Source organism: Streptosporangium sp. H13245 (assembly GCF_055690525.1).
Window position 1 is genome coordinate 57,332 of the sequence record NZ_JBSZKT010000017.1, and the last position, 57,671, is coordinate 115,002.

47 protein-coding genes (2 of these 47 running past the window's edge) are annotated in these 57,671 nt (G+C 72.3%); 19 read left to right on the top strand and 28 right to left on the bottom strand.

Annotation, left to right across the window (positions count from 1 at the left end):
- The 6 genes in view from ACW9TB_RS23420 to ACW9TB_RS23445 are tightly spaced (at most 58 nt apart) and all read right to left on the bottom strand, a layout consistent with a single transcriptional unit that may run on beyond the window.
- Positions 1–694, bottom strand: the 5' portion of a protein-coding gene (locus tag ACW9TB_RS23420; protein WP_472750192.1) for a GNAT family N-acetyltransferase. Its footprint begins 221 nt before the window's first position; the window shows 694 of its 915 coding nt (coding positions 1–694); it begins with the start codon at positions 692–694; the stop codon falls past the left edge of the window.
- Complete coding sequence (locus ACW9TB_RS23425; protein WP_472750193.1) at positions 691–1,701, bottom strand: ABC transporter ATP-binding protein; 1,011 nt, start codon at positions 1,699–1,701, stop codon at positions 691–693. The genes ACW9TB_RS23420 and ACW9TB_RS23425 overlap by 4 nt, the downstream gene beginning before the upstream one ends.
- Positions 1,698–2,984, bottom strand: a complete 1,287-nt coding sequence (locus tag ACW9TB_RS23430) for an ABC transporter ATP-binding protein (protein WP_472750194.1) — start codon at positions 2,982–2,984, stop codon at positions 1,698–1,700. The genes ACW9TB_RS23425 and ACW9TB_RS23430 overlap by 4 nt, the downstream gene beginning before the upstream one ends.
- A 4-nt stretch (positions 2,985–2,988) precedes the next feature.
- Positions 2,989–3,945, bottom strand: coding sequence for an ABC transporter permease (locus ACW9TB_RS23435; protein WP_472750195.1), 957 nt, complete (start codon positions 3,943–3,945; stop codon positions 2,989–2,991).
- A gap of 58 nt (positions 3,946–4,003) precedes the next feature.
- A complete protein-coding gene (locus ACW9TB_RS23440) occupies positions 4,004–5,011 on the bottom strand; it encodes an ABC transporter permease (protein ID WP_472750196.1) in 1,008 nt (335 codons plus the stop codon).
- Positions 5,008–6,816, bottom strand: a complete 1,809-nt coding sequence (locus ACW9TB_RS23445; RefSeq protein WP_472750197.1) for an ABC transporter substrate-binding protein — start codon at positions 6,814–6,816, stop codon at positions 5,008–5,010. The genes ACW9TB_RS23440 and ACW9TB_RS23445 overlap by 4 nt, the downstream gene beginning before the upstream one ends.
- Before the next feature lie 264 nt (positions 6,817–7,080).
- Between ACW9TB_RS23445 and ACW9TB_RS23450 the strand changes: the two genes are divergently transcribed.
- Both ACW9TB_RS23450 and ACW9TB_RS23455 read left to right on the top strand, forming a co-directional pair.
- Positions 7,081–8,286 carry a M20 family metallopeptidase gene (locus ACW9TB_RS23450; protein ID WP_472750198.1) on the top strand — a complete coding sequence of 402 codons (1,206 nt, stop codon included), beginning with the start codon at positions 7,081–7,083 and terminating at the stop codon, positions 8,284–8,286.
- Positions 8,287–8,505: 219 nt separating this feature from the next.
- Positions 8,506–9,606 (top strand): cellulose binding domain-containing protein, encoded by a 1,101-nt coding sequence (locus ACW9TB_RS23455; RefSeq protein ID WP_472750199.1) that lies wholly within the window; start codon positions 8,506–8,508, stop codon positions 9,604–9,606.
- 242 nt (positions 9,607–9,848) lie between these two features.
- Here the strand turns inward: ACW9TB_RS23455 and ACW9TB_RS23460 are convergent, their stop codons facing one another.
- Positions 9,849–10,403, bottom strand: a complete 555-nt coding sequence (locus ACW9TB_RS23460; RefSeq protein WP_472750200.1) for a ferritin-like domain-containing protein — start codon at positions 10,401–10,403, stop codon at positions 9,849–9,851.
- A gap of 137 nt (positions 10,404–10,540) precedes the next feature.
- On the opposite strand from ACW9TB_RS23460, the gene ACW9TB_RS23465 reads away from it, so the two are divergent.
- Together ACW9TB_RS23465 and ACW9TB_RS23470 are read left to right on the top strand one after the other, a co-directional pair.
- The gene (locus tag ACW9TB_RS23465; protein WP_472750201.1) at positions 10,541–11,593 is read left to right on the top strand and encodes a YihY/virulence factor BrkB family protein; all 1,053 of its coding nucleotides are present in this window, start codon (positions 10,541–10,543) and stop codon (positions 11,591–11,593) included.
- A 185-nt stretch (positions 11,594–11,778) separates the two neighbouring features.
- Positions 11,779–13,878, top strand: coding sequence for a hypothetical protein (locus ACW9TB_RS23470; protein WP_472750202.1), 2,100 nt, complete (start codon positions 11,779–11,781; stop codon positions 13,876–13,878).
- Between the two features lie 19 nt (positions 13,879–13,897).
- Here ACW9TB_RS23470 and ACW9TB_RS23475 read toward each other — a convergent pair whose 3' ends face one another.
- Positions 13,898–15,433, bottom strand: a complete 1,536-nt coding sequence (locus ACW9TB_RS23475; protein ID WP_472750203.1) for a hypothetical protein — start codon at positions 15,431–15,433, stop codon at positions 13,898–13,900.
- 648 nt (positions 15,434–16,081) lie between these two features.
- On the opposite strand from ACW9TB_RS23475, the gene ACW9TB_RS23480 reads away from it, so the two are divergent.
- Positions 16,082–17,095, top strand: coding sequence for a LacI family DNA-binding transcriptional regulator (locus ACW9TB_RS23480; protein ID WP_472750204.1), 1,014 nt, complete (start codon positions 16,082–16,084; stop codon positions 17,093–17,095).
- Positions 17,096–17,189: 94 nt separating this feature from the next.
- On the opposite strand, the gene ACW9TB_RS23485 is transcribed toward ACW9TB_RS23480, so the two are convergent.
- Complete coding sequence (locus tag ACW9TB_RS23485) at positions 17,190–20,654, bottom strand: AfsR/SARP family transcriptional regulator (RefSeq protein WP_472750205.1); 3,465 nt, start codon at positions 20,652–20,654, stop codon at positions 17,190–17,192.
- Between the two features lie 260 nt (positions 20,655–20,914).
- Here ACW9TB_RS23485 and ACW9TB_RS23490 point away from each other — a divergent pair, with 260 nt between their 5' ends.
- The 3 genes from ACW9TB_RS23490 to ACW9TB_RS23500 all read left to right on the top strand — a co-directional run bounded on the left by ACW9TB_RS23490 (position 20,915) and on the right by ACW9TB_RS23500 (position 24,552).
- Positions 20,915–21,856, top strand: a complete 942-nt coding sequence (locus tag ACW9TB_RS23490; protein WP_472750206.1) for a M23 family metallopeptidase — start codon at positions 20,915–20,917, stop codon at positions 21,854–21,856.
- Positions 21,857–22,006: 150 nt separating this feature from the next.
- Entirely contained in the window at positions 22,007–23,458 is a 1,452-nt protein-coding gene (locus ACW9TB_RS23495; RefSeq protein ID WP_472750207.1) for an N-acetylmuramoyl-L-alanine amidase, read from the top strand.
- Between the two features lie 395 nt (positions 23,459–23,853).
- Entirely contained in the window at positions 23,854–24,552 is a 699-nt protein-coding gene (locus ACW9TB_RS23500) for a neutral zinc metallopeptidase (protein ID WP_472750208.1), read from the top strand.
- 483 nt (positions 24,553–25,035) lie between these two features.
- On the opposite strand, the gene ACW9TB_RS23505 is transcribed toward ACW9TB_RS23500, so the two are convergent.
- From ACW9TB_RS23505 to ACW9TB_RS23535, 7 genes are all read right to left on the bottom strand, one after another.
- Positions 25,036–25,920, bottom strand: coding sequence for a tetratricopeptide repeat protein (locus ACW9TB_RS23505; protein ID WP_472750209.1), 885 nt, complete (start codon positions 25,918–25,920; stop codon positions 25,036–25,038).
- Positions 25,921–26,341: 421 nt separating this feature from the next.
- Positions 26,342–27,739: a hypothetical protein gene (locus tag ACW9TB_RS23510; RefSeq protein ID WP_472750210.1), complete on the bottom strand. Its 1,398-nt coding sequence runs from the start codon at positions 27,737–27,739 to the stop codon at positions 26,342–26,344.
- Positions 27,736–27,915: a hypothetical protein gene (locus ACW9TB_RS23515; RefSeq protein WP_472750211.1), complete on the bottom strand. Its 180-nt coding sequence runs from the start codon at positions 27,913–27,915 to the stop codon at positions 27,736–27,738. The genes ACW9TB_RS23510 and ACW9TB_RS23515 overlap by 4 nt, the downstream gene beginning before the upstream one ends.
- 80 nt (positions 27,916–27,995) lie before the next feature.
- Entirely contained in the window at positions 27,996–28,136 is a 141-nt protein-coding gene (locus ACW9TB_RS23520) for a hypothetical protein (protein WP_440083211.1), read from the bottom strand.
- 163 nt (positions 28,137–28,299) lie between these two features.
- Positions 28,300–31,068, bottom strand: a complete 2,769-nt coding sequence (locus ACW9TB_RS23525; RefSeq protein WP_472750212.1) for a helix-turn-helix transcriptional regulator — start codon at positions 31,066–31,068, stop codon at positions 28,300–28,302.
- A 1,222-nt stretch (positions 31,069–32,290) separates the two neighbouring features.
- Positions 32,291–32,752, bottom strand: a complete 462-nt coding sequence (locus ACW9TB_RS23530; protein WP_472750213.1) for a hypothetical protein — start codon at positions 32,750–32,752, stop codon at positions 32,291–32,293.
- Positions 32,753–33,179: 427 nt separating this feature from the next.
- Positions 33,180–34,109 (bottom strand): zinc-binding dehydrogenase, encoded by a 930-nt coding sequence (locus tag ACW9TB_RS23535; RefSeq protein ID WP_472750214.1) that lies wholly within the window; start codon positions 34,107–34,109, stop codon positions 33,180–33,182.
- A gap of 106 nt (positions 34,110–34,215) precedes the next feature.
- Here ACW9TB_RS23535 and ACW9TB_RS23540 point away from each other — a divergent pair, with 106 nt between their 5' ends.
- The 4 genes from ACW9TB_RS23540 to ACW9TB_RS23555 all read left to right on the top strand — a co-directional run bounded on the left by ACW9TB_RS23540 (position 34,216) and on the right by ACW9TB_RS23555 (position 38,730).
- On the top strand, positions 34,216–34,890 hold the full coding sequence (locus tag ACW9TB_RS23540; protein ID WP_472750215.1) for a TetR/AcrR family transcriptional regulator: 675 nt from the start codon (positions 34,216–34,218) through the stop codon (positions 34,888–34,890).
- A gap of 539 nt (positions 34,891–35,429) precedes the next feature.
- On the top strand, positions 35,430–36,416 hold the full coding sequence (locus ACW9TB_RS23545) for an ABC transporter substrate-binding protein (protein WP_472750216.1): 987 nt from the start codon (positions 35,430–35,432) through the stop codon (positions 36,414–36,416).
- 334 nt (positions 36,417–36,750) lie between these two features.
- Positions 36,751–37,497, top strand: a complete 747-nt coding sequence (locus ACW9TB_RS23550; protein ID WP_472750217.1) for a class I SAM-dependent methyltransferase — start codon at positions 36,751–36,753, stop codon at positions 37,495–37,497.
- A gap of 6 nt (positions 37,498–37,503) precedes the next feature.
- The gene (locus tag ACW9TB_RS23555; protein ID WP_472750218.1) at positions 37,504–38,730 is read left to right on the top strand and encodes a FecCD family ABC transporter permease; all 1,227 of its coding nucleotides are present in this window, start codon (positions 37,504–37,506) and stop codon (positions 38,728–38,730) included.
- 109 nt (positions 38,731–38,839) lie between these two features.
- Here the strand turns inward: ACW9TB_RS23555 and ACW9TB_RS23560 are convergent, their stop codons facing one another.
- The 4 genes from ACW9TB_RS23560 to ACW9TB_RS23575 form a co-directional block, all read right to left on the bottom strand.
- Complete coding sequence (locus ACW9TB_RS23560; protein WP_472750219.1) at positions 38,840–39,802, bottom strand: winged helix-turn-helix transcriptional regulator; 963 nt, start codon at positions 39,800–39,802, stop codon at positions 38,840–38,842.
- A 242-nt stretch (positions 39,803–40,044) separates the two neighbouring features.
- Positions 40,045–40,554, bottom strand: a complete 510-nt coding sequence (locus ACW9TB_RS23565; protein WP_472750220.1) for a carotenoid oxygenase family protein — start codon at positions 40,552–40,554, stop codon at positions 40,045–40,047.
- Between the two features lie 19 nt (positions 40,555–40,573).
- Positions 40,574–41,815 (bottom strand): acetyl-CoA acetyltransferase, encoded by a 1,242-nt coding sequence (locus tag ACW9TB_RS23570; protein WP_472750221.1) that lies wholly within the window; start codon positions 41,813–41,815, stop codon positions 40,574–40,576.
- A gap of 92 nt (positions 41,816–41,907) precedes the next feature.
- A complete protein-coding gene (locus tag ACW9TB_RS23575) occupies positions 41,908–43,203 on the bottom strand; it encodes a pyridoxal phosphate-dependent aminotransferase (protein ID WP_472750222.1) in 1,296 nt (431 codons plus the stop codon).
- A gap of 396 nt (positions 43,204–43,599) precedes the next feature.
- On the opposite strand from ACW9TB_RS23575, the gene ACW9TB_RS23580 reads away from it, so the two are divergent.
- Positions 43,600–44,340: a VOC family protein gene (locus tag ACW9TB_RS23580; protein ID WP_472750223.1), complete on the top strand. Its 741-nt coding sequence runs from the start codon at positions 43,600–43,602 to the stop codon at positions 44,338–44,340.
- A gap of 144 nt (positions 44,341–44,484) precedes the next feature.
- On the opposite strand, the gene ACW9TB_RS23585 is transcribed toward ACW9TB_RS23580, so the two are convergent.
- Together ACW9TB_RS23585 and ACW9TB_RS23590 are read right to left on the bottom strand one after the other, a co-directional pair.
- Positions 44,485–44,808, bottom strand: coding sequence for a DMT family transporter (locus ACW9TB_RS23585; protein WP_472750224.1), 324 nt, complete (start codon positions 44,806–44,808; stop codon positions 44,485–44,487).
- On the bottom strand, positions 44,805–45,512 hold the full coding sequence (locus ACW9TB_RS23590; protein WP_472750225.1) for an FMN-dependent NADH-azoreductase: 708 nt from the start codon (positions 45,510–45,512) through the stop codon (positions 44,805–44,807). The genes ACW9TB_RS23585 and ACW9TB_RS23590 overlap by 4 nt, the downstream gene beginning before the upstream one ends.
- Positions 45,513–45,601: 89 nt before the next feature.
- Here ACW9TB_RS23590 and ACW9TB_RS23595 point away from each other — a divergent pair, with 89 nt between their 5' ends.
- The gene (locus tag ACW9TB_RS23595; RefSeq protein ID WP_472750226.1) at positions 45,602–46,192 is read left to right on the top strand and encodes a TetR/AcrR family transcriptional regulator; all 591 of its coding nucleotides are present in this window, start codon (positions 45,602–45,604) and stop codon (positions 46,190–46,192) included.
- A gap of 365 nt (positions 46,193–46,557) precedes the next feature.
- Here ACW9TB_RS23595 and ACW9TB_RS23600 read toward each other — a convergent pair whose 3' ends face one another.
- The 3 genes from ACW9TB_RS23600 to ACW9TB_RS23610 form a co-directional block, all read right to left on the bottom strand.
- Positions 46,558–47,379: a phosphoenolpyruvate hydrolase family protein gene (locus ACW9TB_RS23600; protein WP_472750227.1), complete on the bottom strand. Its 822-nt coding sequence runs from the start codon at positions 47,377–47,379 to the stop codon at positions 46,558–46,560.
- A gap of 415 nt (positions 47,380–47,794) precedes the next feature.
- Positions 47,795–49,015 carry a Tm-1-like ATP-binding domain-containing protein gene (locus tag ACW9TB_RS23605; protein ID WP_472750228.1) on the bottom strand — a complete coding sequence of 407 codons (1,221 nt, stop codon included), beginning with the start codon at positions 49,013–49,015 and terminating at the stop codon, positions 47,795–47,797.
- A 116-nt stretch (positions 49,016–49,131) separates the two neighbouring features.
- A complete protein-coding gene (locus tag ACW9TB_RS23610) occupies positions 49,132–49,491 on the bottom strand; it encodes a PRC-barrel domain containing protein (protein WP_472750229.1) in 360 nt (119 codons plus the stop codon).
- 301 nt (positions 49,492–49,792) lie between these two features.
- Here ACW9TB_RS23610 and ACW9TB_RS23615 point away from each other — a divergent pair, with 301 nt between their 5' ends.
- Both ACW9TB_RS23615 and ACW9TB_RS23620 read left to right on the top strand, forming a co-directional pair.
- Entirely contained in the window at positions 49,793–50,311 is a 519-nt protein-coding gene (locus tag ACW9TB_RS23615; RefSeq protein WP_472750230.1) for a VOC family protein, read from the top strand.
- Positions 50,312–50,379: 68 nt separating this feature from the next.
- On the top strand, positions 50,380–51,036 hold the full coding sequence (locus ACW9TB_RS23620; RefSeq protein WP_472750231.1) for a TetR/AcrR family transcriptional regulator: 657 nt from the start codon (positions 50,380–50,382) through the stop codon (positions 51,034–51,036).
- A gap of 136 nt (positions 51,037–51,172) precedes the next feature.
- Here ACW9TB_RS23620 and rhaI read toward each other — a convergent pair whose 3' ends face one another.
- The 3 genes from rhaI to rhaS are packed head-to-tail and all read right to left on the bottom strand — an operon-like array spanning position 51,173 to position 53,797.
- A complete protein-coding gene (gene rhaI, locus ACW9TB_RS23625; RefSeq protein ID WP_472750232.1) occupies positions 51,173–52,318 on the bottom strand; it encodes an L-rhamnose isomerase in 1,146 nt (381 codons plus the stop codon).
- 14 nt (positions 52,319–52,332) lie between these two features.
- The gene (locus ACW9TB_RS23630) at positions 52,333–52,650 is read right to left on the bottom strand and encodes an L-rhamnose mutarotase (RefSeq protein ID WP_472750233.1); all 318 of its coding nucleotides are present in this window, start codon (positions 52,648–52,650) and stop codon (positions 52,333–52,335) included.
- Between the two features lie 58 nt (positions 52,651–52,708).
- Positions 52,709–53,797 (bottom strand): rhamnose ABC transporter substrate-binding protein, encoded by a 1,089-nt coding sequence (gene rhaS / locus ACW9TB_RS23635; protein WP_472750234.1) that lies wholly within the window; start codon positions 53,795–53,797, stop codon positions 52,709–52,711.
- Positions 53,798–54,593: 796 nt separating this feature from the next.
- Here rhaS and ACW9TB_RS23640 point away from each other — a divergent pair.
- The 3 genes in view from ACW9TB_RS23640 to ACW9TB_RS23650 are tightly spaced (at most 4 nt apart) and all read left to right on the top strand, a layout consistent with a single transcriptional unit that may run on beyond the window.
- A complete protein-coding gene (locus tag ACW9TB_RS23640; RefSeq protein WP_472750235.1) occupies positions 54,594–55,181 on the top strand; it encodes a nucleotide exchange factor GrpE in 588 nt (195 codons plus the stop codon).
- On the top strand, positions 55,181–56,764 hold the full coding sequence (locus ACW9TB_RS23645) for an Hsp70 family protein (RefSeq protein ID WP_472750236.1): 1,584 nt from the start codon (positions 55,181–55,183) through the stop codon (positions 56,762–56,764). Before ACW9TB_RS23640 ends, ACW9TB_RS23645 begins: the two co-directional genes overlap by 1 nt.
- A 4-nt stretch (positions 56,765–56,768) precedes the next feature.
- Positions 56,769–57,671, top strand: partial view of a hypothetical protein gene (locus ACW9TB_RS23650; protein WP_472750237.1) — the start only. 1,758 nt of this gene lie beyond the right edge of the window; 903 of the gene's 2,661 nt are visible here — the first part of the coding sequence; it begins with the start codon at positions 56,769–56,771; its stop codon lies off the right edge, out of view.

Below are 57,671 nucleotides of genomic sequence, written 5' to 3' on the forward strand. Positions count from 1 at the left end.
ACGCGGCGAAGCCGAGGATCTCACCGTCCCTGACCGCGTAGTGGCAGCCGACGGCCTGCTCCGCCTCCCACGCCCAGTTCGCGTTCCACTGCTCCCCGACGAAGGCCGACACGGCGGCGCGGTCCCCGGGGGCGGCGGCGTGCACGGTGACCCCGAAGTCCGCCAGCCGCGTGAGGTCGGCGTCGACGGACAGGTCCCCGGTGAGGTCGACGGTCATGTTCCAGGCGACGTCGTAGCGCTCGTAGCCGAGCCTCTCGGCCAGGCAGGCGGCCTCGGTGTAGCGCACGTCGACGCCGGGCCAGGCGTAGCAGGGCGGGTTGCCCGCGAAGCGGGCCTCGGTCGCCCCCCGGCCGCGCAGCCAGTCCTCGGCCTCGGCGACCAGCGCCCGGCCCAGGCCCGCCCCCCGGGCCTCGGGGCGTACGGCGAGCAGGTCGACATGGCCCGCGTGCGGGTCCCGTGCCGACATGGAGGCGAACACCACGCCGTCGAGATCGCGCGTCACCAGCGCCGTCCAGGACCGGTGCGCGGGCGGCGCGGCGAGCCTGGCGACCAGGCTCGTGGCCTCCCCCGCGTCATGGGTGAGCGCCGCCCCGGCGATCCCCGCGAGCGCCGCAGCGTCGGCCGCGACAGCCTCGCGGATCCCGGACGCCTCGCCCACGCTCCACGGCTCCGGGCCGTTTCCCAGCGGGTTCACGAACGGCCGACCGGCATGGCGACGACGTTGCGGGGAGCCGGGTGAAGGCAGGCGTGCTCCTGGGGCGTACCTCCGCCGTGGCCGAGCGACGGGTGCTCCGACTCGCAGCGGCCGGTACGGAACGGGCAGCGCCGGGCGAACAGGCAGCCCGCGTCGAGGCGGCTCTCGTCGAGCGCCCCGGTCGGCGTCACCGGCTCCTCGCCGGGCCGCTCCAGGCCGTGCAGCACGGGGATGGCCGACAGCAGCGACTGGGTGTACGGGTGCACGGGGGCGGAGATGATCGTCTCGACGTGGCCACGCTCGACGACCTCTCCCCGGTAGATGACGTACAGCTCACCGTCGTCGCCGATGTAGCGCGCGGTCGCCACGTCGTGGGTGATGAACAGCACGCTCACCCCGAGGCGCTCGCGCAGGTCCTTGAGCAGCGCGAGGATGCCCAGCCGCAGCGACACGTCGATCATGGAGACGGCCTCGTCGGCGACGAGCATCTCGGGGTCGACGGTGAGGGCACGGGCGATGACGACCCGCTGGCGCATGCCGCCGGAGAGCTGGTGGGGGTAGCGCGGCAGCACGTAGCCGGGGTCGAGACCGACCAGTTCCAGCAGCTCCTGGGCACGCCCGTCCACCCACGACCGGGCGCGGCCGGTCTGCGCGGCCCGCAGCGACAGCGGCGCGTCCAGCGTCTGGTGCACCGTGCGGGTCGGGTTGAGCGCCGAGTACGGGTCCTGGTGGATGAGCTGGATGCGGCGGAAGTGGGGCTGGCGCTGCTTCGGGCGCAGCGACGACATCGGCGTGCCGTCGATGGTGATCTCTCCGGAGTCGTGGCTCTCCAGCCCGGCGATGATCCGCCCGAGCGTCGTCTTGCCGCAGCCGGACTCCCCGATGAACGACGCCGCCCCGCCCTTCGGGATGGCGAAGTCGACGCCTCGCAGCGCCTTCACCTCCCGCCCGGAGAGCATGCCGCCCCGCTGCTTGAAGGTCTTCGTGATTCCCTGCCCAGTGATCACGCTTTCTCCCTCGGTCCGTACGGCCCGGCGGCCCGTCCTGCCCCCCGCAGGACCGCGTCACGGCCCTCGTACGCGTTCCCGTTGCCCGTCCCGGCCTCGCTTCCGTTCCCGTTTCCGTTCGCGGAAGACGCTCCGCCGCCGGTCCCGTACGCGGTACGCGTGGCGTCCGCGTCCTCCCGCGCGTGGCGGGCGGCGACGGCGTGGCAGGCCACGATCCACTCGCCGCGCGAGACGGCGGGCGGCTCCTCGGTCTCGCAGACGTCCATGCGCAGCTCGCAACGCTCCCTGAAGACGCATCCCCGCGACGGGACGGTCCCAAGCGTCGGCGGGCGGCCGGGCAGCGCCCTGGCCTCCCCGATGTCGCCGATCAGGCGCGGGATGGCCCGGATCAGGCCCTGGGTGTAGGGGTGGCGGGGGGCGCCGAGCACCTCGGTGGTCGGGCCCTGCTCCACCACGCGCCCGCCGTACATGACGGCCAGCCGGTCGGCGACCTCGGCCACCACGCCGAGGTCGTGGGTGATCACGAACGTGGTGAGCCCGCGCTCCTCGTGCACCTCCCTGACGATCCGCAGGATCGTCGCCTGGGTGATCATGTCGAGCGCGGTCGTGGGCTCGTCCAGTACGACGAGGTGGGCGTTGAGCACCAGCGCGAACATGATGCCGACCCGCTGGCGCATCCCGCCGGACAGCTCGTGCTGGTGGGAGTCGAGCACGCGCGCGCCGTCCATGCCCATCCTGCCGAGCAGGTCCTTGGCGTCCCTGACCAGGCCCCGAAGGTCCTGGATGTCGTGCGAGCGGCCCAGGTCGAGGAGCTGCTTGCCGACCGTCTTGAGCGGGTTGAGGGAGTTCTGGGCGGCCTGGAAGACGTACCCGATGTGCCGTCCCCGCGCCCGGCGCAGCTCGTCGCCCCGAAGCCCGACGACGTCGCCGAGCCCGTCGATCTCCACGCTGCCCGAGCGGATCCTGCCGGGAGGCTGGACGGCGTTGAGCAGCGACAGCGCCAGGGTGGACTTGCCGGACCCCGACTCGCCGACCACCCCGGTGATCGTCCCGGGCACCAGCTCGAGGTCGATCCCCGACACGGCGGGGAGTTCCCCCGCCGAGGTCCGGTAGACGACGGACAGGTCGCTGACGCGCACTCCCGGCGGCCCGCTCCTGGCCGCCTCGCGGAGGCCCTCGGCGTCCCGAGCTGTGTTCCGGGTGCCCCGGCCGCTCCAGGTTCTCACGGCGGCGGACAGCCGCTCGCCCGGTGTCGCGGACACCTTCTCCGAACGTGCGAACATCTGGTCAGTCCTCCCGCAGCCGGGGATTGAAGATCTCGTCCATGGCGTCGACGACGAGGACGATGCCCAGGGTGAGCAGCAGGATCGCCAGCAGCGGCGCCAGCATGTAGGGCAGCGCGGTGGTCGTCGTCAGCGCGCCGCCGCCGAACACGGCGAGGTTGAGCATGACGCCCCAGTTGTTGGCGTCGAACGGCAGGACGCCCAGGAAGAACAGGCCCACCTGCGCGTACACCGCGCCGGTCACCGCGATGAGCATGTTCATCGCGATGAAGGGGGCCATGCTGGGCAGCAGTTCCCTGCCGACGATGTGCCCGCTGGACAGGCCGAGCCCCCTGGCCGCCTCGATGAAGCCGCGCTCGCGCAGCGAGAGGGTCTGCGCCCGTACGGCGCGCGCCACGCCTCCCCAGCCGAGGAGCCCGAGCACCAGGCCCATCTCGATCGCGCTGGTGAACTTCCAGACGGTCGACAGGACCAGCAGCAGCGGGAGGGCGGGGATGGTCAGCTTCATGTCGGTGATCCGCATGAGCACGGCGTCCCAGCGCCCGCGCCGGAATCCGGCGAACAGCCCGACGGCGGTGCCGAGGGCGACCGTGATGACGGCGGTGACCAGGGCGGTCAGCAGGACGTACCGGGCCCCGGTGATCACCAGGGCGAGTACGTCGGTGCCCTCGAAGTCGGTGCCGAAGGGGTGTGCCAGGCTCGGCGCCGCGTAGAGGGCGTTGTCGTCGCGTGGCAGCCGCGCGGGGTAGAGCAGCGGCCCGAAGATCCCCATGAACGCGAACACGCCCAAAATGGCCACGCCCACGATCCGGCTGGGCTTGCGCCGCAGGACCCGCCAGACGCCGCGCCGGAAGTTGCGCCGCAGCGTCGCGCGGGTGCCGGAGACGCCGGGGGCACCCGGGGTGCCCGAGGTTCCGGGGGCGCCGGGAACGCCGCCCGCGGTGATGACCGGCGCCGTCATGCGGCCACCTCCGCCGCCCGTATGCCCGTGAAGCCGTCGGCTCCCCTGATTCGCCCGGTCATGACGCCTCCTGTCCGGAACGGACCCGTGGATCGATCGCGGTGTAGAGCATGTCGGCCACGATGTTGGCGATGACGATCGCCACGGTGATCAGCAGGAAGGCCCCGCCCATCAGCGCGTAGTCGCGGTCGGTGATGCTGTTGAGCAGCAGCAGGCCCAGCCCCGGGTAGGTGAAGATCCGCTCGATGAAGATCGCGCCGCCGAACAGCAGGCCCAGCGAGAGCGCCAGGATGGTGAACAGCGGCAGGATGGCGTTGCGCGCCACGTAGCGGAAGATGATCCCGCGCCTCATGCCGCGCAGTTCGGCGGCCAGGATGAAGTCGTCGCCCAGCACGGTGACCACGCTCGACTTCATCGCCAGGATCCAGCCCCCGTACCCGGCCAGCGCGTAGGTCAGGACCGGCAGCGTAGCGTACTGGATCAGCGAGCCGACGTAGGCGGCGTTGAGGCCGGGTTCGAGCGTGACGTCCGCCGTGCCGCTCGCGGGGAAGATCGGCAGCAGGGTGGTGAAGACCGCGCTCAGCAGCAGCGCGAGGACGTACTGCGGCAGGCCGTGCAGGAGCGAGCCGGTGACGGCCAGGACGTCCCCCAGCCTGCTCGACCGCTTGATCGCCGCGTAGACGCCCAGGATGATGCCGACCGCGAAGCTGAGCAGGGTGCCGACGAGGACCGGCAGGATCGTCCAGGTGGCCGCCGAGCCGAGCAGGGTGGTCACCTCCGCGCCGGGGACGCTCAGCGACTGGCCGAGGTCGAGGTGGAGCAGGCCCCTCATGTAGTCGAGGTACTGCTCCCACATCGTGCCCTTCGGCATGAACCCGTAGAGCACCGCGACGGCGCGTTCGGCCTGGTCGGGTGACATGCCCTGCTCGACCAGCTTCTCGTAGCGGGCCCGCATGGGGTCCCCGGGGATGTTCCTGATGATCACGAAGCTGATCGTGGTGACCACCAGGATCATGACGAGCCCGCGGGCGAGGTGGCCCGCGAGGCGGCGTGCGATGACCGTCATACGCTGCTCTTCCTCTTGACCATGCCGAGCTGGAGCCAGACTCCGGAGGTGAGGCGCAGCGCGTCGCTCTCGTCGCCCGGGAATCCGGTGAAACGGGTGGTGTTGACGACCTGGGTGTTGACGTAGTCCCACAGCTGGATCACCGGGAGGTCCTGGTTGGCGGTCCTGGCGAGGGTCGAGACGATCCGCCGCTGCTCGGCCTCGGGCACGGAGTTCAGCCTGACCGCCAGCTCACCGGGGTTGACCCTGCCCGCGCCCCTGACGTCGATGGTCTCGGCGCCGCCCATCCAGTTGCCCTCCGTGCCGGGGGCGACGTGCTTGAGCCTGCCGCCGAAGAGCTGCCAGCCGTTCTGGGCCCCGTACAGGCGCTGGAAGATGTTGTACGGGGCGGGGCCGAGCGCCACCAGCCAGAAGCCGATGTCGTACTTGCCCGCCGCCATCTCCTCCAGGTAGAGCGGGTAGTCGGCGGTGGTGACGACCTGCGCGTCGATCCCGGCGTCGTTGAGCTGGCTGGTGACGGCCTTGGCACCGGCGAGCCAGTCGGAGAAGGACGCGGGCACGTTGATGGTCATCTTCCAGGGGCCGCCGTTGGGCATCGTCCACCGGCCCGCGATCTTCTTCATCCCCGCGGCCCGCAGCTCGCGCTCGGCCCTGGCGGGGTCGTGCCGGTACGGGTCCAGGGTGGCGAGTCCGTCGCCCAGCCACGCCTTCGCGGCCTGCTGGTGCAGCCCCGAGGTGGTGACCGAGGCGGTGCCGCCCTCGGGGGAGGCGACCTTGGTGACCTGCCTGCGGTCGATCAGGTACGCCAGCGCCCGGCGGACGTGCACGTTGTCGTAGGGCTTCCTGGACTGGTTGAACGCCAGTCCCTCGCTGACGGGCGAGTATCCCCTGACGACGGCGTTTCCCGGGGTCTCGGTGATCCGCCGCATCACCCCCGCGGGGACCGCGGTGAACGGCGCGCTGTCCAGCCTGCCGGAGACCAGGTAGTTCCAGACCTGCTCGTTGCCGGTGTAGTTGAGGATGCGTACCTGGTCGGCGGCGACGTTGGCCGCGTTGTGGAAGTTCCTGTTCTTGACCAGCAGCGCCTCGCCGGGGTTGACGCGCTTCAGGACGAACGGCCCGGCCGAGACGTCCCTGGGCGGGGCGAAGGAGATGACCCTGTCCGCGAGGCTGGTGATCCCGGCCCGTGCCGCCTCGGCCCCGGGGGCGTCGCTCTGCGCGAGCTTCAGCTTCTGCCAGAAGTCGGCGGGCAGCACGCCGCGCCAGACGTGCTCGGGGACGATGACGGTCTCCATGACGCTGCGGACGAAGGAGGAGCTCGGGTTCCGCGCCGCCTGGGTGATCTTGATCGTCCTGTCGTCCAGGATCTTGATGTCGGAGGCCGTACCGGCGGCGGAGGGGTCGAGGGCGTAGGCGGTGCCGCCCTGGGTGTAGGCCAGGCCGATGGAGAACCTCACGTCCTCCGCGGTGATCGGCGCGCCGTCGGACCACTTCCCGCCCGGGTGGAGCCTGAGGGTGATCGAGGACTGGTCGGGGGCGATCTGCCAGCTCCGCGCGACCCCCGGGTAGAACTGGTTCGGATCGGTCAGGTGGTTCTTGGTCCACCCGAGCCACTCGGCGTTGTACCCCCGGAAGGCGTTGCCCTTGGGGTTGTACGGGTTGATCGGCGCGTTCGCGTCGATGCCCGGCTTGAGCGCGTCGATCGTGGTGAAGACGCCACCGGCGGAGCTGTCCACATTGCCGCCACATGCCGCGGTGACGGCGGCGAGGCAGAGGGAGGCGGCTGCCGCCGCTAGTCGCTTCATGAACGCTCCGATGGGTATTCTTCGAGGTCAGGGCACCAATACCGGGGTGTAGGCGTTGTCCGGACAATACGTTCGACCCGCCATCCGCGTCAATTATCTCCACTCCTGTGACACTCTCTGTAGCTTTCCTTCACCGACGCTCCGCCCCGGCGCCGATCACCGCCGGCCCCGCGCGGAGTGGGCGATCCGGCCCGGACGGCGCCCCGGCCTGTCGTACGGTCGCGGTGACAAAGGATCGACGGATCGACGGAGGGGCGGACCACGGTGAACCTGGACGTCATGCTTGAGGACCTGCGAGAGCTCGTCGAGTGCGAGTCGTTCTCCGCCGACCATCCGGCGGTGGCCCGCAGCGCGAAGGTGGTCGCCGACCAGGGGCACCGCAGGCTCGGCGCCAGGGCCGAGACGATCATGGTCGGCGGGGTCACCCACCTGCGGTGGACCTTCGGTACGCCCAGGGTGCTGCTGCTCGGCCACCACGACACGGTCTGGCCGACAGGCTCCCTCCTGGCCCGCCCCTGGTCGGTCACCGACGGGATCGCCCGGGGCCCCGGGGTCTTCGACATGAAGGCCGGGCTGGTCCAGCTGTTCCACGCGCTGGCCGCGCTGCCGTCACCGGACGGGGTGTGCGTGCTGGTCACCGGGGACGAGGAGGTCGGGTCCCCGACCTCGCGCGCGCTGGTCGAGGAGTCGGCGCGCGGCTGCGCGGCCGCGTTCGTCCTGGAGGCGAGCGCCGGGGGCGGCGCGCTCAAGATCGCACGCAAGGGCACGTCGATGTACCAGGTCGTGGTGCACGGCCGCGGGGCGCACGCGGGGCTCGACCCCGCCAGGGGCGCGAACGCCGGGGTCGAGCTGGCCCACCAGATCCTCGCCGTCACCGGCATCGCCGACCAGGTGAACGACGGCCTGGCCCCCGGCGACCCGGCCCCCGGCGACCGAACGGACCGTGACCGAACGGACGGCAACCAGACGGACCGCGACCGGACGGACCTCGACCCGGTGGCGCGGGAGTCCCTCGGGCCGGTCACCGTCACGCCCACCGTGCTGTCGGCCGGGACCACCACCAACACCGTGCCCGCGCTGGCCCGCCTGTCGGTGGACGCCCGCGTGCCCACCCTCGCCGCGCAGAGGCGGGTGGACGAGCTGATGCGGGCGCTCTCCCCCCGGATCTCCGGGACCCGCCTTGAGATCATCGGAGGCCCGAACCGCCCTCCCATGGAGCACGCCTCGTCGGCCGGGCTGTTCGCCCTCGCCCGGAAGGTCGCCGCCGACCTGGAACTCGCCCCCCTCACGGGTGTCGGCGTGGGCGGAGCCTCCGACGGCAACTTCACCGCCGGGGCCGGTTGCCCCACCCTCGACGGGCTCGGCGCGGTCGGCGGCGGCGCGCACGCCGACGACGAGCACGTCGTCGTGGCCGAGATGCCCGGCCGCGCGGCACTGCTGGCGGGCCTGATCAGAGCGGTGCTCACGTAAGCGGCACGCTGCCACCGGCGACCGGCGTGACGGGGTCCGGTACGAGGCTGGAATCCGGGGTGGCCGGGGTCGGGGCGGAGGCGGAGGCTGGGCCGGGGGGTGAAAGTTACACCCCGGCCGGTGACGGCCGCGCAGGTCAGGCCCTCCCGGGTCGGTGGGTGGCTTCCCGCCCCCGCCCGGGGCGCCTAGCATCGGCCCCCACCGAGGCGGGAGCGGAAGATGCGAAGGACGGCACGCGGAAGCGACACGGTTCTGACGGTTCTGGCGGCCGCGATGGCCGCGGTCGTGACCCTGGGACTCCTCCTGGCGGGCACCGCGGTCCCCGCGCGGGCGGCGGCCACCAGGATCATGGCACTCGGGGACTCCATCACCGGCTCCCCCGGATGCTGGCGGGCCCTCCTGTGGAACCGCCTCGTGAACGCGGGCCACACCGGCGTCGACTTCGTCGGCACCCTGCCGCCGCAGGGCTGCGGCGTCGCGTACGACGGGGACAACGAGGGGCACGGCGGGGCGCTGGTCACCAACGTCGCCGACCAGAACCAGCTCCCCGGCTGGCTCTCGGCGGCCAGGCCCGACATCGTGATGATGCACTTCGGCACCAACGACGCCTGGAGCAACCGCCCGACCGCCACCATCCTGGCCGCGTACGGCAAGCTGGTGGACCAGATGCGGGCGAGCAACCCCGACACGAAGGTCCTCGTCGCCCAGATCATCCCCATGAACCCGGGCACCTGCGGTGAGTGCGCGCAGCGGGTCTCCGCGCTCAACGCGGCGATTCCCGGCTGGGCGGCGGGCAAGACCACCGCGCGGTCCCCGGTGGTCGTGGTCGACCAGTGGACGGGCTTCAGCACCGCGTCCGACACCTACGACGGCGTGCACCCCAACGCGTCGGGCGACCAGAAGATCGCCAACCGGTGGTTCCCCGCGCTGACGGCCCTGCTCGGCCCCGGGCCGACCATCACCCCGATCCCGACGTTCCCTCCCACCCTCACCCCGACGCCGACCGTCACGCCCACGGCGGGCGGCGGCTGCACGGCCGCCTACCGGACGGCCAACCAGTGGTCGGGCGGCTTCCAGGGCGAGGTGACCGTGAGGAACAGCGGCCCGGTGGCCGTCACCGGCTGGACGGCGAACTGGGCGTTCGCCGGGCGGCAGATCAGCCAGGCGTGGAACGCGACGGTGACCCAGTCGGGATCCGCCGTCTCGGCGCGGAACGCCGCCTGGAACGGCTCCCTGGCCCCCGGCGCGACCGCGACCTTCGGCTTCATCGCCTCGGGGACGGGCTCCCCGGCCCCCGAGGTGTCCTGCACGACCGGCTGATCGGCCGGACGCCCCTCGGCCGGGACCTTCGCTCAGGTCCCGGCCACCCGGCGCCGACCGTTCGGCCCCTTCGAACCGGGCCCCGGCCGGTGCCGTTCCCCGATCCGGGTCCCGGCCACCCGGCGCCCGCCGTTCACTCCCCGCCCCATGAACCTGAACCGGCCCCGCGAACCGGCGCTGCGAACCAACCTGCGACCCGGCCCCGCCAGTCCCGGCCGCCCTCGGTCCCGGTCCCGGTCCCGCTAGTCCCGGCCGCCGTTCAGGGCGCCGGGAAGTCTCTCCAGCAGGCTCTTCAGGTCGTCGGCGTGCTCCTCCTCCTGGGCCAGCAGGTCCTCGAAGATACGCCTGGTGGTCACGTCGTCGTTGCCGAGCCAGTTGACGATCTCCGTGTAGGAGGCGATCGCGATCCGCTCCGCGACCAGGTCCTCCTTGACCATCTCGATCAGGTCGAGGCTCTCGTCGTACTCGGCGTGCGAGCGCGCGGCCAGCGTCTCGGGGTTGAAGTCCGGCTCGCCACCGAGCTGGACGATGCGCTGGGCGAGACGGTCGGCGTGCTCCTGCTCCTCGGCGGCGTGCTCCAGGAACTCCGCGGCCACCACCCCGGCGTGGATGCCCGAGGCGGTGTAGTAGTGCCGCTTGTAGCGGAGCACGCAGACCAGCTCGGTCGCCAGGGCCTCGTTGCACACCTGGATCACCCGGGCCAGGTCGGCGCCGTAGGCCGACGTGATGGGACCCTTGTCGATCTCCTGGCGCGCCCGCGCCCGGAGCTCCTTGATATCTGTCAGGAATTCAGCCATGGGCCTGCCCTACCCAGAATCAGCGGGTTATCCAGTGGCGTCGGCCACAGTCGACGGCGTTTTGTTCGTGACGCCGCTTTCGGGGTAGCGGGCCGGTCGACATGGGAACAGCGACGAAGGTCCCGCAGACGCGGACCATGAACGGCGAAGAGCTCTCCGCCGACCACGCCTGGGCCGCCCTGCGCAAATACGGCCGCTGGCACCTGGTCCGCGACTCCGTCACCAGGTTCAGGTACGGAGAGGGCCTGACCAACTCCAGGGCCCTGGCCTTCCAGATCTGCCTGTCGATCATCCCCGGCGCCATCGCGCTGGTCGGGCTGAGCTCGGTGATCAACCAGGAGCATCTCGGCGAGGTGCTGGAGCTGGTCCTGAGCAGGCTCGCGCCGGGAGCGGGGGTGGACGCGGTCAAGGCCGTGCTCTCCGACAGCCACCGGCAGGCGGGCCGTACCGGGGGCGCCCTCGCGCTCTGGCTCGGCCTCGCCACCGCCCTGTTCTCGCTGACCAGCGCCATGGCCCAGGTCGAGCGGGGGGCGAACCGCATCTACGGCGTCGAACGGGACCGGCCCTTCCACCGCAAGTACGCCAGGGCGCTGCTGATGGCGCTGACGGCCGGTGCCTTCATGACGGCCGGTTTCGTGGTGATGGTCGGCGGCGGCGCCATCAGCAGGGCCCTGGCGCAGGTCTACGACTGGAACGACGGGGCCACGGAGGCGTTCAACCTGGTGCGCTGGCCGCTCGGCTTCCTCCTCGCGCTGCTGTCGACCTCGGTGCTGTTCCGCGCCGCGCCGCGCAGGAGGCAGCCCGGTCACACCTGGCTGGCGTTCGGCGCCCTGGTGTCGCTCGTCCTGTGGACGGCCTTCACCCTCCTGCTCGCCTTCTACACCGAGAGCAGCGGCACCTTCGGCGCCACGTACGGGCCGCTCACGGCCGTGATGGCGCTGCTGCTGTGGTCGTTCCTCAGCTCGATCGCCCTCTTCCTCGGGCTGGCGTTCGCCGCGCAACTGGAGGCCGTCCGCGCCGGGCGGGCGGGACCCGCCCACCCCGACCCCGGCCCCACGGCCGCCGAGGAGCGGGAACCCCTGGTCGGAGCGGCGGGCACGGCGACCATCGCGATCGCCAGGACGCTGGTGGAGACCGTGCGCAGGCGTCGGCCCGGCGCCGGGAACGGGCGCGGCCCAGCCCGTAAGTGACCCGTGAGTGACACGGCCCCCGCGTACGATGTCGCCCTCACCCATGATCACCTCTCGCGCCCCGGTGGCGATCCGGCGATGCCGGGGCGGCATCAGGACGTCCATCACGATAGTCAACTCATCAACTCAAGGCCCACAGAACCATAGTGAGATATATTCATGTGCGGATCCAAGGGGGTGCGAGGGTGTCGGCACAGGAACGCAGGCTCGCGGCCATCGCGGCGGCATCGGCCGACGCCTTCCGGGGCGGCGACTACCACCAGGTGAGGGCCGAGGACGTCGCGGAGCGGGTGCGGCTGCCGAGGGGCGCCGAGGGCGACAGGGGCCGCAGCGCCGTCTGGCTGTACAACGAGGTCAGGAGCCGGCGCGTGCTGGTGGCCCTGGCGGTCAAGCACGCCTTCGACGAGTTCACCTCCGGCGACGGCGCCCCGGAGCCGCCGCGCTCGCTGCTCGACGCGCAGCGCCTGGTCACGGCGGCACTGCGCAGGGTGGCGCGCTTCCACCAGGTGGAGCGCTTCATGCTGACCCAGGTGCGCCTGGGCATCGGCGACATCTCCACCTCGGAGAAGCGCCCGTCGGGCGGACAGGCCCAGCCGGTGTGGGAGATGACGGAGGTCTACGGCGCCACGGCCGCCACCGGATGGGAGGGCCGCGTCACCGCGTACGCGCGGTATCTGGAGCCCCGGCTGGAGCTCGCCGCGCTGACGGTCGGCGTCCCGCCCGCGGGGTGGGCCGCGGCGGGCGCCGAGCGCCTGTCGGAGCTGGCCTTCCGCTCGATGGCCGACGACCCCGAGGGACCGGCGGACCGCCAGGCGGCGGCGCTCTGCGCGCACTGGCTCACCCGCGACCTGTTCCCGTTGGCCGGGGAGTGGGCCGAGCGGCTGCACACCGCCGAGCGGACCGCCGAGTTCACCGAACGGACGGGCTCCGGCGGCCGTGCCGGGGCCCGCGCCCTGGAGGTGGTCCTGCAGGTCCTGCTCGACAGCAGTCCGCTGCTGGCGCGGGCGGCGGAGGTCGGCGGCGAGCTGGCGGGCCTGCTGGCGTCCGACGGCTCCGACCCTCGGACCCTGTGCGACGTGACCAGCAGGCAGGGCCTCGCCCTGCTGCGCCTGGGCGACCTGCCGGGCGCGAGGTCCTGCTTCGAGTGGTCGCTACGGGTGGCGGACGAGCTTCCCGGCTCCGCGGACGCGGCGTCGCTCGGCGCGCGGGCGCGGCACAATCTCGCCGAGGTGCTGGTGGAGGCAGGCCGACCCCGCGAGGGCCTGCACGAGCTGCGGAAGGTGAGCGAGCAGCGGGCCAAGGACGTCCCCGCCACCGGGATCTCCCCGGCGTGGCGGCGGTTCACGCTCACCCAGCAGGCGGTGGCCAGGGCCGCCTCCCGCGCGGGCCGGATCGTCACCGGCGTGACCGTGGCCGAGGCGACGCTGGCCGACCGCGAGCAGCGCCTCGGCCACGACAACGTCAACACCGCCTCGGCCAGGGTGACCCTCGCAGAGGCGCTGCTCGCGGCGGGCCAGCCCGCGCAGGCGCGCCACCACCTGTCCGAGGCGCTCCGGCCTCGGGCGCAGCACCTCTCTCCCGAGGGCTACTGGCCCCAGTACGACACGGTGTGCCTGGCGGAGATCGAGCTGGCCGCGGGATTCCCCGCCCAGGCGGTGCGGCTGCTCACCGGGGCCACCGTCACCACGGAGTGGTTCGCGCGGCAGGTGTCGCCCCGGCTGGGCGCCGAGGCGGCGCTGGTCAGGGCCGTGGCGCTCACCGCGTCGGGCGAGCCCGCCCAGGCGCTCGCCGCCCTGCGGGCGCTCCCCGCCGAACGGCCGGTGCGCCGCGCCCAGGCCGCCGCGCAACTGGCCCTCGGCGACGCGGCCGGGGCGGCGCGGGTGCTCGCGTCCCTCGCGAAGGACGAGCGCGGCATGGACGACGACTTCCCCGGCCAGGCGGAGCGGCTGCTGCTGACCGCCCGGGCCGCGTACGCCCTCGGGCGGGAGGACGAGGCGGAGGCCGCGAGCGCGGCGCTCGTCGCGATGGGCGAGGACGCGCTGGACGCCTCCCACCCACTGGTCCTCGCCGGGCGGCTGGACCTCGCGCTGTGCCGGATGGCTTCGGGCAGGGTGGAGGAGGTGGCGCCGCTGCTGGCCCCGCTGCTCGACCGCCGCCCGCTGGCCCACGGCCGCCCGCCCCTCGGCGACGGGCACCCGCTGCTGGCCGAGGCGCGGTCGGTGGCCACCCGGGTGGGCGAGCCTCCGTCAAGCACCCCGGAGGACCGCCTCTGGGAGGACGACTGACCGCGCCGCCCCCGGATCGTCAGTCATGGTTTTCCGTGACGAGCTCCGCGCGGCCCCGTACGGCGGACTCGCTTTCCAGCGCGGCGAGCACGGCGGGGCGGAACGGGTGGGCGGTGTCGAGGTCGGCGGCGGCCCTGGCGAGGTGTTCGACGAGGCCGTCGTGCCCGGACCGGGCCTCGGGGACGGGTTCCGAGCGGAGCAGGACGGCCAGCCCTCCGAGGCGGGACCGTACGGGGTCGCCGGACGCCAGCCGGACGGCGGCGCGCTCCAGGAGACCGGCCGCTCGCTCGGCGGGCCCCGTGGCGCCCGCCAGCCGCACCAGGCCGAGCAGGACGGCGGACCCGGCGTCGCCGGGATCGAGCGCGACGGCCACCTCCAGGTGCCGGAGCGCGGCGTCCAGGTCGTCCTTCCCTCCCGGGGGGAGCCGCCTGCGAAGGCGGAGGGCGAGCAGCGCGCCCTCGTCGCCGAGGTCGGCCGTGAGGCCGGTCCGGCTCCGTACGATGAGCAGGACGGCCAGGTAGGAGTGGCAGCCGGCCACGGTGGGGCTCTCCCGGCGCTCGGCGAGACCCGGCTCGCCGAGCACGCGGCGGGTCCACTCGACGGCCGCGTCGAGGTCGGCGGGCGACCCGCCGGGGGTCTCCGAGCGCGTCGCCAGCGCGAGGGCGAGCTCCCAGGCGGCTCCGACGGCGGCCTTCCGGTCGGCGGTGGCGTGGATCCTGGCCAGGAGGCCCATGCAGCGGCCCAGCGGCGTGGGATCGCCCGACGTCTCACCGAGGTGGGTGAGCGTGCTGGCCAGGTCGTACGCCGCCTTCGGCCAGAGCGGGTCGTCGTCGGGAGTGGCCTCCAGGAACAGGCCGAAGTGCCCCGCCGCCCGCTCCAGGTCGGCGGCGCTGCCGTCGGCGAGCCCCCTGCTCCGCAGCAGCCCGCCCAGGGCGAACGTCGCCTGGTGCGTGGCCGGGTCGCCCTCCGGCAGGTCGGGGAGCACGTCCTCGAGCAGGGCGACGGCCTCGCCGAGATCCGCGCGGCCCCCGCCCGGGCGGGTGACGCGCAGGGCCAGCGTCGTGCCCAGCCGGTAGCGCAGGTAGAGGGCCGACCACCCGTCGTCGCACTCGCGCAGGGCCGCCCTGAGCCTGTCGACCGCCAGGTCCAGGTCGTACGGCACCCCCCGGTCGGCGTGGCGGCTCAGCAGCAGCTCGGCGAGGGCCCCGTGGTCGGCGGCGCTGAACCAGGCGCTCTCCTCGCGGAGGTCGTCCGCCTCGGAGAGCATGGTGATGGCGACGTCGCGATCTGCGGGGTCCGCGAAGATCTCCCAGCGGACCTCGTGCACCCGTCCCACCAGGGCGAAGGACCACTGGTCGCAGTCGTGGGCGAGGAGCCAGCCCGCGTGTTCGGCCGCCTCGTCGAGATCCGCCCGGTTCGCGATGCCCGGGGCGTCCTCGTCCGTGCACCGGCGCAGGATCGCCTGGGTGAGAGCCTGGCGCCACCCCGCCTCATCGTAGGTGCCGGCCACCTCCGCCCGCAGGGCACGCAACCGCGTGACCTCATCCCAACCCATGCCGGATCTCCCTTCCGAGCCTGTATGGAACTATATAAATAGGATTCTCTCATCCTTGTGGCAAGTAAAGAACCGCTCCGGGAGGGGGAATGGACGGATCGGCGCCGATCGTCGTTCTTCCGGGGCACCTCCGGGACGCTCACGGCCGTCTCGACGCCCGCCGGTTCCGGGTGCTCGCTTTCCGGCCTCGCGGGCTCGGGCGGGGACGCGTGGTTTCTCACCGGTTCGCGGCGGGAGAGGCCGGGCTCCGGGGACGCGTACGCCCCGGCCCGCGGGCCCGTCTCCTTCGCGTCGAAGTCGTCACTCACCGCCGCTCCCATGCATCCATGTAAAGCTCCGGTCGTGGTTCCATATTGCCAGAGCTATACGAACCGGCACGACTCTTCTCACACCGGCCGATGTTCTCCCTCCCACCCGGTCACGCCCGCGAAACCTGACACTTTCCCGAGATCATGAAATCCGGGGATACGCACGGCACGACTCACCCGCGGCGCGAGCCGGTGAACATTTCCGTCGAACACAAAAATTTTTCCGTCCGGGATGCGGAGAGGACCCAGACGCGGGCGGCGTAGCGTGCGAGAACTCCCCGAAGGACATGTTCCCAGGCCACCGGCCACGCTCCGAAAGGTTTCGGATATGCTGCCGGGCATGCCAGGTAAGCCCCGGGTGACGATCGCCCGCATCGCCGAGGAGGCGGGCGTCTCCGCGCCCACGGTCTCCAAGGTGATCAACGGCAGGTCCGAGGTATCGCCGGAGACCCGCAGGCGGGTCGAGCGGCTTCTCCGCGAGCACGGTTACATCCGGCGCACGGCCGTCGCCGACGGTCCGGCGGGCCTGGTCGACCTGATCTTCGCCGAGCTGGAGAGCCCGTGGGCGATGGAGCTCGTCCGCGGGGCGGAGAAGGCGGCCTCTGAGGCCGGGGCCAGCATCGTGATCTCCGTCCTGCACACCCGCACGGGCCCCGGCCGCGACTGGCTCGACCGGCTCGCCGCCCGCCGCACCGACGGCGTGATCATCGTCGGCTCCCGGCTCTCGGCACAGCGGTACGACCGGCTCAACTCCCGCTCGATCCCCTTCGTGGTCGTCGACCCCGAGGGCGAACCGGCTCCCGGCGTGGCCTCGGTGGGCGCGACCAACTGGCAGGGCGGCCTGACCGCCACCCGGCACCTCCTGGAGCTCGGCCACCGCCGGATCGGCATGATCGGCGGCCCGCCCGACATGCTGTGCAGCCGCGCCCGCATAGACGGCTACCGGGCCGCGCTGGAGACGGCGGGGGTCGAGGTCGACCCCGCGCTGATCCTGCACGGCGACTTCCTCGTCGGCTCCGGCCACGACCACGGCCACACCCTGCTCTCGCTGCCCGACCGGCCCACCGCCATCTTCGCAGGCAGCGACCTCCAGGCCTTCGGCGTCTTCGAGGTGGCCAGGCAGCGCGGCCTGCGCGTCCCCGACGACCTGAGCGTCGTCGGCTTCGACGACCTGCCCCTGTCCAGGTCCGCCTGGCCACCGCTCACCACGGTCCGCCAGCCCCTGGAGGAGATGGCCTTCCTCGCCACCCGCATGGCCCTGGGCATCTCCCGAGGCGAGTCCCCCGAACCCCGCAGGGTCGAACTCTCCACCGACCTCATCATCCGCGAGAGCTCCGCTCCCCCACCCGGCTGACACCGGGACGACCGCCGACGCCTCCTCCCGCCGGTGAGAAGTGTGACGTCATCCCTGCTTCCCCGGCCCGCTTTCCGCGTCGTTCGCGGGTGGTTCAGCCGCCGGGGGCGGCCGGGGCGGTGAGGTCGACGCAGCCCATGACCTCCCGGCGGAGTCTGCGCGCGTGGTGCAGGTAGTCGCGGGCCAGTCCGGCGCGGCCTGCGGAGCGGTGCAGTTCGCCGAGTGTCTGGGCGGCGGCGGCCTCCCCGCTGCGGTCGCCGAGCTGCTGGAAGATCACCAAAGACCGCTCCAGCCGGGCCGAGGCGTGCGCGCGCTCACCCCGGACCGCCTGGAGGCCGCCCAGGCCCTGCATGGCGTACGCGCCGCAGTGGCGGTCACCGAGGCTCTCGAAGATGTCCAGCGCCTGCCCCTGGAAGCGCATCGCCCGGTCGGGTTCGGCCGACAGGACGTGCAGGCGGCCGAACTGCAGGGAGACGGCCCCCTCCCGGTGCGGGTCGCCGAGTCGCACGGCCAGCCGGAGCGCGTCGCCGAGCCAGCCGGCGGCCCGCTCCAGGTCTCCCGACTCCAGGCAGACCCGTCCCATCGCCTGCCGCGCGTAGGCCTCGCCGCCCGGGTCGTCCATGGCGAGGAACATCCCGAGGGCCCGCCGGAAGTAGCCGAGGGCGGCGACGTACTCGCCGCAGAACTGGTTCACCGCTCCCAGCCCGCAGATCGAGATCGCCTCCCCCCGTAAGTCGCCCAGCTCGCGGAAGATCGTCCGGGAGCGCCGGAACATCCCGGCCGCCTCGGAGTAGCGGTCCTGGTAGAGGCAGACCTGGGCCAGGCCGCGGAGCATGGCCGCCTCGCCCTGGCGGTCGTCCGCCAGGCGCGCGGCCTCCAGCGCGGTCCGGTGGGTGCGCTGCCACGCGTCGAAGTGGCAGCGCAGGTCGAAGTAGGGGACGAGGGCGGCGGCGAGTCCCCAGGCCGAACCGGCGAGCCCGGCGTCGGCGGCGATCCCCACCGCGCCGACCAGCGCGTCGTGCTCGGCGTCGAGCCACGACAACGGGTCGGCGGTGAGCCGCTCCGCGGTGTCGTCCGGCAGGTTCCAGCGGACGGCGCTCTTCGCGGTCATGCCAAAGATCGTGGTGGGCAGCCGTGCCGCGGCGGTCTCCGCGGTCGCCGTCCAGGCCCCGAGCACGCGGGTGAGCGCGTGCCGCTCGGCGGGACCCGCGGCCTTCTCCCCGGCGGTGCGGCGGAACAGGTCGTGCAACCGGTAGCGGGGCTCGCCCAGCGGGCCGGTCCCGGCGAGCTGCACCAGGTTCGTGTCCACCAGGACGTCCATCACGTCGTCGGCCCGCCGCCGGTCGAGCACGGCGCTCGCCACCCACCCGGGCAGCGGGCCGGGACCGAGGAGACCGAGCGCGCGGAACGTCCTGGCGGCGTCGTCGGGCAGCAGCCGGTAGCTCTGCTCGATGCTGCCCCGTACCTCCAGGTCACCGGCGCGCAGCTCATCGAGCCTGCCGGGCTCGTCGGCCAGCCGCCGCAGCAGTACGTCGAGCGGCTGTCCTGGCCGCCCGGCCAGCCGCGCTCCGGCGATCCTGACGGCCAGCGGCAGGAACCCGCAGTGACGCACGATCGCCGAGGCCGCCTCCCTCTCCCCGGCCACCCGCTCGGCGCCCACGATCCTGCCCAGGAGCTCCTCGGCCTCCTTCGGCGGCGGTACCTCCAGCTGCAGCCGTAGCGCGCCGGGCAGTTCCGCGATCCGGCGGCGGCTCGTCACGAGCACCGCGCAACCGCTGCCGGGCAGCAACGGGCGCACCTGGGCGGCTCCCGCGGCGTCGTCGAGGAGTACGAGCATCGGCTGCTCGGCCAGCAGGGACCGGTAGAGCGCGGACCTCTCGTCCGTACCGCGCGGCAGGGCCGCGTCACCGACACCCAGCGCCCGCAGCGCCTGGGCGAGCAGCTCGCCCGGATCGGCCGGCTCCGGGTCGGTGCCGCCGAGGCTCAGGTAGAGCTGCCCGCCGGGATAGGCGTCCCGTACGGCATGGGCGCAGCGCACCGCCAGCACCGACTTGCCCACCCCCGGCGGCCCCGACACCACGGCGACGGCGGGCGGGCCGCCCGGCCGCCCCTCGCCGGGGGAGATCGCCCGGGTGAGCGTCGCCACCTCCCCGGCCCGGCCGGTGAAGTCCGGTACGTCCGCGGGCAGCTGGCGCGGGGGGCCGCCCCCGGCCTGCGACGGCGGGGCGGTCGTCGTGGTCACCGGGTCTCCGTGGAGGGTGGTCCTGGGTTCTCCGGTGGAGACGGCCGGGTGCACCGGGGGTACTGGGTGCACCGGGTAGCCGGTGGAGGCGGCCGTCCTCACCGGGTCCCCGTGGAGGATGGCCCCGGGTTCCCCGATGGAGACGGCCAGGTGCGCCGGGTCTCCACGGAGGGTGGCCGCGGCGGTGGGCTCCCCGGTGGAAACGGCCACGGGCGTGGGCTCACCGGTGGAGACGGCCGTCCTCGCCGGGGCCCCATGGGGGACAGCCAGGTGCACCGGGTTCCCGTGGAGGGGAGTCGCGGTCGCGGGTTCTCCGGTGGAGACGGCTAAGTGCACCGGGTTTCCGTGGAGGGTGGCCGCGGGTTCCCCGGTGGAGACGGCCGGGTACACCGGGTCCCCGTGGAGGGTTGCTCCGGTGGAGACGGCCAGATGCACCGGGTCCCCGTGGAGGGTTGCTCCGGTGGAGACGGCCAGATGCACCGGGTCCCCGTGGAGGGTTGCTCCGGTGGAGACGGCCAGGTGCACCGGGTCCCTGTGGAGGACGGCCCCGGGTTCTCCGTGGAGGACGGCCGGGTCTCCTGAGAGGACGGCCGCGTGTGCCCGCTGGAGTTCGGTGCCGGGTTCGACGCCGAGCTCGGCGACCAGGCGCCGCCTGATCTCGGCGTAGGCGCCGAGTGCCTCGGCCTGGCGTCCGCTCCGGTGCAGGGCGAGTATCAGGCGCTGGCAGAGATCCTCCCTGAAGGGGTGCTCCGCGAGCAGCCCGCGCAGCTCACCGGCCGCGGTGGCGTACCGGCCCAGGGCCATGCCCAGGTCGACGAGCCGCTCGGCGGCGGCGAGCCGTGCCTCCGCGAGGGCTTGCAGGCGGCCGTCCCAGAGCGGGCTGCCCGGCAGGTCGGCCAGCGGGATGCCGCGCCACAGCGCGAGCGCCGCGCGCAGCGAGCCGAGGGCCCCGTGCGCGTCCCCCGCGTCCTCCGCCGCCCGCGCCCCGGCCAGCAGGTCCTCGAAGAGGAGCAGGTCGAGCCGCTCCACCGGCACCTCGATCGCGTAACCGTTCGGGCGGGCCAGGATCGCGACACCGGCCGCGCCGAGGCCGCCGCGCAGCGAGCTGACGTAGGTGCGGATGTTGGCATGGGCGGACCTCGGCGGGCGCCTCGGCCACAGCACCTCGACGAGGTGCTCCGCGCCGACCGTCCGGCCCGCGTCGAGCAGCAGCGACGCCAGCAGCTGGCGGGGCTTGGTGCCACCGACGCGGGCCGGACGGCCCGCGATCCGGACGTCCAGCGGGCCGAGCACGCTGAATACGGGCTGATCAACCACTATGACCGCACCTACTCCTGCTGTGGAGGGGTTGCAACCGTTCAGTCGTTCAGTTGGGTCGTGTCGTTCGAGCGGACCGCGTTGTTCGAGGCAGACAGCTCTTTGTACCGATTTCAGGTGGTGCACTATGCCGGTTTTGGAGGTTTCTTATACGGCCTGACCGGACCCTGGACCCCGGCAAGATCTCTTCAGAGAGATCCAACAGATAGTGCTCGGTGCGGTCAAGACCTTGCCCACCGGTACTGCGAGAAAGGATCCGCATGCGATTCACAGGGGTGTTCACGACAGGGTTCGCCCTGCTGCTGGCCCTGACGGGCGGAGCCGTCGCGGCGAGCCCGGCGGGGGCCGCTCCGGCCGGCCAGGCCCGTACCACCGGCGTGGCCGCTCCGGCACAGGTCACGGCGAGCATGGCCCCGGCCTTCCAGCTGCCCTTCCCCTGCGGCCAGACCTGGGCGGGGAACTCCAGCGCGAGCACCGCGCACCGCGCGTGGGAGATCGACTTCAACCGGGGCAGCTCGCCCGACGCCGACCTGGGTGACACCGTCGTCGCCGCGGCGGCGGGCACGGTCGGCATCTCCTCCCACCAGGGGTCGGTCAACCGCTTCGGCAACCTGGTCAGGATCGACCACGGGGATGGCTGGTCCACCTACTACGCGCACCTCGACTCCCGTTCGGTGAGCGTGGGCGCCCAGGTGTCCAAGGGACAGAAGATCGGCACGGTCGGCAAGACCAGCGCGCCGGGCAACAACGTCAGCGCCCACCTGCACTACGAGGTACGGCTGGGAAGCGGCTACCCGGGCAACATCCAGAAGGCCGTCTTCGGCGGGGTCACGTTCGGCTACCCGGCCCAGACGCTGACCGCGTGCGGCGGCTCGGCGAATCCGTACACCCCGGAGGAGGTGTGTGGCAGCGGCTACGACGTCGTCGACAGCGCCGCCCTCGGCTCGGCCGGAACCGTCTACCTGCTCTACAACACCGCCAACGGCAACAACTGCGTCACCACCATCAAACGCACCTCCCTCGGCACCGCCACCGCCGCCACCGCCTACCTCGAAGTCCAAGGCAAAACCCGCATCACCGACACCGGCAACTTCGCCTACTACGCGGGCCCCGTACGCGCCGCCGCCCCCGGCACCTGCGTCAAATGGGGCGGCAAGGCAGGAAGCTCCACCTACGACAGCCCCTTCGAGCACTGCGGCTGACGACCGGGGGGCCACCCGACCGGCGGCCCCTTCCCCGTCGCGCTCCCAAGCCCGCCCTCGACCGCGTCGCCCCGAACCCCTCCAAACCGGAAGGGGCGGCCTGCCCGGCGCCCCTGCCGCGAATCCCCGTAATCCCGAGGAGAATTTCCGATGGCCCGATTCCGACGTCTCGCCGTACTGCTGGCGGGCTCGCTCATCCCCCTCGCCTGCCTGTCCGGGCAGCCGGTGAGCGCCTCCGCCGTTCCCGCCGCGTCGGCCTCGCTGGTAAGCCCGGTGGCGGAGGCGTTCACCCGCGCCGCCGCGACGTACGACGTCCCGCGTGACCTGCTCGTCGCCCTCGGGTACGCGGAGACCCGCCTCGACGGCCACGGGGGAACGCCGAGCGCCAGCGGCGGGTACGGGATGATGCACCTGGTCAGCACCCCCGCCGCCCGTACGCTGGAGCGGGCCGTGAAGCTGACGGGGCTGCCGGTCGCCACGCTGAGGTCGGACGACGCGGCCAACATCATGGGCGGCGCCGCGGTGCTGCGTGCCCACGCCGACGCGCTCGGGCTGGACGCGGCCGCCAGGAAGGACGCCGGACGCTGGTACCGGGCCGTGGCCGGATACGGCAACGCCTCCTCGCCCACGCTGGCCCGGCTGTACGCCGACACCGTCTACGAACTGCTCGCCGAAGGGGTCCGCGCCGTCACCCCCGGCGGCGAGACCGTTGTCGTGACGGCGCGGGCGGTACGGCCCGAGCGCGGCGCGTACGCCGAGGCGGAGGACCTGGACAGGACCTTCGCCGCCGCGGCCGTCGACTACCCGCAGGCCCACTGGGCACCGGCGCACTCCAGCAACTACGCCGTCTCCAACCGCCCGGCCGGTGACGCGATCGACCGCATCGTCATCCACGTCGCCCAGGGCTCCTACGCGGGAACCATCTCCTGGTTCCAGAACCCCGCCGCGAAGGTCTCCGCGCACTACGTCGTCCGTTCCTCCGACGGGGACATCACCCAGATGGTCCGCGAGAAGAACCGGGCCTTCCACGCCGGGAACGACAACCGGCGGTCGATCGGCATCGAGCACGAGGGCTTCGTCAACAACGCCTCCTGGTTCACCGACTCGATGTACCGCGCCTCGGCCGCGCTGACCCGCGACATCGCCGGGCGGTACGGCATCCCCAAGGACCGCGCCCACATCGTCGCGCACTCCGAGGTGCCTGGCGCCGACCACACCGACCCGGGCCCGCACTGGGACTGGGCCAAGTACATGCAGCTGGTCACGGGCACGTCCACCAACCCGTACACCCCGGAGGAGGTGTGTGGCAGCGGCTACGACGTCGTCGACAGCGCCGCCCTCGGCTCGGCCGGAACCGTCTACCTGCTCTACAACACCGCCAACGGCAACAACTGCGTCACCACCATCAAACGCACCTCCCTCGGCACCGCCACCGCCGCCACCGCCTACCTCGAAGTCCAAGGCAAAACCCGCATCACCGACACCGGCAACTTCGCCTACTACGCGGGCCCCGTACGCGCCGCCGCCCCCGGCACCTGCGTCAAATGGGGCGGCAAAGCGGGCAGCTCCACCTACGACAGCCCCTTCGAACACTGCGGCTGAGCCCCTGCCCGCCTCCGCGCCCCTGACGTCGCGGAGGCGGGCACCGGACGTACGGAGGCTCGTGAACGGCTCGGAGAACGGGGAGGCCGCCCCGGGAACAGCCGCCTCACGAGCCTTCGTACCGTGCGCGGTACGAAGGCTCGGCCGTGCGCCCCGCACCGGGCCCGCTCGGGGGTGTCGGCGTCGTCGGTGCCGGGGAGGGTGCGCTTCGCACCGATTGCGACGTGCCTCTAATCCCGCGAATCCAGCGACGAATTAGCACGATATTTCATACGATCTCGCGATAGCACTTCTCTCGTATTACCTTTCCCCATATGGTGACCCTGCCCTGCGAAAAACCACGGCTATAGGCCATTACATCCGCTATGTGGCCGCCAGCGACAGGGGAGAAGCCCATGGCCGCTTCACGATGGAGAACCACCCGTCTCGCACTCGCCGTACTGCTCGTCAGCGTCCTGGTCGCGGTCCCCACGGGCACCGCGACCGCCACGACAGGCGGAAACGCCCCGGTCGGCGCCGCTGCCGCGCGGAGCCTCGACGACATCAACGAGGACATTCGCAGCGCCCAATACATCATCAACCGGTTCTGGGCGACGCACTGGACGGAGTTCTTTCCCGGCAGGTATTCGCCGCCGCGCGTTCTCGGCGCGTACGACGGCGCGTGGGGCAACGCGACGACGTGCCAGGGATATCCCCTTCCCGATGACAACGCCCTGTACTGCTGGCCGCCCTACGACTTCGTCGCGTGGGACGTCGACCTCATGCGCATGGGGTACCGGCAGGGCGACGCCTGGGTCTATCTGATCATCGCGCACGAGTGGGCCCACGCCGTCCAGGCCCGCATCCCGGAAAGGCTGCTGTCCCGGCAGCTCGAACTCCAGGCCGACTGCCTCGCCGGAGCGACGCTCTTCGGAGCCGCCGAGGACGGCACCCTGTTCTTCGAGACCGGCGACACCCAGGAGATCGCGGCGGCCCTGCGGGCGCACGCCGACGACACCCCGTGGACCGACGTGAGCGACCACGGCACCTCCGCGCAACGCCTGGGCGCCTTCAACCGGGGCGCGCGTCAGGGCGTGGCGGGATGCTTCGCGTGACAGGGGCGCTCCCGGCTCACGACCACCAGAGCACCCGGCCCGCAGCCGGGTAGGACCCCGGCCTGGATGATGGAGGGGTCATCTGGGCCGGGGTCATGACCTCCCCGACCGGTGCCACTCACACCGGTCCAGAAGTGTCACGAACCCCGCACACGAACCCCGCACACGAACCCCGCACGCGAACCCCGTACACGAACCGGATCCCCGCACGCACGCCCTGCCCACACGTATTTCCGGGACGTGTGTACTCCGGCACACGCGTACTCCTAGGACGTGTGTACTCCGGCACGCGCGTATTTCCGGGACGTGTGTACTTCCAGAACGTGTGTACGCACGCCCGGCCCGCGCGCACTCCTGCCCACACGCCCCTATAGCCAGCGGCTCGTGCTCACGTTCCCGGCCCGCGTGCGGGTCTCCCCTCCCGCACGCGGGCCCCGGCCCGCGCGAGTCCCCTCCTCCCGCGCGGGAGCGATGACCGGAAGCTCAGACGCGGATGCTTCCGGCACGTTCCATCAGGGCGGCCAGGCGGTTCGCCCGTTCGGTGTCACCGGCGTGCAGGGAGGCGGTTCTGGCGATCTCCAGTGGCTCCATCGCCGCCGGGAGGCGGCCCGCGTCCATGAGGAGGTCCGCCCACTCCCCCGCCACGGCGGCCAGGTAGTCGTGGTCGGCGGCCTGGGCGTTCTCCGACAGGGCCAGCCTGTGGCGGATCGTCACCGACTCGGCGTAGGCGGCGATGGCCTCCTCCCGGCGGCCCAGCGCGGCCAGCTGCCAGCCGAGGCCGTGCAGCGCGGTGGCGAAGGTCACCGAGTAGGCGGGCGGGTTCTCCGTGGCGAGCCTGCGCCGGATCGAGACGGCTCTCGTGCTGTGCGGCACGGCCTCCTCCAGCCGCCCCAGTGACGCCGTCCGCTGGGCGAGGGTGTGCAGCGCCATGGCGAGGCTCGGCTCGTGTGCCACCGGGTTCCCGAGGGCGAGTCCCTCGTAGATGGCGACCGCCTCGCGGGCGGTGTCCAGGGCGGCCTCCGGCATGCCGATCCGGCCCAGGTCGTAGGCGAGGCCGTTCAGCGAGCCCGCCAGCTGGGGCAGGTACTCGTCGGGACGCGCCTCCGCCAGCTCGCGCCTGACGGCCACCGCCTCGCGTCCCGCGTCGACCGCGTCGTGCCTGCGGCCCAGCCGGACGTACCGCGTCGCCACGTTGGCCAGGCACAGGGCCAGGTCGGGAAGGTAGGTGTCACGGTCGTCCGCCGCCAGCCGCCGGATGATCTCCAGGGCCTCCTCGCTCGCGGCGAGCGCCTCCCTGTGGCGTCCGGCGGCCCCGAGCCCGCTGGAGCGGCGGCTCAGCGACAGGGCCAGGCGGTGCTGGCGCTCCACGGTCCCACCGGGAGTACCGGACCCACCGGGAGTACCCGAGGCATCGGCGATCTCGCCGGAACCCGGACCCCCGGCCGATCTCCCCGCCAGAGATCCCGCCGCAGACCCGTCCGGGGATCCACTCGGAGATCCGTCCGGAAATCCGGCCGGTTTGCCGTGCGGCTCCCGGGGGAGCCGGGCGGCCGTCCCGCCGTCCTCCGCCCTCACCGGGGTCTCCCCCGGGCGCTCCGGTCCGCGGGCCGGAAAGGGGTGGCGTTCATCCGTTCTCCTTGAGCGTGGGGAACTCTCCTTGAGCGGTGTCAACGGGATCCGTCTCGCTTCCTTTCGCCGGACCGGGTCCATCGGCGGCGATGGCCGGTTCCTCTGATGTATTGGAACGCTCCGATTTCCGGGGTGGAGAAGCCCGGGGCCTCTCGTACCGCTAGACGGAGCTGTGCGCCGAGAGCCACCTCGTCCTGGCGGGAAACCTCCTGTTCCGGAGGCCGGGGACGGCGTCGGCGTCCTTCTCGCCGGAAAGCGGTTCGGCGCCTCGCGGGCCGTCCGGCAGCACCTGCCAGACGGGATCGCACTTGACGAACGGCCGGTCCCGTTCGGGTTCCCCCTCCGGGGCCGGTGTCCAGAGCGTGCGGACGCCGTGCTCGTTGACGAGCCTCAGGTGGGTACGGCACCCGGGGCAGCGGATTCCTCCCGTACCGAGCTCCTCGCGCCGGGCGGTGAAGTAGCCGTAGTGGTCCACGCCCCGCTCGTCCCACGACAGGTCCATGTGCCGGTCCCAGTCGACCTTCGCGGCGGCCCTGCCCCGGGGGGCGCAGACCGGGCACGGCACCCGCATCTCGTCCCAGAACCGCGAGGCCGCCAGCTCGGGGTCGCGGTCGCCGGTGACGGCACCTCCCCCGCCCTCCGGAGATCTCCGGAGCCGAGGGGCGGTGGTGATCGGGTCGGCGTGGTTGATGAGCCTGGCGAAGCGGTCGGCGTGGGCCTCGCTCAGGAGGGGAGCGCCCAGGACGCCACGGGCGGTGAGGTGCTCCAGCCGCCGGATCCCCCCCGAGGGCCGGGCGGCGTACGCGGAGGTGATCATGGGCGGGGTGGAGCCGCGCGGCAGCAGCCACAGCGTGGCCAGCAGCTCGCTCACCGTCCAGAACGACGCGAAGTAGTCCGGCGCGGGATGGACGATGGCCCGGCCCGTCGCGATGATCTCGTACATCAGCCGCGCCACGCCCTCCCACATCTGCTGCCGCGTGACCACCTCGGCCGGGTAGGAGTACTCGCGGGGCGGCACCATCCGCACGGTGACCGAGTGGGCCCGCTCGAAGGCCGCGCGCCACTCCTCCGCCTCCTGCCGACGCTCACCGTGGAAGCTGAGGAAGTAGTCGGCCGGGTCGTCGAACATCCAGTAGTGCCCCCGGGTTTCCGGCAGGCGCGGCGCGGGTGTCCGGACCGCGCCCAGCGCGCGGCGCAGGCGCTGCTCCAGCCACACGCCCAGCTCCGCGTTCGCCAGGGTCTCGCCGTGGACGGGGGCGTGGCTGGCGCGGGTCAGCACATTGCGCGGCAACGGGGTACGGCTGAGGATGATGCTGCCGGGGTCGAGTTTGGCGCGCATGTTGAAGGCCGCGTAGACGTCCCCGGAACCCCCGACCGAGCAGTCCCACACGACGAAGGTCGACGCCCGCTGCGCCGCGAGCGCGGTGGCCCGGCCCGCGCCGGGAAGAGCGACCGCCAGGCGGATCCCCAGCCGCGCGCAGATCGGCCGTATCCAGTTGTCCAGCAGGTCGTGGCCGCTCTCGGTCGGTGGCACGAAGGCCGTCATGGTGGCGTTCACGCGACCACCCCGGCCAACCCGGCCGCCTTCGCGCGCCCGCTCCCCCCGGCCCGTACGACCGGCGCGACGGGCGCGACCCACACGGCCCGCGCAGCACGCACGGCCGGTGGCAGGCGGTACGGGCGGCGTCGCGGGCGCAGCCGGTGTTCCCTCCCGAGGTGGGACGTGATGCCCATCTGATGCTCTCCCCCCTGGCGTGGCACTCCATGGACGGCTGTCTCCGGCACCGGCGGGTGCGCGGCGTCCTCTCGCGCGGTCATCCGTCCAGGTGGGTTTCCAGGAGGGTGACCAGCTCGATGACGCCGTGGAAGGGGACGGGCTGCGCGGAGTCGTCGGATTCGACCGTCCCGGCGATGTGACCGGTGGCGGTCCTCTGGACGTCGATGGTCAACCGCATTCCGGCCTCCTGTCGGCGCCGCTCTCCCGGCGCTCTGGCAGGCGCTCACGGTAGTCGCCGGGAACCCGGAAGGCGTCCAGGTACCACCCCTACGGATGGCGCGACGGACTTCGACGTGCCCGCCTCCCGTACGCGCCGCCGGGTGCCACTCCCCGGTTACGGGTTATTCGCCGTGTTCCTCCGGGTCGGCCAGGACGGCGCGGAGCTCGATCCGGTTGGTGACGTTCAGCTTCGCGTAGATGCGGTTCAGCTGCGTCTCCACGGTGCTGATCGCCACCGAGCGCTTCTGCGCGATCTGGCGGGTGATCATGCCCTCGCAGACCATCGCCACGACCTCGCGCTCGGCCCCGGTGAGGTTGCCGAAGGCGGCGTTGGGACCGTCCACGGAGAGCCTGAGCTCTCCGGCCGTCCTCAGCGCGAGGGCGGCGTAGGCCGCGGCGCCGGTACGGTTGAAGGCGACCAGTGCCCGCCTCAGCAGCCGTTCCGCCTCGGCGTGGCGGCCCCGGGCGTGCTGGGAGCGCGTCATCACCAGGTCGATCCTTCCCGCCTCGATCGGCAGGCCCACCTCGCGGGCCAGGGCGAGGGCCTCCTCGCACTCCCGTACGGCGCCCGCGTGGTCTCCCCTGGCCGCGGCGATCTGGCCCCGCACCCTGGCGATGGACATCAGGGTCGAGCGGCGACCGCTCGACGCGGCCCGGTCGCTGAAGACGCCCAGCGCGGCCTCCGCCTCCTCGACCCGGCCGAGCTGGGAGAGCGCGTCGGCGCCGACCGGGCCGAACAGGTGGGTGCCCGGCTCCAGGGAGTCGTAGTGCGTCTCGATCGCCTCGGCCGCGCTGAGCAGCCGCTGGACATCGCCCTGGGCCTGGGCGATCGCCGCACGCGCGCCCGCCGCGTAGGCGAGGCTCGCCCTGCTCTCGACGATCGGCGCCCATTCGGCGGCCTGGCGGGCGTGCTCCTGTGCCCGGTCCCACTCGCCCCGGGCGGCGCGGGGGAAGCAGGCCAGGGAGTGCAGGAGCGCGTAGTCCCAGACCCGCTCGTTCTCCTCGGCGTCGCCGACGGCGAGCCTGGTGAACTGGACGGCGTCGTCGAGCCTGCCCCTGCGGTACTCGACCTCGCCCAGGAAGCCGAGTGCCTGGCCGACCCGCAGCGCCTCTCCGCGCGTGGCCCGCGCGACGCTGTCACGCAGGTCGGCGGACGCGCCCTCGAGGTCGTCGGTCCACAGCCGGATCATGCCCCGGGCCACCAGCCCGTCCAGCCCGGCCACCGAACCCGGCAGGTCGGCGTCCGTCAGGGACGCGAGGGCCTCCTCCGCCCGTCCGGCCAGGGTCCAGCCCAGGGAGCGGGCGAACCAGGCGAAAGCGCGCACCCACGGCTCGTGGCTGCCCGCCGCGACGGCCGCCGTACCGTACTCGACCATCTCGGGGTAGGAGAGCTCGACCACCCCGATGATCGCCAGCTGGGCGGCGATGCGCGCCCGCAGGTCCACGGGCGCGTGCGGGTTCTCCGTCCTGTCGCGCCCGGCGGCGCCCAGCGCCTGGACCAGCAGCAGCTTGGCCTCCGCGACGCGCCCGGAGATCAGGGCCTGGTAACCGGCGACGTAGTCGCGCCAGGGACCTCGCGGCGCGGCGAGGATCTCGCTCTCGTAGCGCCGGGCGACGGTGGCGTCACCGGAGACCAGCAGGGTCTCCGCGGCCGTCAGCAGGCGGGCCACCCGGTCGGGTCCCGACGGGGTCAGCTCCACGGCGTGGCGGGCGTACACCGCCGCCAGGGGAAGCCTGCCCCGCGACAGCAGGAACTGGGCCTCCTCCTGGGCCAGCGCGGCGAGCTCGCCGTCCGTGCCGCCGCCGGACGCCGCGATCCCGTGCCACAGCGCGCCGGGACCGCCGAGCAGGGCGGCGCTGCGGTGCAGGGCGCGGCGGCGCTCGACGCCGGAGTCGTAGTAGATGCGGTCCCAGACGAGCAGGGTGGTGAACGCGAACTCCTGCCCCGCCGTCCCGGGGATCTCCTTGACCAGCCCGGCGCCGACGGCCTCCGCGAGCGGCGTCGTGGCGTCGGCGACGCCGGAGAGCGCGCGCAGGTCGGCCAGGCCGAAGCGGCGGCCGAGCACCGCCGCCGCGCCGACGACCTCGCGGGTACGGCGGTCGCACGACGCCAGCCGCGCCACGACGGCCTGGGTCATGCCGCGGGGGGCGGGCAGCGGGCCGTTGCCGAAGTTGATCGAGTGCATCTCCACCTGGTCCAGCAGGAGGAGTGAGTGCAGCGCGTTGCCGTCGGTGTGCTCGTGCAGTCTTCTGGCGCCGGAGGGGGTGAGCCCGTCGTGGCCGGTCGCGACGGCGAGCCTCACGAGATCTCCGGCGGGGAGCCCCTCGACCTGGAGCAGGCGTCCCTGCGGCGAGTCGAAGATGCGTGCCCAGCCCTCGTGAAGCTCCAGACGGGGCGCGTCCGGCACCGCTCCCGTCGCGTACCCGGGGGCCTGGTGGAGGACCAGGAGCATGACCTGTGCGTTGCGCAGGCGCCGGGCCGCCAGGCGGAGCGCGGCCATCGACTGCCGGTCGCCGCAGTGCGCGTCGTCGACGACCACGATCAGCGCGTCCGCGGCGGTGAACTCCGCCGCGAGGGCCTGGCCGATGAAGGCGGCCTCGGCCTGGCCCGCCAGCGTCCTGGCGAGCATCGGGGTCGGCAGCTGCTCGGCGATCTGTTCCAGGACGCCCCAGGGGTGGGCGAGCGCGTCCTCGTCACCGAAGGCGCGGATGGTCCGCACGCCGGGCACGGTCTGCAGGAAGCGCTCGACCAGCTCGGTCTTGCCGATCCCGGACGTCCCTCTGACACCCACGATCCGCGCGTCACGGCGTCTGGCCTCCCCCCACGCCTCCCCGAGGAAGTCGAGCTCCCGCTTCCGGCCGATGAACAGCGGAGAGGTTCTGCCGTGCAACGCAGCGCTCCCTTTTCACGATTCACATGTTCTTGACGGCGATTATGGGTCAGAAATCAACCTATCGGCACGTATTTCATCTGAATATTTTTCACGAAGTGGATTCGAATAAATTTCACATCGTCCCCGCGCCTCGCGGATTCTCCTGCCCCCGCGAAAACCGAACGCCTTTCGGAAGCAGACTGCGACCATCCGGACACGCTGGGAACCCATCACCCGAAAGGTCCACAATGCCTCTTCCCTTGGCTCCTCACATGGTGTTTCCCGGAATGGGACCGATCCACCGTCGCCGAAGAGGTGACGGTTCATGGATACAGTCGGCCACAAAAAGGTCACGGCTATTGATTGCCGCACGTGCGGTACGGATTTGCCGTGATCGGCGATTTCTGCGCTCGGTAAGTATACGGTGACACGAAGTGGTCAATACCTCGCACATTACGCGGGAACCCACACGCCGGATACTGAGTGCGATTTCCCAACCACGATCCGGGACATCCACTCAGACACTCGGACCGTAGACGGATCGTGGGCGATGAGGGGTGTCCGGTCGCCGGGACGGACCCCGAGCCCGCGCGGGGCGTTGGCGAGCCTGGCGGCGCTGGAACCGAGCTCGCGACGTTGGAACCAAACTCGCAGCAGGTCCGCCGCTCCCCGTGCGCGACCATCGCGGCCCGCCCGCCGGGCTACCGTACAGAGGCTCGCGGAAGGAAGGGCGGCCCAGTCGCCTGCCGCGGACCCGCCGGGTCCGGCCCCCCACGAGCCGGACCAGGACGGACCGCGACCGGGCGTGCCCGGTCCGGACACCTTGGGACCCGGTGTCCCGGCACCCGGCGTCGCGGAGCGGGATCGTCATGCCGCGAAGTCGGCGTCGAGACCCGTCCCGCGCGGCGGGGTGGCCCGGTCGTAGTATTCCAGCCATTCGGTGACCATTCCGTCCGCCACGCTCAGCACGCCGACGACCGGAACTCTCCGTGGTGTCCCAGGACGTCGAGCTCAGCACGCCGACGACCGGAACCTCCCCGCGGCGTCCCAGGACGTCGAGCTCAGCACGCCGACGACCGGAACCTCCCCGCGGCGTCTCCGGACCTCGAAGACGCCGACGACCGGGACCTCCCAGCGACGTTCCCAGATGTCGAAGACGCCGAGCCGTTCCGGGAACGGCCGGTGCCCGTACGCGCGGGGTGTGCCGCCCCTCCGACGCCCGCACGCGCGGGCCGGTCTCTCACCGCTCGCGGGTGTAGGTCAGCTCGAAGTCGAGGTTCCAGGTCACGCCGTCCGCCGACATCTCCCAGCGCCCGTCCACGGTGTCGCCGTCGGCGCTCAGCGTGCCGGTGAAGCGCTGGTTGAACCCGGGCGCGTCCCGCCACATCGTCCACACGTTGTCGGTGAACGTCATGCGATAGACCCGGTGCACGCCCCGCGCGTCGGTATACAGCGTGGTGAACTCCTCGGTGGCGTCGTCGAGGCCGATCAGAACGATGGTCGGGAACGGCGCGTTGTCCCGCCACGGGGTCGGCGTGGTGGGCGGGATCGGATCGCTGTCGGAGTACTGGCGCAGGAACACGCCGCCCTCCTGCCAGGCGAACTCGGTCCAGGCGGTGCCGACGCCCTTGACCTTCGGCTGCACCGTCCACCGTCCGACAAGGACGTCGAGCCGTGCGAGCACGGGATGCCTGTCGTCCATCTTCGTGTCCTCTCGTTGGCGTCCTCACAAGTTACCGACGGCCGGAAGCGGGAGTCCGTCCGCGGTCCCGCTCCCGGCGCACGGCGCCTCGGATCGCGTGGCCCGGTACCCGGCGAGGTGGCGCGCTCTCACGTCGAGTTCGGCTCGCGGGTCACCCCGTGGAACCCGCACGCCACGACCGGCGCCGACCCAAGTCCCCCGCGTGAGGTCCCACGCCGGACGTGAGCCGAGGACTCCGGCGGCAGCCCGGGAAAGGCCGTCCACACGGGCACCGGCAGAACCCACCGACCGGCGAGCGGGCCGGGCCGTGGCCGTACGGCATGACGCACGGGCTCAGCCGATGTCGTACGGGGTGGCGCGAGCTCAGCCGATGCCATACGGGGTAGCGCACGGGCTCAACCGATGCCATACGGCGTGACGCGCGGGCTCAGCCGATGTCGAGGACCGCCTTGCCGTGCAGTCGGCGGCCGAGGAGGGCCTCGACCGCCTCCGCGGCCCTGTCCCAGCCGCCCCGCCAGGAGATCTGCGGATCCAGGCCGCCGTTCGCCACCTGCCCGGCCAGCCAGGTCAGGTCAGGGGCGAGTACGGGGCCGGACAGCAGGTAGAAGGTGACGACCGACCGGTCGTGGCGGCCCTGGTCACCGGACAGCGCCCCGGCCGGGAAGCGTTCGGCCTCGTCCGTCGCGTGCCCGACGGACACCAGCGTGCCCCCCTCGGCGAGCTTGCCGAAGGCGTCCACCAGCTGGTGTCCGCCGACCAGTTCCACGACGCCGTCCACCGGGTCGCCGATCCCGGACGGCCCGGCGACCACCTCGTGCGCGCCCAGTGCCCGCAGGCCGTCCCCGTGCGCGACCGGGTCACCGGTGGACGCCGTCACGTGCGCGCCGCCGAGCCGGGCGAGCTGCACGGCGTACCGTCCGACCCCGCCGGTGGCACCGGTGACCAGCACCCGCCTGCCGACGATGGGACCGAGCCGCCGCAGGGCGCGCAGCGCGCTGGCGCCCGCCACCGGGACCGTGCTGACCGCGCCGGGATCGGCGCCCCGCGGCACCGTGCCGATCAGCTCCGTAACGACGGCCCGGAGCTCCGCCCACGCGCCGTCGCCGGAGAGTGTCACCACCGGGGTGCCCTCGGCCGGACCGGAGCCGTCGGCGGCGGCCCGCTCCACCACCCCGGCCGCGTCCCAGCCCGGCACCGTGCCCTCGGGGGCGTTCTCCAGGCCGGACTTCACCTCGCCGTAGTTGAGGGAGGTCGCCGTCACCCGGATCAGCGCCTGGTTCGGGGCGGGGTCGGGATCGCGGACCTCACCGAGCCGCAGTCCGCCGGGCACGGAACGATCGACAAGCAGAGCACGCATGTCATGCACCTTTCATGAGGACAGTGGTGACCACGGTCGACCACAATAACGCCACTGAGTGGCATAAACCTACAAGAGGCATTCATGCTCCACTAGACTGACCGCGATGACTACCTCACCCTCGCCGACCGCACCGGTCGCATCGGCCGACCGGCTGCCACTGCGCGAACGCAAGAAGCTGCGCACCCGCCAGGCGCTGATCGACACCGCCCTGGAGCTGTTCACCGAGCGGGGTTTCGACGGCACCACGCTCGACGACCTGTGCGATGCGGTCGAGGTCTCCAAACGCACCTTCTTCCGCAACTTCAGCAGCAAGGAGGACGTGGCGACGGCTCCGCTCCACGACCTGTGGACGGCCTTCCTCGACGACCTCGAATCCCGCGACCCCGGTGGCCGTCCCGTCCTGGAGATGCTGCAGGACGCCCTGCTCGCCACCCTCGACCGCATGACGGCCGAGGGCTGGGCGCGTCGCGTCCGGCTCAGCCACCGGCTCGCGGAGAAGACCCCCTCGATGGACGCGCACGGCCTGCACTTCTGCGACCGCACCAGCCGCGCCGCGCTCGCGATCCTGCACCGCAGGCTCGTCCTGACCGACCCGTACGACCTGCGCCCGCGACTCGCCCTCGACATGCTCGTCGCCGCGTTCCACCGCGCCCTGGAGACGTGGACGTCCCGGCCCGGCCCCACCACCCGCGCCGAGCTGGCCGCCCACGTCCGCGACGCCTTCGCCGCGATCCCGGGCACCCTCACCCTGACCGCGGGACTGCGGGACGAGATCTGAGCGCTTCCTCCCCGCTCAGCGAAGCTCGTCGAGTTTCTCGACGGGAGTACGAGGCCCGCGGGCACCGTGCCATGGACGGCGTCCCGGCTTCCGGGAACTCCCGTACGCCGCCGCCACCGTCTTCGTCGCTCCGGAGTCGACGAACGAAACCCCGCCGCGTGACGACGGCCGTGACGCCCGGCCACGGGTAGTTCCCGCCGCGTTCGATCCCGGCGATCCCACCGGCACCCGCGAGGAGCGGCCGTCAACGGCGGGCCGGTTCTCATGCGCCCAACACCGAAGAAGGTGGTCGGCGCGCACGCGTCCGGGCCGTCCACGCGGCACGGCCCTTCCCTGTCGCCACCACGGCACCGATTCCGCCGGAGGCGCCATCGTCGGCGCGGCACCGAGCGAGAACGGACGCCTCGACGGCTCGAAGACCGCGATTCCGGCCGCCCCGGCGAGCCGGCCAGGACCGATGCCACTCGCGAGCAGGGATGAAAACCTCCTCGTTCTCTGCTGTACAGTCCTTCACTATGAAAACCGTTCCCATTTTCATAGTGGGTTCCCTCCTCCTGACGCTCGCCGCCTGCGGGAGCGCGAGCGGCACGTCCACCGGCGCCGTCGGCGAGGCCGCGCCCATCGCCACGGAGCTGACGAGTTGCGGCCTGTCCCTCAAGGTCGCCTCACCACCGCGTCGGGCGGTCTCCATGGAGCAGAACGCGACAGAGATCATGCTGACCCTGGGGCTCGCCGACCGGATGGTGGGCACGGCGTACCGGACGGACCCGGTGCTCACCGAACTCAAGGCCGACTACGACAGGGTCCCCGTCCTGTCCGCCCAGTACCCCGGCCGGGAAGCCCTGCTGGCCGCCGGGCCGGACTTCGTCTACTCGATGCGCGCCTCCGCCTACGCGCCGGACGCCGGTGGGGCCAGGAAGGATCTGGCCGGGCTCGGAATACCCGCCTACCTCTCCTCCAACGACTGCGAAGACCCCGGCCTGATCCCCTCCTCCGTCACGTTCGACGCCATCTTCGGTGAGATCGGCGACATCGCGAAGATCTTCGGTGTCCCGGAGCGCGGCGAGAGCGTGGTGGCCGGTCTGCGAAAGCGCCTCGACACGGCCAGGACCACGGCCAGGGACGCGACCGGCGCGAGTCCGGACGTGAAACTGATGTGGTACTACTCCGGGACGAAGACCCCGGCCATCGCGGGTCGCGGCGGGCTGCCCGACACCATCGGCACGTTCCTCGGTGCGGGAAACACCTTCTCCGACATCGCTCAGCAGTGGTCCGAGGGAAGCTGGGAGAAGATCGCCGAGCGCGACCCGGACGTGATCGTGCTGGCCGACCTCACCCGTGGTGGTGACGGCGACAGCGCCGAGGCCAAGATGAGCTTCCTGCGCTCCGACCCCGTCGCCTCCCGGCTCACGGCGGTCAGGAAGAACCGCTTCATCGTCGTCCCCGGATCGGCGATGGACCCCTCGATCAGGAGCGTCGGCGCCGTGGAACAGGTCGGCAGGGGCCTTCGGGACCTCTACAACTGACCCCGCGCACAGACCCCGCACCCCCGCGAACCGCGAACCGCGAACCGCGAACCGCGAACCGCGAACCGCGAACCGCGAACCGCGAACCGCGAACCGCGAACCGACGACCGTACCCCGCGGACTACAGACCGCACTCTGCGCTCCACGGACCGCACTCTGCGGACCACGGACCGCACTCCGCGGACCACAGACCCCACCCCGCGCCCCACGGACCGCGCTCCGCATTCCACGGACCACACCGGCGCGCGACCGCCGACCTCCTCCGGAGACCATGATGACCACCCCCACCGATCTCCCCGTTCCCCCCGCCGATTCCGTTCCCTCAGCCGCTTCCGTGACCTCGCGGGAGCTGTTCTCCTTGTGGGAGGAGCAGCAGGCCGCCTACGTGGCCCACCGCGAGAACCGCTTCCAGGTGATGCTCGACGTGCTCGGCCTGCACTGCCCCGCCGACCCCACCGTGCTTGACCTGGCCTGCGGGCCCGGCTCGATCACCGACCGCGTACTGAACAGCTTTCCCGGGGCGCGCGCCGTGGCCGTCGACTACGACCCGGTACTGACGCGGCTCGCGCGCTCGGTCCTGGCGCGTCACGACGACCGTGCCACCGTGGTCGAATCCGACCTGGCGCACACGGGCTGGTCGTCGGCACTGCCCGGATGGAGCTTCGACGCGGTGCTGACCTCCACGGCGCTGCACTGGCTCTCCCCCGGGCAGCTGCTGAAGGTGTACGCCGAGCTGGCGCGGCTCCTGCCACCGGGCTCCGTACTCCTCAACGCCGATCACCTGCGCTTCGGCGACGGGCATCCGGCACTGCGACGGCTGTCGGCCGCCCACGACGCCGCCGTACAGCGATCGGCCTTCGCCGACGGTGCCGCCACGTGGGAGCGGTGGTGGGCCATGGCGGCCGACCACCCCGAGCTGGCTCCCCTGCTCGCCGAGCGCGAGCGGCGTTTCGCCGACCGCCCGCCGCAGCCTCCGGCACCGCTGGAGTTCCACCTCGCGGCGCTGCGTACGGCGGGCTTCACCGAGGTGGGAACCGTCTGGCAGTACCTGGATGACTATGTCATCTTCGCCCGGCGCTGACCTCCGATGACCTCTGACGACTCCGTACGCACCACCGCGACGGCCGGACCCGCCGGGCCCGAGATGCCCGCCACGGCTTCGCGGACCGCGCGATGGCGGAACGCCGTCGCCACGCGGCGGACCATGCGGCGGACCACGCGACGGACCGGGCGGCGGGACGGGCGGCGGGACGGGCGGCGGACCGGGCGGCGGGACGGCGTCACGGTTTCACGGACTGGGCGGCGACGCGCGCTCTCGGTGGGCGGCGCGGGGCTGGTGCTCCTGCCTCTGTCGGTGGCACTCGCGGTGACCGTCGGGGCCGCGGGCCTGTCGGTGGGCGACGTGTTCCAGAGCGTCGCCGCGCACCTTGGCCTCCCGGTGGAGTCCCCGGGCCCGCTGCGGGACGCGATCGTCTGGGAGCTGCGCCTGCCACGGGTGCTGCTGGCGACGCTGGTCGGAGGTGGCCTGGCCGTGTGCGGGGCGGTCCTGCAGACGTTGACCCGCAATCCGCTGGCCGACCCCTACCTGCTCGGTGTCTCCTCCGGGGCGTCGACCGGGGCGGTGGCCGTCCTGATCCTCGGCCTGGGGTCGGGGACCGCGGCCGCCCTGACGGCGGGGGCCTTCGCCGGTAGCCTGGCGGCCTTCTGCTGCGTGCTCGTGCTCGTCGGCGCGACACCGGGCGGCTCCCTCCGCGTCGTACTGGCGGGAGTGGCGGTCTCGCAGCTGTTCAGCGCGCTGACCAGCCTGGTCGTCATCTGGGCCGGTGACGCGCAGAGCACCCGGGGCGTGACGTTCTGGCTGCTGGGCTCTCTCGCCTCGGCGAGCTGGGGCACCGCCGTTCTCTGCGCGGTGGTGACGGGGATCGGCCTGGCGGTCTGCTGGGCCGCCGCCCCAGCCCTGGACGCCCTGGCCTTCGGGCGCGACATCGCCGCCTCGCTCGGCGTCGCCCCGGGCAGGACGCGACTCCTCCTGCTCGTCACCACCGCGCTGAGCACCGCGGTCCTCGTCGCCGCGAGCGGCGCCATCGGGTTCGTCGGCCTGGTCGTCCCGCACGCCGTCCGCTTCCTGGTGGGCGTCCGCCACCGCGTGCTGCTACCGGCCTGCGCGCTGTACGGGGCGATCTTCCTGCTGTGGGCCGACACCGCGGCGCGCACATTGTTCTCCCCGCGTGAGGTACCCGTCGGTGTCCTCACCGCGCTGATCGGCGTCCCGGCGTTCGCGATCATCATGCGTGGAAAGAACGCCAGGTCATGAGATCCGGACACCCGCGACCTCACGTGAAGCGTCCCGGCTTTTACTGTGAGCCGGGCGTCGTCACCAGATTCCCTGCCGAGCTGTCGAGCTGTCCAGACGTTCAGCCGTCTCAGGCCGGGCGTCGGGCCACGATCTCGTGCCCGCGCAGTGGTGCCGTGCAGGCGTCGCACGTCAGCTGGACCTGGAAGTCACGCCCGCACGCAGGGTGGGTGTAGACCAGGGCGGGTCCCTCGGCCGCCCGGAACCATCGCTGTCCCCAGTCGATGCCGGTCATCGTCACGGGGAAGAAGGCGCGGCCCTTCTCCGTGAGGTGGTAGCTGAGCCAGTCGGGCCGCTCGGCGCCGGGTATCCGCTCGAAGACGCCGAGCTCGCAGAAGACTCGGAGCCGATCGGCGACGATGGTGGGCGGGGCACCCAGGTGCTGCTCGAATTCGCGGAAGCGGCGCAGTCCCTGGAAGGCGGCGCCCAGGATGGCCGCCGACCAGCGGTTGCCCACCAGTGCCATCGTCTCGGGGAACATCCCGGCACCACCGTCAGCGGTGGAGGCGGTGGAACCGGTGGGGGCAGTGGATCCGGAGCGGCGGCGGGTCGTGGCGGCGGGCACCGACCGTTCCCAGGTGCCGCTCGGCCCGAAACCGCCGACGACGTCGCGGGGCCGTACGGAGCGCGAGCAGGCGGCGCAGGTGAGGATGGGCAGGAACTCCCGGCCGCAGCGCCGGTGGACCATCCGGGGCAGCGACTCCTGGTGCTCGGGCACCCAGCGCGACTCCCACGCCCAGATCGACAGCAGCGTCGGCCACAGGTCCCGTCCCCGCCTGGTCAGCCGGTACTCGAACCGCTTGGCCCTGCTCTGGTACTCGACCCGTTCGAAGACGCCCATCTCGGTGAGGAACGCCAGCCTCCGGGTGAGCACGGCGTGCGAGATGGGCAGCTCCTGCCGCCATTCCCCGTAGCGGCGCACGCCGAGCAGGGCGTAGCGCAGGATCAGGAGGTTCCACTCGTCGCCGATCAGCCCCAGGGTGAGACCGACGGCGTTGGTGTACCCCGGGGGAAGCCGCGTGGGACGGTCCATGGGGTGCACGAGCACGCGCGTCCCCTGTGGACCACGGTCCCGAACAGCCTCCGCCGTCTCCCCTCCCGAGGTTCCGGGATCGGGACCGGTGGGTTCCGTCCCCGTCGTGTCGCGACCGGCGATGCCCGTTCCCTCCGCGTCACGACCGGCGGTGCCCGTTCCCGCGCCGTATGGACCGGCGACACCGCTTTCCGCCGCCACAGGCCGGATCGCGGACCGGATCACGGGCCTGGCCACGCCGGTCACGGCCTCAGGGCGCGGGCCGGTGACTCGGCGGCACACCGGCCGGGGATCGAGTCGCCCGCCGCCCGGGAGGCGTGCGTACCGCTGGAGATGCCCTCGGGAGTCCTCGGCCCGACCGGCTGACCGTCGGCCATCCTGGCCGCGTCAAGGATCAGGCACTCGGAGCGATCTTCGTTCATGTCGGTGGTCAGCGTAACAAGGTAACCTCCGCCCTCGGCGGATGATCCCGCACGCGGCGCCGTCACGAACTCGCCGCCGTACACACCGGCGGGCAGGTCAAAGCGCTCCTTCGTGGATGATCCCGGACGCGGCGCCGTTACGGGCCCGCCGCCGTGCACATCGACGAGCGGGTCAGAGCGCTCCTCGGCGGAGGACCCCGGACGCGATGCCGTCGCGGGCTCACCGCCGTGCACATCGGCGGGCGGGCCGAAGCGCTCCTCGGGGCCGGTGCGCGGGACGGGGCGGACCGGCCCGTCGAAGCGCATGTGCCGTCCCGGATCACTCGGCACCGGAGCACTCGGCACCGGACTACTTGGCACCGGACTGTTCGGCGCCAACGACGAAACTGACGGTCGTGGTCGTACTGCCGCCGATGTTGAGTGTGCCGAACCGGCGCGCCCCCTCGACCTGGTAGTCACCGGCCCGGCCGGTGACCTGGCGGGCGGCGTCCAGGAGCATCCGGACCCCGGTGGCGCCGACCGGGTGACCACCGCCGATGAGACCGCCGCTCGGGTTGACGGGGATACGCCCGCCGATCTCCAAATCGCCGTTCTCGATGGCCTTCCAGCTCTCACCGGGTCCGGTGATGCCGAAGTGGTCGATCGCGGCGTACTGCGACATGGTGAAGCAGTCGTGCGTCTCGATGCCGTCGAGGTCGTCGACGCCGCCGACACCCGCGCGGGAGAACGCGTCGAGCACCGCGCGGCGGACGTGCGGCAGCGTGTACGGCTCGTCGCGGCTGCGCTCCAGTTTCATCGCGAGCGGGAGCCCGACGGTCCGGTGTCCCCAGCCGAGCACCCTGGCGAGACGGCCGCCGCGCGCGAGTTCGGGGTGGCGGGCCAGGAAACGCTCCCCGGCCAGCACCACTCCGGCGCCGCCGTCGGTGATCTGGCTGCAGTCCGTACGCCGCAGCCTGCCCTCGACCACCGGGTTGGCCTCGTCGTCGGCGACGAAACTTGCCTCGGTGAACGTCCATCCGCGCGTCTGCGCGTTGGGGTTGGCCCTGGCGTTGCGGAAGTTGAGCTCGGCGACGGCCCGCAGGTGGGCGTCGTCGAGGCCGTAGCGCCGGTCGTACTCGTCGGCGAGGGCGCTGAACATGTGGGGCCACATGAACGTCGCGTCCTGTCCCTCGTGGCCCACCCACGCGGCGGCGCCGAGGTGCCCGGCGGCGAGGTCGCCGGGCACGGTGCGCTCCAGCTCCAGGCCGAGGACCAGGGCGCAGTCGTAGCGTCCGGACTCGATGTCGGCCATCGCGGCCAGCACCGCGACGCCGCCGGAGGCGCAGGCCGCCTCGTGCCGGGCAGAGGGGACCTCCCACAGCTCGGGCTCGACGGTGGCGGGCATGCCGCCCAGCTGGCCCTGTCCGGTGAAGAGCTGGCCGAAGGCGTTGCCGACGTGGATGACGTCGATGTCGGAGGGGGCGAGACCGGCGTCGTCGAGGGTGCCGCTCACGACCTCTCCGGTGAGCTCGGCGAACCCCTGACCGGCCCGCGACCAGTTGCGGGCGAAGTCACTCTGGTAGCCGCCCAGGATCCATACCGCGTCCGGCATCGCACGCCTCCTCTTTCGTCGCGACGAGCTTCTCACTACAACAAGAAGAGTATGCCGTCGGCGGGTCCCGATGGGAGGGGGGCGCGGGCGTCTCAGATGGAGGGCGGCAGGGCCGACAGCATGTCGAAGCGGCGGTCGCCCTCGTACAGGGGCGTCTGCGTCTGCGGGGGCGTCGGGAGGGACGCGGGCAGGGGGTCGTACAGGGGGGTGGGCGTCGGGACCGGTGTCGGGACCGGGAGGGGCGGGGGTACGGGGCTCAGCGACCTGTTGCCGCTCTCGTAGAGGACGGCGTACAGCCCGCTGATCAGGCGCCGCACGTCCCGCTCCGGCCGGACCACCAGGCGCATGAACTGGCTGGTCATCCCGAGTTTGTTGCCGCAGTCGCGGACGTGCAGGTTGTGCTCGTCGAGCAGCTGGTCGCGCAGGGCGGCGCCGTCCCTGCCCCCGGGGAGCCGTACCAGCAGGAAGTTTCCCTGGGAGGGGAAGACGGTCAGGCCGGGGACCCGGGTCAGCTGGTAGCGCATCGACTCGCGGTCCAGGGCGACCAGGCGGAGGCTGTCCAGATACTCGGACATGTACTGGCGGATCATGAAGACCACGGTCTCGGCGAAGGAGTTCAGGTTCCACTTGGGCAGGGCGCGCCGCACCCTGTCCGCGAGCGCGGGGTTGGCCACCATGTAGCCGAAGCGGATGCCGTGCAGCCCGAAGTTCTTGCCGAGGCTCTTCAGCACGACCACGTTGGGCCGGATGGCGGCCTCGTTCGCGACGCTCGGGTACGGCTCGGCGTCGACGAAGTCGATGAACGACTCGTCCACCACGACCAGGTCGAGGTCGACGAGCCTGTCGAGCAGGGCGATGACCTCGTGGCGGCGCAGGTAGCCCCCGTCGGGGTTGTTCGGGTTGCAGATGACCGCCACCCGGGAGCCCCGGTGCCGGATGAAGTTGACGTAGGCGTCCACGTCCAGCGCGAACCCCTGGTTCTCCGGCAGCGGATACATGTCCACGCGCTTGCCGGTCTCCATCGGCTGGTCGGTCCAGCGGCCGAACGTGGGGATCGGCACGGCCAGGCTCTCCCTGACCATCAGGTGGTCGATCCAGGTGATCAGTTCCGTCGACCCGTTGCCCATGACGACGGTCTGCGGGTTGAGGCCCAGCACCCCGCAGAGCTCGGCGGTGATCGTGTCGGCGTCGCTGGGATAGAACTTCAGGATCGTGCTGAGGTTGTGCTCCAGGACGCCGAAGGCCTCGGGGGTGGGAAAGTACGGGTTGCAGGGGATACAGAAGTCGACCAGCTCCTCCCCCTCCTCCGGCGCGGCCCGGATGAGCGAGAAGTACGACGGGCTGTGCGCGGTGGTGCGCACTCGGCTGCGATCGGTGGGACCGGCCAACTGGGGCCTCCTCCTGACGGACCTTCCGGCTTCTGACACCCCCAGCTACGCACCTGGATACGGGCTGGTTCAGCGGGGTCCGGGCGGGGGTCACCGTCGCCGGAGCTCACAGGCGGCGAAACCTCGCGCCCGCAGGGCTTCCGGGACGCCGATCTTCACCGGGTCCTGAGTACCGACCACATGTCCCTCGTGAACGACGGCGAGGTTGCGGCACCAACGCTCCGGCCGCCACCGCGAATCGTCTGCCGGAGCCTCGGCCCAGGGGACGCCGATGTACGTGGCCGCCAGCAAGATCCGGGAACCGGTACGACTCGGCTCTCCCTCTGGTGAGCGGGTTGATCTCTGTTTGGCGACGGCGCGGACGTCCTCGCGGAGCGGGTGCATAGGATCACCGGCATGGCACTGCGACCTGTTCAGGTGAACATCAAGGCCCTTGACGCCTCGGCGGTCGGCCGGTTCTGGGCGGAGGCGCTCGGCTGGAGTGCTTACGGTACCGGCGTGACCACCTACGTCGGCCCCGGCGGCGGCCTCGTCTGGCCGGACCCGGTCGCCGTCTGCGTCGACGTCGTTCCCGTCCCGGACCCCAAGACGGCGACGAAGAACCGCGTGCACATCGATCTCGCCACCACCTCCACGGCCCATCAGGCGGAGTTGGTCGCGCGCTTGAAGGCTCTCGGTGCGACGCCTGTCGACGTGGGGCAGAGGGACGTGCCGTGGACGGTCCTGGCCGACCCGGAGGGCAACGAGTTCTGTGTGCTGGAGCCTCGGGAGGTCTACCGGGACACCGGGCCGATCGCCGCGGTGGTCGTCGACTGCGCGGACCCGCGGGCCATGGCCCGGTTCTGGGGCGAGGCGATCGACTGGACCTCGCACGAGGTGACCGACGACCAGGCGTCGTTGCGCTCCGCCAAGGGTATCGGCCCGTATCTGGAGTTCCTCCGCACACCCGGCACCAGGGCCGTGCCGGACCGCGTCCATCTTGACCTGCTGCCGTACCCCGGTGACGACAAGGCGGCGGAGGTGGCCCGGCTGCGGGCCCTCGGCGCCACCGACCTCGACATCGGCCAGGGCGACGTCCCGTGGACATGCCTGACCGACCCGGAGGGCCACGACTTCTGCGTCCTCGCCCTATCCTGACGCGAAGCCTTAACGGCGGGCTGCGGCAGCGGGAGCCCCCGTCGCCGGAGAAGGCACCGTGAGGGCGTGAGGGCGGCTGGTTCGCCGGTGAGCGCCGGTCCGTTCGCCTTCTCCGACGCCCCGGCTCGCATGCTGGGGGTGTCGTCACGCGTCGGACGTGGTGATCCGGGCGAGGGCGACGCCACCAACGATCATGGACAGTGCGACGAGGCGGCCGACCGTGATCGGATCCCGGTTGACGACGATGCCGAGGGTGATCGCGCCGACCGCGCCGATGCCGGTGAAGACGGCGTAGGCCGTGCCGACGGGCAGGGTGTCCATCGCCCGCGACAGCAGGTAGACCGCGGCGGCGGCGAGGACGAGGCACAGCAGGGTGGGCAGCGGCCGGGTGAAGTTCTCCGTCGGTTTGATGCTCTGCGACCAGGCCACCTCGATCAGTCCGGCCAGCACCAGCAGTGCCCAGCTCACGTCGCCGCCCCCCACGCCTTCTCCGATGCCTTCTCCGGTGCCGGGCCCCGGGCCAGGTCATGAGCCAGGTCTCGGGCCAGGGTGCGTACGGTGGCCTCGGCGGAGGCGTAGGACTCGGCCTGCTTGTCACGCAGGTGCGCCAGGGCCGGGTCGATCAGGGAGTTGACCAGTTCCGCGCTGACGAAGGCCGCGTCGTGGACGGCGAAGTGCCCGCTGAAGAAGTCACGTAGATAGCGTTCCTGGTGGTCGTAGGGCTCGCGCGGTGTGCCGGGCGCGTACGAGCCGCCGCGCGCGGAGACCACGACGAAGCGTCGTCCCGCGAGGGACATGCGGGGGAAGGTGATCTGGTCGATCCACGCCTTGAGCGAGGCGGGGATCGAGAAGTTGTACATCGGGGTGCCGATCAGCACCACGTCGGCCTCGACGACCTCGTTCAGCAGCGGTTCCACGATCGACCACGCGGCCTTCTGCGCCGGGGTGCGGACCGCTTCCCCGTAGCGGCCGATGTCGGTGATGGCGTGTTCCAGGACGTAGTCGCAGAGTTCGGTCCAGGCCTCGCCGATGTGCGGAACGGGGTCGGCGGCCAGGTCGCGGTAGGTGTGATCGCCGCCCGCGGCCCGCCACTGCTCGGCGAAGACGGCGGTGAGCCTGCGGGAGAACGAGCCGCGACGGGCGCTCGCGTCCAAATGCAGCAGTCGAGCCATGAGGATTCCCTTCAAGTGGACACGGTGTCCGCTTTACTTCAACCGTAGCATAAGCGGACAGGGCGTCCACTTCTTGTAGAGTGAGCGGCATGAGCCCACGCGGGAACCAGCCGAACGGTGACCAGCGGCCGCGAGAGCGGGCGGACGCCGCACGCAACCGGGCCAAGGTGCTCGCCGCCGCCGACCGGCTGTTCGCCGAGCGCCGCGCCGTGACGATGGACGAGATCGCGAAGGCCGCGGGAGTGGGCCGGGGCACCCTGTACCGTCGCTACCCCGACCCGGCGTCGATCGCGCTGGCCCTCCTCGACGAACACGAGCGCCTGCTACAGGAGGACCTGCTGCGCGGCGATCCGCCGCTCGGGCCGGGCGCGTCACCCGCCGACCGGCTGGCCGCGTTCTACGCCGCGATGGTCGAGCTGCTGGAACGGCACGGGCACCTGGCACTCGGCGCGGAGACCGGCGCGTCCCGCTTCGCCACCGGCGCCTACGGCTTCTGGCGGGCGCACGTACGGTCCCTGCTGGTCGCGGCGGGCACGCCGGACCCGGACGCGCTGGTGGACGTGCTCCTCGCCCCGCTCGCACCGGAGGTCTACGACATGCAGCGCGGCAGCGGCCTGTCGCGAGCCCAGGTCACCGAGGCCCTCGCCCGGATGGCTCGGGCGGTCCTGGCCACACGCTGAAAGAGAGGCCGGACGGGGGCAGCCACGCCCCCGGCCGGTACGGGCAGCACCGGCCAGGGGCGGTACGGGCAGCACCGGCCGAGGGGGCGATACGCCGAAACCCGTTCGCCTCTGCCGACACAGCCGACGACCCGCGACTGGAATACCGCCCGACGGCGACCACCCCGGTACAGGCAGCACCGGACGGGGGCAGTACGCCTCTGCCGACACAGCCGGCGATCCGTAGCTGGAGTACCGCCCGACGGCGACCACCCCGGTACAGGCAGCACCGGACGGGGGAAGATATGCCGAAACCCACCCACCCACCTCTGCCGACGCAACCGACGACCCGCGACTGGAGTACCGCCTGACGGCGACCGCCTCGGCTAGAACCTCAGCGACTTGAAGGCGCGTACCTGCTCGGTGATGGCGCGTTCCGTCGGCAGGCGTTCGACCGACGAGGCGCCGAAGAAACCCACCACGCCCTCCGTACGGGCCAGCACGTGGGCCGCGTCCTCCGGTTCCGCGATGGGGCCGCCGTGGCAGAGCACGAGGATGTCCGGGCGGACGGCCACCGCGGCGTCGCGCATCGCCTGGACCCGCTCGACCGCCTCGTCCAGGGAGAGCGCGGTACCGGCGCCGATGCTGCCCTTGGTGGTCAGGCCGACGTGCGGGACGAGGACGTCGGCGCCCGCCTCGGCCATGGCCCGCGCCTGGGCGGGGTCGAAGACGTAGGGCGCGGTGACCATGTCGCGCTCGCGCGCCAGCCGGACCATCTCAACCTCCAGGTCGTAGCCCATCCCGGTCTCCTCCAGGTTCTGCCGGAAGACACCGTCGTACAGGCCGACGGTCGGGAAGTTCTGCACCCCGGCGAAGCCCATGGCCGCGAGCTGGTCGAGGAACCTGGGCATCAGCCGGAACGGGTCGGTGCCGCACACCCCGGCGAGCACCGGGGTGTCCCTGACGACGGGAAGCACCTCGGCCGCCATCTCGACGACGATCTGGTTGGCGTCGCCGTACGGCAGCAGCCCGGCGAGCGAGCCCCGGCCCGCCATCCGGTAGCGGCCGGAGTTGTAGATGATGATCAGGTCGACGCCGCCCTCCTCGGCGCACTTGGCGGACAGCCCGGTGCCCGCCCCCGCGCCGACGACCGGCCGGTCCTCGGCGACGGTACGGCGCAGCCTGGCGAGGACGTCCTCGCGGTTCACGTGACACCTCCGGCGCGACCCCGCCAAAGGCCGGAAAGTCCCCTCCGGCGCCGATGAGCCGGTCGCGACACGACCGGGAAGGACGTGGCCGGGAAAGACATGACCGGGAAGGGCGTGGCGAGGAAGGGCATGGCCGGGAAACGGGAACAGGTCAGGCGCGGACCGGCCGATCGCGGCGCGGGCGGCGCACCACGCGAACCCGCCGACCACCGTACGGACAAGGGACGGTAACGGAACGCACGCGGACCAGCCGACCACCGCGTGGGCAGCGCACGGTAGTGGACCACGTGCGGATCGGCCGGTCGGGGCGGGGGCGGCGCGCCGCGCGAACCCGCCGACCGCCCTGCGGGCAGGGCCCGGTAGCGGACCACACGCGGATCGGCCGACCACCGCGCGGGCGGAAGGTGGTGGCGGGTCATACCGCGTACCTGGCGGTGATCATCAGGTGCAGCCGGTCGGCCATGGCGCGGCCGAAGGCGGGGTCGTTGACGTGCAGGTCCAGCTCCTCGACCTCGACGGCCGAGTCTCGCAGCCCCTCGATCAGGGCCTCGAAGCAGGACTCGTCGGCCTTGGGGTCGCGGAAGGGCGCCCCCTCGGCGTCGAGGGCGGAGACGCCGCCGCGCGGGACGAACAGCACGGTCGGGCCGTTGGCCGCGCCCAGCTTGGCGGCCATCCGGCGGCCGAGCTCGCCCATCTCCTCGGCCGTGGTGCGCATCAGGGTCACGGTCGGGTTGTGGACGTACAGCAGGCGGTCTCCGAACTGCTCGGGGACGGTGTCGCGGGGACCGAAGTTGACCATGTCCAGCGCGCCGGGGGCGACCACCTGGGGCACCCCGCGCGCCCCGGCCGCGGTCAGCCGGTCGGGACCGGCCGACAGGACCCCGCCGACCAGGTCGTCCGCGAGCTCGGTGGTGGTGAGGTCGAGCACGCCCGAGATCAGGCCGCTCCCGGCGAGCGACTCCAGGGCCCGCCCGCCGGAGCCGGTGGCGTGGAAGACCAGTACCTCGTACCCCAGCTCGTCCAGCCGCTCCCTGGCGGCGTCGACCGCGGGCGTGGTCACGCCGAACATCGACGCGGCCACGAGCGGGCGGTCGTCCTCGACGACCGGGGACGCGATGCTCACCATTCCGGCCATCGCCGCCGCGGCGTTGCCGAGGATGCGCGCGGAGACGCGGTTGACCCCGGCGAGGTCGACGACGCTGTACATCAGCGTGACGTCCTTGGCCCCCACGTAGGGGGACACGTCGCCGGAGGCCATGGTGGAGACGATGAGCTTGGGAAGGCCGATCGGCAGGTCCCTGACGGCCCGCGCCGCGATCGAGGACCCGCCGCTGCCGCCCACCGCGAGCACGCCGTCGAGACGGCCCTGGGCGTACAGCTCGGCGAGGACCGCGGCGGCGCCCTCCCCCATCGTCGTGACGGCCGCTCCCCGGTCACCGGCCGCGCGCAGCACCGCGACGTCGGCCCCGGCCGCCAGCGCGACCCGGTCGTTGCCGACGTCGGCGGGCACCCGGGCCTCACCGATACCCGCGTCGACCAGGACGACCTCGCAGTCGAGGGCGAGCAGCCGGTCGTGGAGCCAGGCGTACTCCCACCCCTTGGTGTCCAGCGTTCCCACCAGGCCTATCGTCGGCATCTCGCGCCACGCCCCTCTGTTCGCAGACCTTTTCGCCGTTGTCCCGTACGGCGCCGTTCTCGCTGTTGTCGCTGTCGCGGTTCCCGCCTCCCGGGACCCGTACGACGCCGTACCGGTCAGAGCGCGGCGGAGAAGGTGCCGTAGTAACCGCCCAGCTCCTGGCGGTAGACGCTCTGCCGGTAGGTCGCCGCGTCGTACTCCGGCGCGTCCTGGATCTCCTGCTTGGTTCGCGAGATGTGCATCTTGCGCTCGTTCCGGTCGATCCGGGTCACCGTACTGGCCGGGAGCACGACCTTCCTGCCGGAGAGCCACGAGCCGACGTCGACCACGACGTAACTGTCATCGGTCACGTTGCTCTCCTCCTCCACCAGCCCGACCTTGCCGTCGACGGCCTCCACGTCGAAGCCGATGACGCTCATCGTCTCGTCGGGACCGTAAACACCCTCGCGATAGCTCCACAGTCCTTCGCTCGTCATGTGCGGGCTCTCCTCGTCATGATGTTGTGGACCCCCGCCTACCCGTGGCGGCCACGGTAAACGGTGCATGAGGTGGCCGTCGTCCGCCAGGAGGCGGGCCGTACGGCGTGCGAAAGACGCCCGGAGGATCATCGGGCCGCCCGGGGGCGCGAAGGACCGTTCCCGGATTTCCCGCCGCGTGGAAAAATCGCTGATGAGGCGGCTGAACGACCCACCCGCGAGGCGCGCGGCACGGGCCATGCCACTAGAATGTGATTCTAGGATTGGGCCGGCCTCCCGGCCCCGACCGCGAGGAGCCCACGTGCACGACGTCTCACCGGAGCTCCGGGAACTCGGGGCCGTCTTCGACCACACGGCCGTCGCGGCGCCGCGGATCAGGGATCTCCTGCCCGTCTACCGTGACCTGCTGGGCGGGGCCTTCCGCAGCGGCGGCGACAACCAGCTCGGCGGCTACCGGGCCCTGCAGCTCACCTACCCGGGCGGCGGCAAGGTCGAGCTGATGGAGCCGCTCGCGGGCTCCACCTTCTTCGACAGCTTCTTCGAGCTGACGCGCGGCCGGGGCGGCGTGCACCACCTCAACTTCCACGTGGACGACATCGACCTCGCGGTCTCCCTGCTCACCGAGCGCGGCTACCGCCTGCACGGCCTCAACCTGGGCGACCCGAGGTGGCGCGAGGTGTTCCTGCACCCCAAGGAGGCCCACGGCGTGCTGATCCAGCTCGCGAAGCGCGGCCCGCGCGACGCCGTGCCCGTCCCCTCCCTCGACGACGTGCTGGCCGGGCGGGGATACCGAGGCAACGGGATTCCCAGCCCCTCCTGACCACGGCACATCATCGGGCGGGACGGAACCGCGGGACCCCTCCGTCCGGCGGACAGCGGGAGGGACGGATGACACGCAAGCCGGGCACCTGGGAGTGGAGCCGCACGGCGCAGACCCGTACGAGCATGCTCGAAGCCGCCAGGGAGGTCTTCACCGAGCACGGTTTCGCCGACGCCGGGGTGGCCGAGGTCGTCGAGCGCGCGGGCCTGAGCGTCGGCAGTCTCTACCATCACTTCGGCGGCAAGACCGAGCTGTTCCTCGCGCTGTGGGAGAGGCACCAGGCCGAACACGAGGAGAACGCGGCCTCCGCGGTGGCGAAGGCCCGCCGGTCGGGCGTCCGCGACCCCCTGGAGCTGTTCGTCGCCGGTGCCCGCGCCTTCCTTGAGGGGGCGTGGGAGCGGCGGGACCTGGCCCGGCTGTTCATGGACGGTGGCGGGCCTCCGGGCTTCGAGCCGCTGCGCCGCGCGCGCGGCCGTGAGTGGGTACGGCAGAACGGTGTCCTGCTCGGCGCGGGCGGCACCTCCCTCGACCGCCTGACGGCCGCCGTCCTGACGTCGGTCATCGGCGAGGCGGGCCGCGAGGTGGCGACCTGCGGCACCGAGGCGGAGGCGGAGCGGATCGTCGAGGCGGCGATCGAGCTGATCCGCCGCCTCGACCCGCTGCGCGCCCTCTCGGCCTCGGCTCTCCCCCCGGCCTCCGGCCCGGCCGGGGAGCCGCCCGCCTGAAACCCTCCGTTGAAGGAGACCGGGGAGGCTCGTACGGTCCGCCACTGGGCCGCTCGTACGGGCGGGCGGGCGTCGGACGCGGGCGCGAGGGCGGAGGCAGGCGCGGAGGCGAGGACGAGGGGCAGGCGCTGGGGCGTCAGGCGCCCCAGCCCGCCTGGGCGCCGCCGACCCGCTCGGCGGCGATCTTCTCGAAGTAGCCCGACCTGGCGTACGCCGCCATCGGGTCGGGGTCCAGCCCCCGGTCGGCGCGCACCTCGGCGAGCAGGGGCCGCACGTCGGTGTTGTACGCGTCCATGACGACCGCGTTGGCCCCGAGCACGTCCCCCGCCGACTGCGCCCTCGCCAGTGCCTCCCGGTCGACCAGCAGCGCCTTGGCCGTGGCCTCCTGCACGTTCATCACCGACCGGATCTGCCCGGCGATCTTCGGCTCGATGTTGTGGCACTGGTCCAGCATGAACGCCACGTCCTCGGTGAACCCGCCCCCGCCGATCACCTCGACCATGATGCGGAACAGCTGGAACGGGTCGGCCGCCCCCGCCATCAGGTCGTCGTCGGCGTAGAAGCGGGAGTTGAAGTCGAACCCGCCCAGCTTTCCCTCGCGCAGCAGGAACGCCACGATGAACTCGATGTTGGTGCCGGGCGCGTGGTGGCCGGTGTCCACCACCACCTGGGCCTTGGGCCCCAGCCTCAGGCAGTGCGCGTACGCGGTGCCCCAGTCCGGCACGTCGGTGGCGTAGAACGCGGGCTCGAACAGCTTGTACTCCAGCAGGAACCGCTGGCCCTCGCCCAGCCGCTCGTACACCCGGCCCAGCGCCTCGGCCAGGCGGTCCTGGCGGGCGCGGATGTCGTCCTGGCCCGGGTAGTTGATCCCGTCGGAGAACCACAGCTTCAGCGTGCCGGAGCCGGTGGCATCCATGATGTCCACGCAGTCCAGCAGGTGCGCCAGGGCCTTGGCCCGCACCCGCGCGTCCGGGTGGGTGACGCTGCCCAGCATGTAGTCGTCGTCCTGGAACACGTTGGAGTTGATCGCCCCGATCCGCACCCCCAGTTCCGACGCGTGCGCGGCCAGCGCGGCGTAGTCGTCGACCCGGTCCCACGGGATATGCAGCGCCACCTTCGGCGCCACCCCGGTGAACGCGTGCACCTGGGCGGCGTCGGCGAGCTTCTCGAACGGGTCCCTCGGCACCCCCCGCTGCGCGAACACCTTGAAGCGCGTTCCCGAGTTGCCGTACGCCCACGACGGGGTCTCGATGACCTGCGCCCGCAGCGAATCCTTGATCATGAATTGGTCCCCGATCAGTTGAGGTGGAAGACTTCTTCCAGCGAGACCATGCCCTCGTCGGGGCGGCCGTCGAGGCTCTCGAAGAACGGCGCCATCTCGGCCTGCCACCGGGCGTTGACCTCGGTCGCGGCCATGGCCCCGCGGGCGGCCTCGAAGTCCTCGGTCTCCAGGTAGCCGACCAGCAGCCCGTCCTCCCGCAGGAAGAGCGAGTAGTTGCGCCAGCCGGTGGCGCTCAGGGCGTCGAGCATCTCGGGCCACACGGCGCGGTGGCGCTCGCGGTACTCCTCCAGGCGCTCCGGCCGTACCTTCAGCAGGAAGCAGACACGCTGCACGAGATGGCCTTTCCCGGGTGCGGCCCACGTCTTCCGGACGCGGGCCGCGCCGGTGACGTCAGAAGTCGAACTGGTCGATGTTGGAGGCGTCGAAGGTGAACGGCGGCCCGAGGATGATCTCCCCGTCCCTGCCGATCGTCCGCTCGCCGAGCCTGCCCGCCTTCAGGACCTCGCCCTCGGCCCCGGTGATCTGCCCGGAGGCCAGCGCCGCCGCCGCGTACGAGGCCAGGTAGCCCAGGTCCTTGGGGTTCCAGAGCGCGAACTTCTCGACCGTCTTGTCCTTGACGAACTGGCGCATCTGGTTGGGGGTGCCCAGCCCGGTCAGCACGACCTCACCCTTGTACTTGGAACCGGAGATGTAGCGCGCCGCCGCCGAGATGCCCACCGTCGTCGGCGAGATGATCCCCTTCAGGTCCGGGTACGCCTGCAGCAGCCCCTGGGTCTCCTGGAAGGACTTCTGGTCGTCGTCGTCGCCGTAGGCCACCTTGACCAGCTTCATGTCCTTGTACTCGGGCTTGCCGAGCTCGTCCTTCATGAACTCGATCCAGGTGTTCTGGTTGGTCGCGTTCGCCGTCGCCGACAGGATCGCCACCTCGCCCTTGCCGCCGATCAGCTCCGACAGGAGCTTCACCTGGCTGCGCCCGATCTCCTCGGAGTTGGCCTGGTTGATGAACAGGTCCCGGCACTCCTTGGAGGCGTCGGAGTCGTAGGAGACGATCTTCGTACCCTTGGCCCGCGCCTGTCGCAACGGCCCGCACACCGCGTTGGCGTCGTTGGCCGCGATCAGGATCGCGTCGTGCCCCTGCTGGGTCAGCGTGTTGATGTACGACACCTGAGAGGAGGCCGAGGCGTCGGAGGGACCCACCTCCTTGGCCTCCGCCCTGAACTCGGCCGCCGCCTCGATGCCCGCCTTGTCGACGATCGTCTCGTACGGGTTGTTGATCTGCTTCGGCAGGAAGGCGATCCTCAGCCCTTCCTTGATCGGCGCGTTCGGGTCGGCCTTCGCCGGAGCGGAGGAGGCGGGGGCCGCCGGGGCGGCGGAACCCACCGAGTCCTTGGTAGTGCCTCCGCCGCAGGCCGCCAGGCCGATCGACAGCAGACCGGCCACCACCACGGCCGGAACGGACCTTCGCGGAACAGTGAACATAAGCGCTTCCTCAGGAAGTGGGGGGCGATCGAGCTCCTACCAAAAAACGATTTAACCGGTTGAGCTGGACAGTAGAACCATGCTCCGGCAGGTGTCAATGGCACATGAACGCGCTGTTTCCTTAGCGTTACACGACTTCCCCGGCATTACCCGACACCCGTCCCGGGCGGCCCGACTTCCCCGGGGAAACCCGCCGGACCCGCGGCCGGGCAGCCGGAGCCGCCATCCGTTGTCACGTTTTAACCGTTTCGACGGCCGGAGGGACGTGGTGCGGCGGTTCCCGTCGGCGGGATCAGGCGGGATCAATGGCACTCGCTGGGCTCGCTCGGCTCGGCGGACGTCGGCCTCATGGTGCGGCGGTTCCCGGCGGCGGGATCGATGGCACCGCCCCGGGCCTGCGAGGGGACATCGCCTCTGAACCCCGACCCCGACCACACGCGCGGGCGCGATGTGGCGTGACCGCCGCCGCTTTCCGGGGCCGATCGGTAGTGTTTCAATGAGATCGCCGCCCGGACCCCACACCCGGTGCGGCCACGCTGTTCCCACGCGTCCTGGCCGTGCCCTCCGGACCGGCCGGGCGGTTACCGCACGTCGGCGGGCCCCCTCGCCGAGCACGACGCACCAGGCCCGTCCGCCGTCCGACGGCGGTGCGCTCCCGGGCCCTCACGGCGACCTGACGTGACCTGATGTGACCCGATGTGCCCCGACCACAGGAATGCGGATGCTGCCACACTCCCCCGGACAACCCCTCCCAGCGGCGGACCCCGCTCCCCCCGGAGCGAACGAGGTGGGCGAGGTGCTCGAAGCCCTCACCCACCTGGCCGAGCAGGTCGCACGCGAGCACGAGCGGGCCGCTCACCGGGAGCAGATCATCGACCGGCTGCACGCGGAGAACCAGGAGTTGCGGCACGGCCTGCTGCAGGAGGCGCTGGCCCCGGTCAGGGCCGGGCTCTACCGCCTGTACGACACCGTGCACCGGGAGGCCGCGCGCTGGCGGGGTCCGGAGACGCCCTCGGCCGCGCACGTCGGGGCGCTGCTGGAGGCGATCACCGAGGAGGTCGCGGAGGTGCTCGCCCGTACCGGGGCCGAGCGCGTCGAGGCGGCCCCCGGCGACCCGTACGACACGGCCCTGCACCGGCCGGTGCGGACCGAGCCGGTGGAGGACGGCCGCGACGGCCTGGTCGTGGCGGTGCTCGCCGACGGCTTCGCGACCGGTGACCGGGTGCTGCGCAAGGCGGGCGTGGTCGTCGGCAGGACCCCGGCCCAGGCCCCGGAAACCCGGGCTCAGGCCCCGGGCGGTGACGGGAGGGAGGAGCGGCACGAGGGGAAGGCCGCGGAGCGGGACGACACGGCGGCACAGAACGGCGACGAGGGGAACGTGTGATGGCTGTTCACGGCATCGACCTGGGAACCACCTACTCCTGCATCGCGGGGGTCGACGACATCGGGCGGCCGACGGTGCTGCGCAACCAGGAGGACTCCGACACCACCCCGTCGGTGGTGTTCTTCGAGACGCCCGACAACGTCGTGGTCGGCGCGACCGCCAAGGACAGCGCGGTCGTCGAACCCGACCTGGTGGTCAGCAGGATCAAGCGGGACATGGGCCACGAGGTGACGCGCACCATGCACGGCCGCCCGTACACCCCCGAGGAGATCTCCGCATTCGTACTGCGCAAGCTCGCCGGGGACGCCCGGGTGGCGACCGGCGAGGAGGTCGCCGACGTGGTGATCACCGTCCCCGCCTACTTCGGCGCGGCCGAGCGGGACGCCACCCGCAAGGCCGGGCGGATCGCCGGTCTGAACGTCATCGACATCGTCTCCGAGCCCATCGCCGCGGCCATCACCTACGGCGTGCTCAACCCCGGCCAGGACTGCCGGATCCTCGTCTACGACCTGGGCGGCGGCACCTTCGACACCACGGTGATCAGCCTGCGCGGGGGCGACATCGAGGTGGTGTGCACCGACGGCGACCACGAACTCGGCGGCGCCGACTGGGACGACCGGCTGGTGGAGCACATGGCCGAGCGGTTCCGCGGCGAGCACCCCGACGTGGGCGACCCGCTGGAGGACAGGCAGACCGAGCAGCAGCTGCGGCGCGACGCCGAGGAGCTGAAGAAGACCCTGACCTCCCGGACCCGGCACGTGGTGCGCGTCATGCACGAAGGCCGGGTGACCAAGGTGGAGCTGACCCGCGAGGAGCTGGAGTCGCTCACCCGCGACCTGCTTGACCGTACGGTGGAGATCACCCGCAGGACCGTCGCGACCGCCGCGGGCAAGGGCGTGGACGGCTTCGACCACCTCGTCCTGGTGGGCGGCTCGGCCAAGATGCCCGCGGTGACCGAGGCGCTGCGCGAGGAGTTCGACGTCACCCCGCGATTGCAGGACCCTGACCTGGCCGTCGCCAAGGGAGCCGCGCTGTACGCGTTCGAGGAGACCTACCGGCGGCTGCTGAGCGCGGGCGAGGGGGCGAAGGCCGAGGAGATGGCGCTCCGGGCGGGCCTGTCCGGCGGCCAGCGCGAGCAGATCGCCGGGCGGACCATCAAGACGGTCGCCTCCCGGGCCTTCGGGATCAGGACGACCGAGCGGAGCAGCCGCCGCGAGTACGTCGCCCACCTCGTCCACGCCAACGACCCGCTGCCCGCCGACGTCACCCAGGGCTTCGCCACCCTGGACGACTTCCAGACCCACGTCGCCATCGAGGTCATGGAGCAGGCGGGCGGCATCGCCTCGGAGGAGCCCGAGGACAACGCCAGGATCGCCGAGGGGGACCTGCGCATTCCTCCCGGCAAGCCCGCCGGGTACCCCATCGAGGTCACCTTCGCCCTCGACGCCTCCGGCCTGCTGCGGGTGACCGCCCGCGAGCACGAGACCGGCGAGCGGCTGGAGCTGAGCGTCCAGATCGGCGGCATGTCCGAGGAGGACGTGACACGCTCGCGCAACGCCCTGGCCCGTGTCCAGGTGAACTGAGCCGATGCCCTTCGACGAGGAGCGCTACGTCCGGGAGGTACTCGACCCGGCCAGGCAGGCGGGCGGCACGCCCCCGGAGGACCTGCGCCTGCGCTACCAGCTGCGCGAGTCGATGAGCGGCGCCGAGGTCACCTCGGCGGTCAAGCAGGTCCGCCAGTGCTGGCGCCGCCAGCGGCAGATGCTGAGGTTCCGCCGCCTGGTCGACCGTCTGGAGGCCGACCACGCGGGGTACGCCCCGATCTTCGCCGCCGCGGCGGAGGGTGACCTCGGGCCGCTCCGCGCCGAGCTGCGCAGGGCGGGCGAGCGCGCGGGCGAGCGGCTGGAGGGCCTGCGGCGCAGGCTTGACGACGCCGCCGGGCGGCTGCGGATGCTGCCCCCCGAGATCGTGCTCTCCATCGCCAGGTCCGCCGGGGCCGGGCCGCGCGACGCCGAACGGCTCGCCGCCGAGCTGGGCGTCGAGGTGGCCGAGCCCGACCGCCTGCCCGAGGCGCCCCCGTACTCCGGGTACGCCAAGGCCCGCGAGGCCCTCGACACCCTCGGCAGGCGCCACCTGGCCGAGTTCGTCTTCGGGGAGTCGTGCGAGGGGATGCGGGTGCTGGGCGCCGTCTCCGTGCCCGGGGCGCCGTCCCTGCCCGGCCGGATCGACCAGGTGGAGGCGGAGTGGGGACGCAGGACGCGCGGCCCGTGGACGACCGGCGCCGGTACGGTGCTGACCGCGCTGCGCAACACCCCCGACCCGGCCGAGCTGATCCGCTACGACATCGTGGCCCGGTTGCGCGAACGGGTCCGCGAGCACCCGTACGACGACACGCTGCTGCGCCACGCCGTCGAGGAGCTGGACCTCGACCCGGCCGACGCCCGGCGGCTGGTCTTCGCGGTACGCCACGAGGGCGGGGCGGCGGGCGGT

Excerpts from the sequence above, each read along its gene's own strand:
- ACW9TB_RS23430 (WP_472750194.1), bottom strand. The coding sequence starts at position 2,984 with ATGTTCGCACGTTCGGAGAAGGTGTCCGCGACACCGGGCGAGCGGCTG.
- ACW9TB_RS23435 (WP_472750195.1), bottom strand. The coding sequence starts at position 3,945 with ATGACGGCGCCGGTCATCACCGCGGGCGGCGTTCCCGGCGCCCCCGGA.
- ACW9TB_RS23440 (WP_472750196.1), bottom strand. The coding sequence starts at position 5,011 with ATGACGGTCATCGCACGCCGCCTCGCGGGCCACCTCGCCCGCGGGCTC.
- ACW9TB_RS23445 (WP_472750197.1), bottom strand. The coding sequence starts at position 6,816 with ATGAAGCGACTAGCGGCGGCAGCCGCCTCCCTCTGCCTCGCCGCCGTC.
- ACW9TB_RS23455 (WP_472750199.1), top strand. The coding sequence starts at position 8,506 with ATGCGAAGGACGGCACGCGGAAGCGACACGGTTCTGACGGTTCTGGCG.
- ACW9TB_RS23460 (WP_472750200.1), bottom strand. The coding sequence starts at position 10,403 with ATGGCTGAATTCCTGACAGATATCAAGGAGCTCCGGGCGCGGGCGCGC.
- ACW9TB_RS23465 (WP_472750201.1), top strand. The coding sequence starts at position 10,541 with ATGAACGGCGAAGAGCTCTCCGCCGACCACGCCTGGGCCGCCCTGCGC.
- ACW9TB_RS23475 (WP_472750203.1), bottom strand. The coding sequence starts at position 15,433 with ATGGGTTGGGATGAGGTCACGCGGTTGCGTGCCCTGCGGGCGGAGGTG.
- ACW9TB_RS23480 (WP_472750204.1), top strand. The coding sequence starts at position 16,082 with ATGCCAGGTAAGCCCCGGGTGACGATCGCCCGCATCGCCGAGGAGGCG.
- ACW9TB_RS23490 (WP_472750206.1), top strand. The coding sequence starts at position 20,915 with ATGCGATTCACAGGGGTGTTCACGACAGGGTTCGCCCTGCTGCTGGCC.
- ACW9TB_RS23495 (WP_472750207.1), top strand. The coding sequence starts at position 22,007 with ATGGCCCGATTCCGACGTCTCGCCGTACTGCTGGCGGGCTCGCTCATC.
- ACW9TB_RS23500 (WP_472750208.1), top strand. The coding sequence starts at position 23,854 with ATGGCCGCTTCACGATGGAGAACCACCCGTCTCGCACTCGCCGTACTG.
- ACW9TB_RS23515 (WP_472750211.1), bottom strand. The coding sequence starts at position 27,915 with ATGGGCATCACGTCCCACCTCGGGAGGGAACACCGGCTGCGCCCGCGA.
- ACW9TB_RS23520 (WP_440083211.1), bottom strand. The coding sequence starts at position 28,136 with ATGCGGTTGACCATCGACGTCCAGAGGACCGCCACCGGTCACATCGCC.
- ACW9TB_RS23530 (WP_472750213.1), bottom strand. The coding sequence starts at position 32,752 with ATGGACGACAGGCATCCCGTGCTCGCACGGCTCGACGTCCTTGTCGGA.
- ACW9TB_RS23535 (WP_472750214.1), bottom strand. The coding sequence starts at position 34,109 with ATGCGTGCTCTGCTTGTCGATCGTTCCGTGCCCGGCGGACTGCGGCTC.
- ACW9TB_RS23540 (WP_472750215.1), top strand. The coding sequence starts at position 34,216 with ATGACTACCTCACCCTCGCCGACCGCACCGGTCGCATCGGCCGACCGG.
- ACW9TB_RS23555 (WP_472750218.1), top strand. The coding sequence starts at position 37,504 with ATGACCTCTGACGACTCCGTACGCACCACCGCGACGGCCGGACCCGCC.
- ACW9TB_RS23560 (WP_472750219.1), bottom strand. The coding sequence starts at position 39,802 with ATGGACCGTCCCACGCGGCTTCCCCCGGGGTACACCAACGCCGTCGGT.
- ACW9TB_RS23570 (WP_472750221.1), bottom strand. The coding sequence starts at position 41,815 with ATGCCGGACGCGGTATGGATCCTGGGCGGCTACCAGAGTGACTTCGCC.
- ACW9TB_RS23580 (WP_472750223.1), top strand. The coding sequence starts at position 43,600 with ATGGCACTGCGACCTGTTCAGGTGAACATCAAGGCCCTTGACGCCTCG.
- ACW9TB_RS23590 (WP_472750225.1), bottom strand. The coding sequence starts at position 45,512 with ATGGCTCGACTGCTGCATTTGGACGCGAGCGCCCGTCGCGGCTCGTTC.
- ACW9TB_RS23595 (WP_472750226.1), top strand. The coding sequence starts at position 45,602 with ATGAGCCCACGCGGGAACCAGCCGAACGGTGACCAGCGGCCGCGAGAG.
- ACW9TB_RS23605 (WP_472750228.1), bottom strand. The coding sequence starts at position 49,015 with ATGCCGACGATAGGCCTGGTGGGAACGCTGGACACCAAGGGGTGGGAG.
- ACW9TB_RS23610 (WP_472750229.1), bottom strand. The coding sequence starts at position 49,491 with ATGACGAGCGAAGGACTGTGGAGCTATCGCGAGGGTGTTTACGGTCCC.
- ACW9TB_RS23620 (WP_472750231.1), top strand. The coding sequence starts at position 50,380 with ATGACACGCAAGCCGGGCACCTGGGAGTGGAGCCGCACGGCGCAGACC.
- rhaI (WP_472750232.1), bottom strand. The coding sequence starts at position 52,318 with ATGATCAAGGATTCGCTGCGGGCGCAGGTCATCGAGACCCCGTCGTGG.
- rhaS (WP_472750234.1), bottom strand. The coding sequence starts at position 53,797 with ATGTTCACTGTTCCGCGAAGGTCCGTTCCGGCCGTGGTGGTGGCCGGT.
- ACW9TB_RS23645 (WP_472750236.1), top strand. The coding sequence starts at position 55,181 with ATGGCTGTTCACGGCATCGACCTGGGAACCACCTACTCCTGCATCGCG.